The organism is Agrococcus beijingensis (assembly GCF_030758955.1).
GTDB classification, from domain to species: domain Bacteria; phylum Actinomycetota; class Actinomycetes; order Actinomycetales; family Microbacteriaceae; genus Agrococcus; species Agrococcus beijingensis.
In genome coordinates, this window is sequence record NZ_CP132360.1 from 1443394 (window position 1) to 1498565 (window position 55172).

The 55172-nt window shown below is 71.8% G+C and carries 56 protein-coding genes and 4 tRNA genes (2 of these 60 only partly in view); 30 read left to right on the plus strand and 30 right to left on the minus strand.

Annotation, left to right across the window (positions count from 1 at the left end; translation table 11 throughout):
* The 9 genes from Q9250_RS06915 to Q9250_RS06955 all read left to right on the plus strand — a co-directional run.
* Positions 1–859 carry the 3' portion of an AAA family ATPase gene (locus tag Q9250_RS06915; RefSeq protein WP_306233862.1) on the plus strand. 443 nt of this gene lie to the left of the window's left edge, so only the last 859 of its 1302 coding nucleotides appear in the window; its start codon lies off the left edge, out of view; its stop codon occupies positions 857–859.
* A complete protein-coding gene (locus tag Q9250_RS06920; RefSeq protein ID WP_306233863.1) occupies positions 856–1047 on the plus strand; it encodes a hypothetical protein in 192 nt (63 codons plus the stop codon). The genes Q9250_RS06915 and Q9250_RS06920 overlap by 4 nt, the downstream gene beginning before the upstream one ends.
* A complete protein-coding gene (locus tag Q9250_RS06925; RefSeq protein ID WP_306233864.1) occupies positions 1044–1313 on the plus strand; it encodes a hypothetical protein in 270 nt (89 codons plus the stop codon). The genes Q9250_RS06920 and Q9250_RS06925 overlap by 4 nt, the downstream gene beginning before the upstream one ends.
* The gene (locus tag Q9250_RS06930) at positions 1310–1684 is read left to right on the plus strand and encodes a hypothetical protein (protein ID WP_306233865.1); all 375 of its coding nucleotides are present in this window, start codon (positions 1310–1312) and stop codon (positions 1682–1684) included. Before Q9250_RS06925 ends, Q9250_RS06930 begins: the two co-directional genes overlap by 4 nt.
* Positions 1681–2148 carry a hypothetical protein gene (locus Q9250_RS06935; RefSeq protein ID WP_306233866.1) on the plus strand — a complete coding sequence of 156 codons (468 nt, stop codon included), beginning with the start codon at positions 1681–1683 and terminating at the stop codon, positions 2146–2148. The genes Q9250_RS06930 and Q9250_RS06935 overlap by 4 nt, the downstream gene beginning before the upstream one ends.
* A 15-nt stretch (positions 2149–2163) precedes the next feature.
* Positions 2164–2352, plus strand: coding sequence for a hypothetical protein (locus Q9250_RS06940; protein ID WP_306233868.1), 189 nt, complete (start codon positions 2164–2166; stop codon positions 2350–2352).
* A gap of 17 nt (positions 2353–2369) precedes the next feature.
* A complete protein-coding gene (locus tag Q9250_RS06945) occupies positions 2370–3203 on the plus strand; it encodes a hypothetical protein (protein ID WP_306233870.1) in 834 nt (277 codons plus the stop codon).
* A gap of 172 nt (positions 3204–3375) precedes the next feature.
* Complete coding sequence (locus tag Q9250_RS06950; RefSeq protein WP_306231130.1) at positions 3376–3720, plus strand: terminase; 345 nt, start codon at positions 3376–3378, stop codon at positions 3718–3720.
* Positions 3720–4046 (plus strand): hypothetical protein, encoded by a 327-nt coding sequence (locus Q9250_RS06955; protein WP_306231131.1) that lies wholly within the window; start codon positions 3720–3722, stop codon positions 4044–4046. The genes Q9250_RS06950 and Q9250_RS06955 overlap by 1 nt, the downstream gene beginning before the upstream one ends.
* Here Q9250_RS06955 and Q9250_RS06960 read toward each other — a convergent pair.
* The 6 genes from Q9250_RS06960 to Q9250_RS06985 form a co-directional block, all read right to left on the minus strand.
* Positions 4043–4567 (minus strand): hypothetical protein, encoded by a 525-nt coding sequence (locus Q9250_RS06960; protein ID WP_306231132.1) that lies wholly within the window; start codon positions 4565–4567, stop codon positions 4043–4045. The genes Q9250_RS06955 and Q9250_RS06960 overlap by 4 nt on opposite strands.
* Before the next feature lie 588 nt (positions 4568–5155).
* Positions 5156–5293, minus strand: coding sequence for a hypothetical protein (locus Q9250_RS06965; protein ID WP_306231134.1), 138 nt, complete (start codon positions 5291–5293; stop codon positions 5156–5158).
* 14 nt (positions 5294–5307) lie between these two features.
* The gene (locus Q9250_RS06970; RefSeq protein WP_306231136.1) at positions 5308–5463 is read right to left on the minus strand and encodes a hypothetical protein; all 156 of its coding nucleotides are present in this window, start codon (positions 5461–5463) and stop codon (positions 5308–5310) included.
* A 137-nt stretch (positions 5464–5600) separates the two neighbouring features.
* Positions 5601–5675 (minus strand) — tRNA-Val (locus Q9250_RS06975).
* 15 nt (positions 5676–5690) lie between these two features.
* Positions 5691–5761, minus strand: a tRNA-Cys gene (locus Q9250_RS06980).
* 53 nt (positions 5762–5814) lie between these two features.
* Positions 5815–5886, minus strand: a tRNA-Gly gene (locus Q9250_RS06985).
* 158 nt (positions 5887–6044) lie between these two features.
* Here Q9250_RS06985 and Q9250_RS06990 point away from each other — a divergent pair.
* A tRNA-Val gene (locus tag Q9250_RS06990) sits at positions 6045–6120 on the plus strand.
* 45 nt (positions 6121–6165) lie between these two features.
* On the opposite strand, the gene Q9250_RS06995 is transcribed toward Q9250_RS06990, so the two are convergent.
* Entirely contained in the window at positions 6166–6534 is a 369-nt protein-coding gene (locus Q9250_RS06995; RefSeq protein WP_306231137.1) for a four-helix bundle copper-binding protein, read from the minus strand.
* Positions 6535–6667: 133 nt separating this feature from the next.
* On the opposite strand from Q9250_RS06995, the gene Q9250_RS07000 reads away from it, so the two are divergent.
* Complete coding sequence (locus Q9250_RS07000) at positions 6668–7345, plus strand: SDR family NAD(P)-dependent oxidoreductase (RefSeq protein WP_306231138.1); 678 nt, start codon at positions 6668–6670, stop codon at positions 7343–7345.
* 56 nt (positions 7346–7401) lie between these two features.
* Here the strand turns inward: Q9250_RS07000 and Q9250_RS07005 are convergent, their stop codons facing one another.
* On the minus strand, positions 7402–8634 hold the full coding sequence (locus Q9250_RS07005; RefSeq protein ID WP_306231139.1) for an ammonium transporter: 1233 nt from the start codon (positions 8632–8634) through the stop codon (positions 7402–7404).
* A 172-nt stretch (positions 8635–8806) separates the two neighbouring features.
* On the opposite strand from Q9250_RS07005, the gene Q9250_RS07010 reads away from it, so the two are divergent.
* Complete coding sequence (locus Q9250_RS07010) at positions 8807–10024, plus strand: Na+/H+ antiporter NhaA (protein WP_306231140.1); 1218 nt, start codon at positions 8807–8809, stop codon at positions 10022–10024.
* A gap of 1 nt (position 10025) precedes the next feature.
* On the opposite strand, the gene zapE is transcribed toward Q9250_RS07010, so the two are convergent.
* Entirely contained in the window at positions 10026–11027 is a 1002-nt protein-coding gene (zapE, locus tag Q9250_RS07015; protein WP_306231141.1) for a cell division protein ZapE, read from the minus strand.
* Positions 11028–11176: 149 nt separating this feature from the next.
* Here zapE and Q9250_RS07020 point away from each other — a divergent pair, with 149 nt between their 5' ends.
* Complete coding sequence (locus Q9250_RS07020) at positions 11177–12067, plus strand: sulfurtransferase (protein ID WP_306231143.1); 891 nt, start codon at positions 11177–11179, stop codon at positions 12065–12067.
* Positions 12064–12486, plus strand: coding sequence for a SufE family protein (locus tag Q9250_RS07025; protein ID WP_306231144.1), 423 nt, complete (start codon positions 12064–12066; stop codon positions 12484–12486). The genes Q9250_RS07020 and Q9250_RS07025 overlap by 4 nt, the downstream gene beginning before the upstream one ends.
* 15 nt (positions 12487–12501) lie before the next feature.
* Here the strand turns inward: Q9250_RS07025 and Q9250_RS07030 are convergent, their stop codons facing one another.
* A complete protein-coding gene (locus Q9250_RS07030) occupies positions 12502–13716 on the minus strand; it encodes an alpha/beta hydrolase family protein (RefSeq protein ID WP_306231145.1) in 1215 nt (404 codons plus the stop codon).
* A gap of 22 nt (positions 13717–13738) precedes the next feature.
* Here Q9250_RS07030 and Q9250_RS07035 point away from each other — a divergent pair, with 22 nt between their 5' ends.
* The 5 genes from Q9250_RS07035 (at position 13739) to Q9250_RS07055 (ending at position 20513) form a co-directional block, all read left to right on the plus strand.
* Entirely contained in the window at positions 13739–14335 is a 597-nt protein-coding gene (locus Q9250_RS07035) for a DUF3000 domain-containing protein (protein WP_306231146.1), read from the plus strand.
* Between the two features lie 64 nt (positions 14336–14399).
* Entirely contained in the window at positions 14400–15578 is a 1179-nt protein-coding gene (locus Q9250_RS07040; protein WP_306233943.1) for a ribonuclease D, read from the plus strand.
* Between the two features lie 92 nt (positions 15579–15670).
* Positions 15671–16855 (plus strand): thiolase family protein, encoded by a 1185-nt coding sequence (locus Q9250_RS07045; protein ID WP_422665101.1) that lies wholly within the window; start codon positions 15671–15673, stop codon positions 16853–16855.
* A complete protein-coding gene (locus tag Q9250_RS07050) occupies positions 16855–18993 on the plus strand; it encodes a 3-hydroxyacyl-CoA dehydrogenase NAD-binding domain-containing protein (RefSeq protein ID WP_306231147.1) in 2139 nt (712 codons plus the stop codon). Before Q9250_RS07045 ends, Q9250_RS07050 begins: the two co-directional genes overlap by 1 nt.
* Positions 18994–19013: 20 nt before the next feature.
* Positions 19014–20513 carry a DUF7059 domain-containing protein gene (locus Q9250_RS07055; RefSeq protein ID WP_306231148.1) on the plus strand — a complete coding sequence of 500 codons (1500 nt, stop codon included), beginning with the start codon at positions 19014–19016 and terminating at the stop codon, positions 20511–20513.
* Here Q9250_RS07055 and Q9250_RS07060 read toward each other — a convergent pair.
* The 7 genes from Q9250_RS07060 to dut form a co-directional block, all read right to left on the minus strand.
* The gene (locus Q9250_RS07060) at positions 20503–21318 is read right to left on the minus strand and encodes an ADP-dependent NAD(P)H-hydrate dehydratase (protein WP_306231149.1); all 816 of its coding nucleotides are present in this window, start codon (positions 21316–21318) and stop codon (positions 20503–20505) included. The two genes, Q9250_RS07055 and Q9250_RS07060, sit on opposite strands and share 11 nt — an antisense overlap.
* A gap of 22 nt (positions 21319–21340) precedes the next feature.
* Entirely contained in the window at positions 21341–21811 is a 471-nt protein-coding gene (locus Q9250_RS07065; protein WP_306231150.1) for a hypothetical protein, read from the minus strand.
* Between the two features lie 66 nt (positions 21812–21877).
* Positions 21878–23845, minus strand: a complete 1968-nt coding sequence (gene dxs / locus Q9250_RS07070; RefSeq protein ID WP_306231151.1) for a 1-deoxy-D-xylulose-5-phosphate synthase — start codon at positions 23843–23845, stop codon at positions 21878–21880.
* A 95-nt stretch (positions 23846–23940) separates the two neighbouring features.
* The gene (gene acnA / locus Q9250_RS07075; RefSeq protein WP_306231152.1) at positions 23941–26757 is read right to left on the minus strand and encodes an aconitate hydratase AcnA; all 2817 of its coding nucleotides are present in this window, start codon (positions 26755–26757) and stop codon (positions 23941–23943) included.
* A 107-nt stretch (positions 26758–26864) separates the two neighbouring features.
* Positions 26865–27605: a DUF3159 domain-containing protein gene (locus Q9250_RS07080; protein ID WP_306231153.1), complete on the minus strand. Its 741-nt coding sequence runs from the start codon at positions 27603–27605 to the stop codon at positions 26865–26867.
* A 1-nt stretch (position 27606) separates the two neighbouring features.
* Positions 27607–28206 (minus strand): DUF3710 domain-containing protein, encoded by a 600-nt coding sequence (locus Q9250_RS07085; RefSeq protein ID WP_306231155.1) that lies wholly within the window; start codon positions 28204–28206, stop codon positions 27607–27609.
* A complete protein-coding gene (gene dut / locus Q9250_RS07090; protein ID WP_306231157.1) occupies positions 28203–28655 on the minus strand; it encodes a dUTP diphosphatase in 453 nt (150 codons plus the stop codon). The genes Q9250_RS07085 and dut overlap by 4 nt, the downstream gene beginning before the upstream one ends.
* A 67-nt stretch (positions 28656–28722) precedes the next feature.
* On the opposite strand from dut, the gene Q9250_RS07095 reads away from it, so the two are divergent.
* Complete coding sequence (locus Q9250_RS07095; protein WP_306231158.1) at positions 28723–29169, plus strand: DUF3093 domain-containing protein; 447 nt, start codon at positions 28723–28725, stop codon at positions 29167–29169.
* 69 nt (positions 29170–29238) lie between these two features.
* Here Q9250_RS07095 and Q9250_RS07100 read toward each other — a convergent pair whose 3' ends face one another.
* Positions 29239–29523, minus strand: coding sequence for a DUF4193 domain-containing protein (locus Q9250_RS07100; protein ID WP_306231160.1), 285 nt, complete (start codon positions 29521–29523; stop codon positions 29239–29241).
* A 228-nt stretch (positions 29524–29751) separates the two neighbouring features.
* Between Q9250_RS07100 and sepH the strand changes: the two genes are divergently transcribed.
* The 4 genes from sepH (at position 29752) to Q9250_RS07120 (ending at position 34614) form a co-directional block, all read left to right on the plus strand.
* Entirely contained in the window at positions 29752–30963 is a 1212-nt protein-coding gene (gene sepH / locus Q9250_RS07105; protein WP_306231161.1) for a septation protein SepH, read from the plus strand.
* A 139-nt stretch (positions 30964–31102) separates the two neighbouring features.
* Positions 31103–32485, plus strand: coding sequence for an MFS transporter (locus tag Q9250_RS07110; RefSeq protein WP_306231162.1), 1383 nt, complete (start codon positions 31103–31105; stop codon positions 32483–32485).
* Between the two features lie 108 nt (positions 32486–32593).
* Complete coding sequence (locus Q9250_RS07115; RefSeq protein WP_306231163.1) at positions 32594–33508, plus strand: NAD(P)-dependent oxidoreductase; 915 nt, start codon at positions 32594–32596, stop codon at positions 33506–33508.
* Complete coding sequence (locus tag Q9250_RS07120; protein ID WP_306231164.1) at positions 33508–34614, plus strand: alcohol dehydrogenase catalytic domain-containing protein; 1107 nt, start codon at positions 33508–33510, stop codon at positions 34612–34614. The genes Q9250_RS07115 and Q9250_RS07120 overlap by 1 nt, the downstream gene beginning before the upstream one ends.
* 240 nt (positions 34615–34854) lie before the next feature.
* On the opposite strand, the gene Q9250_RS07125 is transcribed toward Q9250_RS07120, so the two are convergent.
* Both Q9250_RS07125 and Q9250_RS07130 read right to left on the minus strand, forming a co-directional pair.
* Entirely contained in the window at positions 34855–35199 is a 345-nt protein-coding gene (locus Q9250_RS07125; protein ID WP_306231165.1) for a hypothetical protein, read from the minus strand.
* A 40-nt stretch (positions 35200–35239) separates the two neighbouring features.
* On the minus strand, positions 35240–36271 hold the full coding sequence (locus Q9250_RS07130) for an alkaline phosphatase family protein (RefSeq protein WP_306231166.1): 1032 nt from the start codon (positions 36269–36271) through the stop codon (positions 35240–35242).
* A gap of 59 nt (positions 36272–36330) precedes the next feature.
* Between Q9250_RS07130 and Q9250_RS07135 the strand changes: the two genes are divergently transcribed.
* Positions 36331–38778 (plus strand): DNA gyrase/topoisomerase IV subunit A, encoded by a 2448-nt coding sequence (locus Q9250_RS07135; protein WP_306231167.1) that lies wholly within the window; start codon positions 36331–36333, stop codon positions 38776–38778.
* A gap of 45 nt (positions 38779–38823) precedes the next feature.
* Here the strand turns inward: Q9250_RS07135 and Q9250_RS07140 are convergent, their stop codons facing one another.
* The gene (locus Q9250_RS07140; protein WP_422665027.1) at positions 38824–40923 is read right to left on the minus strand and encodes a DNA gyrase/topoisomerase IV subunit B; all 2100 of its coding nucleotides are present in this window, start codon (positions 40921–40923) and stop codon (positions 38824–38826) included.
* A gap of 189 nt (positions 40924–41112) precedes the next feature.
* Between Q9250_RS07140 and Q9250_RS07145 the strand changes: the two genes are divergently transcribed.
* Positions 41113–41334, plus strand: coding sequence for a DUF7455 domain-containing protein (locus Q9250_RS07145; protein WP_306231170.1), 222 nt, complete (start codon positions 41113–41115; stop codon positions 41332–41334).
* An 82-nt stretch (positions 41335–41416) separates the two neighbouring features.
* On the opposite strand, the gene Q9250_RS07150 is transcribed toward Q9250_RS07145, so the two are convergent.
* The 6 genes from Q9250_RS07150 to Q9250_RS07175 form a co-directional block, all read right to left on the minus strand.
* Positions 41417–42208, minus strand: coding sequence for an amino acid ABC transporter ATP-binding protein (locus tag Q9250_RS07150; protein WP_306231171.1), 792 nt, complete (start codon positions 42206–42208; stop codon positions 41417–41419).
* On the minus strand, positions 42198–42854 hold the full coding sequence (locus tag Q9250_RS07155) for an amino acid ABC transporter permease (protein WP_306231172.1): 657 nt from the start codon (positions 42852–42854) through the stop codon (positions 42198–42200). Before Q9250_RS07155 ends, Q9250_RS07150 begins: the two co-directional genes overlap by 11 nt.
* A gap of 77 nt (positions 42855–42931) precedes the next feature.
* Complete coding sequence (locus tag Q9250_RS07160; RefSeq protein WP_306231173.1) at positions 42932–43771, minus strand: amino acid ABC transporter substrate-binding protein; 840 nt, start codon at positions 43769–43771, stop codon at positions 42932–42934.
* A 111-nt stretch (positions 43772–43882) separates the two neighbouring features.
* Entirely contained in the window at positions 43883–45316 is a 1434-nt protein-coding gene (locus Q9250_RS07165; RefSeq protein WP_306231174.1) for an RNA polymerase sigma factor, read from the minus strand.
* 177 nt (positions 45317–45493) lie between these two features.
* The gene (locus tag Q9250_RS07170) at positions 45494–46825 is read right to left on the minus strand and encodes an MFS transporter (protein ID WP_306231175.1); all 1332 of its coding nucleotides are present in this window, start codon (positions 46823–46825) and stop codon (positions 45494–45496) included.
* On the minus strand, positions 46822–47742 hold the full coding sequence (locus tag Q9250_RS07175; RefSeq protein WP_306231176.1) for a PAC2 family protein: 921 nt from the start codon (positions 47740–47742) through the stop codon (positions 46822–46824). The genes Q9250_RS07170 and Q9250_RS07175 overlap by 4 nt, the downstream gene beginning before the upstream one ends.
* Before the next feature lie 45 nt (positions 47743–47787).
* On the opposite strand from Q9250_RS07175, the gene Q9250_RS07180 reads away from it, so the two are divergent.
* The 3 genes from Q9250_RS07180 to sucB all read left to right on the plus strand — a co-directional run bounded on the left by Q9250_RS07180 (position 47788) and on the right by sucB (position 52667).
* Positions 47788–49236, plus strand: a complete 1449-nt coding sequence (locus Q9250_RS07180; RefSeq protein WP_306231177.1) for a leucyl aminopeptidase — start codon at positions 47788–47790, stop codon at positions 49234–49236.
* Positions 49237–49340: 104 nt separating this feature from the next.
* Positions 49341–50714, plus strand: coding sequence for a dihydrolipoyl dehydrogenase (gene lpdA, locus Q9250_RS07185; RefSeq protein ID WP_306231178.1), 1374 nt, complete (start codon positions 49341–49343; stop codon positions 50712–50714).
* Positions 50715–50738: 24 nt separating this feature from the next.
* Positions 50739–52667 carry a 2-oxoglutarate dehydrogenase, E2 component, dihydrolipoamide succinyltransferase gene (gene sucB / locus Q9250_RS07190; RefSeq protein WP_306231180.1) on the plus strand — a complete coding sequence of 643 codons (1929 nt, stop codon included), beginning with the start codon at positions 50739–50741 and terminating at the stop codon, positions 52665–52667.
* On the opposite strand, the gene Q9250_RS07195 is transcribed toward sucB, so the two are convergent.
* Positions 52664–53653, minus strand: a complete 990-nt coding sequence (locus tag Q9250_RS07195) for a hypothetical protein (RefSeq protein WP_306231181.1) — start codon at positions 53651–53653, stop codon at positions 52664–52666. The genes sucB and Q9250_RS07195 overlap by 4 nt on opposite strands.
* A gap of 18 nt (positions 53654–53671) precedes the next feature.
* On the opposite strand from Q9250_RS07195, the gene Q9250_RS07200 reads away from it, so the two are divergent.
* Complete coding sequence (locus Q9250_RS07200) at positions 53672–54145, plus strand: HNH endonuclease signature motif containing protein (RefSeq protein ID WP_306231182.1); 474 nt, start codon at positions 53672–53674, stop codon at positions 54143–54145.
* Positions 54146–54187: 42 nt separating this feature from the next.
* Here Q9250_RS07200 and Q9250_RS07205 read toward each other — a convergent pair whose 3' ends face one another.
* A complete protein-coding gene (locus Q9250_RS07205; protein ID WP_306231183.1) occupies positions 54188–54655 on the minus strand; it encodes a nucleoside/nucleotide kinase family protein in 468 nt (155 codons plus the stop codon).
* Positions 54652–55172, minus strand: the 3' portion of a protein-coding gene (locus tag Q9250_RS07210) for an energy-coupling factor transporter transmembrane component T family protein (RefSeq protein WP_306231184.1). The gene runs 235 nt beyond the window's last position; 521 of the gene's 756 nt are visible here — the last part of the coding sequence; the start codon falls outside the window, past its right edge; its stop codon occupies positions 54652–54654. Before Q9250_RS07210 ends, Q9250_RS07205 begins: the two co-directional genes overlap by 4 nt.

Sequence of the window (55172 nt, forward strand, 5' to 3'; positions counted from 1 at the left end):
CGTCGTGCCGCTCCGCGGTGCAGTGTCGAGCTTCGACCTGCTCGACCCGACAACACGCACGCAGTGGGCCGATGCGCTGCGCGGATGCGACGTGCTCATCTTCGACTGCCTGCGCCCCGTGCTCGACGCGCTCGGCCTCGACGAGCACAAGGACGCTGGCCGATTCCTCGTCGCATTCGACGCGCTCAAGCTCGAGGCGGGCATCTCCGAGGGCGTCGTCATTCATCACATGGGGCACAACGGCGAGCGCGCTCGAGGCGACTCCCGCATCCTCGACTGGCCGGATGCAACGTGGAAGATCGTGCGCGAGAACAGCGACGACCCTGCATCGCCGCGCTACTTCTCCGCGTTCGGCCGCGACGTGGACGTGCCCGAGACGCGCCTCAACTGGGACGAGGCCGCTCGGCAGCTGACGCTCGGGCTCGGCAACCGGCAGGAAGCGAAGTCGTCGGCGCTCGTGCCCGACGTGCTCGCATTCCTTGCCGATCAGTCTGCGCCGGTATCCAAGCGGACGATTGAGGATGCGCTGACCGAGCAAGGCCACTACCGCGACCCGATCCGGGCCGCAATCAAGTCGGCTGTGCAGTCGGGGCAGGTGTCGACAGTGGAAGGCCCACGGCGCGCGATTCTCCACAGCCTGAGCGAGACAACCGACCGAGTGCGCGGGAGTGCGCGGGAGTTCGCGGCGCGCACTGAGATTGAGTGCGCGAGTGCGCCTATAGGGCGCGCGCGCACTCACTCGCCCTCGGGGGAAGGAATCAGTGCGCGGCCCGCGCACTCACTCACCGACCCCGGCTACTGCCCGAACTGCGGCATGACCGGCAAGCACACCCGCTCGTGCAAGGCGGTGACGGCATGAACGGCGCATCGTTCGGGCTCAGCCCTCGCCCCCGCTTCGACGACTACACCGAGTCCCGCATCCCAGGCGGCTGTGACGACTGCCACGCCTACCAGCGGCTCATCCGAGTCGACGACGGGCTCTACACGCTCCGCATCTACCACGACGACACCTGCCCGACACTCGCCATGAAACGGGGCCGAGCATGACCGAGTGGGACGCCTGCCGATGCAGAAAGGGCCACGCGACCGCTCGAGGGTTCGCGCGCTGCAAGGTGCGCGGGCTCGCGTGGATCACGGGCCGCGGCGACTGGGCGCTCGTCGCGTGGTGCGGCAACCCGACGATCACGCTCTGGCCTACCGAGACCGAGGCAGCAGACCGCGGCTCAGTGCTCGCCGCCGCCCGTTGCGGACGCGCCTGCCGTGGCGCTCACCAGATCATCCATATCAACCTCAACCGAGAGGCATACGCGTGAAGCTCATCACGACGCACCGATGCACCGACCCGCACGACTCGGCAGCGGACATGCTCGCCTGCATCTACCCGCGCGCCCGACACATCGACGGGGCCGGCGACTACGCCGTGCTCAACCACTGCGGACGCGGGCAAGCGATCACCCTGCACGCCACCGAGGACGCGGCAGAAGACGCGCTAGACCGGCTCGACCGCAACGGATGCGGCAACGCCTGCGAAAGCAACCACGCGAGCGCGTCAGTGCTCTGGCAAGGCGGCGGCCCCGACTGGCAAGGCATCGCCCGCGAATGGGAACGCGAAGCGCACGACCACCAGACCGAGGCAATCGCGCTGCGAGCGCAGGTTGCCCTACTCACCAAGGAGAAAGCATGATCGCCCCCGACGTTCGCGCCCGAGAGCAGGCGCTCCGATCGTTCGACAACCTCACCGCATCCGGCGCAGTCAACGTGAACCGCCCCAACCCTCCCCGCTGGTTCGACCAGTGGCTCGACGACGTGGCCGACTGGCGCAACGGCACCCCGTCCGAACGGCGCGCATTGGCGCTCATCGCGCTCGAGCGGGAGTGGATCGCGAAAGCATCCGCGCCAGCACAGCAGCCCGCCGAGCAGGCCGAGGAAACCGAGCCTGACGAGCAGCCCGCCGTCGACCCGACAGCCGCCCCGGACACGCTCGACGACCTCTGCACCCGCGTCCGACCCGGCACCAGCTACGTCGCCTGCGCAGGCGGATGCGGACTCCACACGCGCGGCTCCCGCCCCTCAGCCCGACGCTGCAAGCCCTGCAGCCGGCCGAAGCGAGCACCCGCGCGCACCGACGACACCCTCAACCCCCTCTAACCGAGAGCAGCAGCCATGAGCATCCGAGACGAGTTCCAAGCCTGGATCGACGGGGACATTCCCGAAACGTCCGACCAGGCCGAGCAGCCGCAGGTTCTGCCCTTTGCCCCCCGCGCCGATTTCTCGCAAGGCGCGCGCGGCGGCGGCTTCCCATCCTCACCCGCCGAGCAGTTCGCTGACCTGCTCCGCGGCACCCGATTCTGAACCCAAGGAGAAACACCATGCAGACCCAGACCAGCACCAACCACTTCCAGGCACCCGTCGTCATCCAGGCGACCCAGCACGACTACATCGCACGCGCCTACCGGCTCGCAGGACTCCCCGCACCCGACTCGCGCCTCGAGGTCGACACCCTCATCCACGCCGAGCCCGGAGTCGACACGACCGTCCGCGATCTCGTCGCAGCCGCACCCGACGCGAAGAACCCCGCCCAGTTCCTCAAGGGCGCACTCGACAAGCTGCAGCGCGCTCAGGCCGCCGACGCGCTCCGAGGCGCATGGGACGGCGCGAAGCATCGGCACGCGATCGAGACGATGCCGCAGTCCGTCGACACCGCAGCAGCCGACCTCGCCCCCGCATTCGACAGTCTCGTGCAGCAGCTCAAGGATGCGGCAGCCAAGCTCGACCACGACCGACCCTTCGACGCGGAGACGGCACTCGCCAACGACGCCGGCGCAGCACTCACCACCGCCCGCACCGGCCTCGCCAACCTCGGCACCTACCTCGGCATCCACGAGATGATGCCGCCCGCACCCGACGCGCCCGCCGCGCTCTCCCGAGTGCTCGGCATCGTCGCCCTCCCCGACTTCGAGACAGAGCGGGTACAGCGCAGCCTCTCGGCGTCAGACGTGACGATCCTCAACCCCCGCGAGAGCGAAGGCGCACGTACTGCACGCACCCTCGCCACCGCCCTCGAGCGCGACCAGGACTACGCGCTGCTCGCCATCGCACGCGGCGACTACCCCGGCGTCACCCTCAAGCTCGCAGGCGCAACCGAACTCCGAGCACGCCGCCACCTCGCCACCCGAGCACAGCAGCGCGTGACCGCCGACTGAACCACCCCACCGATGCCGCCCGCTCAGCCCTCACCGGCAGCGGGCGGCATCGCCACGTCAAGGGGGTGGGAGCAAGCCCCTAGAGCAACCCGGCGGGCAGCCTCCTGGGCGGTGATCCGCCCCTCCCCGGGCTCCGAAACGTTTGCCCCTTGATCTGATTGGAGGCCTCGACATGACTGAGGCGAAACGGAAGCGCCCGACTGGGCTTAATGCGGCGGGCCGCGCCCTCTGGGATGGCAATATCGACGAGTTCGACTGGGCCGTGCACGAGGTGGCGCTGCTCGAAGAGGCGTGCCGGGTGCGGGATCGGATCGTCGAGCTCGACGCGGCGGTGAAGGGTGACGGGCTGATGATTCCGTCCTCTCAGGGCAGCCGTGTGCATCCGGCTGTGGCTGAGGCTCGGCAGCAGCGGCTGGCCCTCGCGCGTCTGCTCGTGTCGCTCGGCATCCCCGCCGACGACGACGGACTGCCGACTGTGCGGGGCGTGCGGGGCGTGTACCGAGTCGGGGGTCGCTGATGGTGCGGCGGAGGCGTCCGAGCGTCGACAGCGAGGATCAGCGGCTGCTGCGCTTCGATCCTGTCGAGTGGCCTGGCTCGGCGGCCGATGCGCTCGAGCTGTGGCTGTCGTCGTCCCGCGATCACTGGCAGTCCCGCCCGTACCCGTTCCGGTTCGTGATGGGCCGACGTGACGGGCGGACTGCTTGGCGTCCGATGGTCGTGCAGGAGATGTTGGCGCGCGTGCGTGCAGCGCGCAGCACTGTGGCCGGAGAGTCGTTCGACGAGGCCGCGTACCTGCTGCGGCTCGCGAAGCACGCAGGCTACGACGAGGTGCGTCCCCGCTAGGCGGAAGCGGCGGCCGAGACGTCGCGAGGCGATCGAGCGCGATCGTCAACAAACGGCGCGATGTGATCCGCCAGTGCTCGTGCCGCGCCTGTACTGACATTCAGGGGAAGGTCGATGCTCAGGCCCTCATAGTGCAGCGTGACGGCAGCCGTTTGGCTTGTCAGTCCGCTGTAGTTGTCCAGACGAGTGCGCCGCAACTCCAAGCCCTTGACTTCGCCTCGCGGGTAGACAGTGCCAGTCGGCCATGACCCGTCGAGTTCGCCGGTGACGTACGCGATCCGATCGTCGGTGAAGGCGACCATGCTGAACGTCGAGTCCGGCGCAGATGCCTGACCCGGCTCCACGGACGTCCGCGCCTCTGCGTAGATCGGTTCCTCGTCGCCGAGCAAGACCGCCACCAACTCAAGCGCCTTCTCTCTGCTGTGCTGCGCCTCGCGAGTCCCCCAATCTGCGTCCCAGTTCGAGTCGAGCCGGTTGAGCACGCGCGCGACGTTGGTTCGCGACGAGTTGATTTGAGTCATGCTCGACACCGTACGCGTCGACGACAGCGCGCGCTACGGGCACTCACGCGCGCGCCGCGTGCTTTCTTGGGCGTGCTGGCCGTCCTGGCTCCGGGCATCCAGGCGGCGGCTTCTGCGGCACGAGCGGCCTTGATGGCGGCATGTCTCCGCCCGCGAGCGACCGCCCGCTCAGGTGCTCATGGAGCGCGAGCACGCCGTCGTGGGCGTCCTCAAGGCTTCCCCAGTACCCGATGAGCCGACGTTGGGTGCGGTCGGTGTCTGGCGAGACTGCTCGGTAGTAGGGCTCTCGGTTCGGCCCGAGCGTCAGTAGTCGCACGATGGCGAGCGGGCTCCCGTCGAGGGGGTGCAATATGTCCCACTCGCACGGCCTGATCGTCACGCATTCGAACATACATTCGAGCGTCAGCGACGCGCCAGCGACGCGCCACTAGTCGTCGCGGCTCCGCCTAATCTGGTGAGAACTACTCAGGTATGCCTCTAGGACGCTCTCAGCGGCCCCCTGCCGCGTTTTCTGGCCGTCGGTGTGTTCCTGCCCGGGCAGCGCCGTTCGCGCCGCTCTGAGCGCGCTAAGCGGAATGGTGGCGAGTGTCATTGAGGGTTGCGTTGCGCGTTCAGTTGCTCAGCGATAGTGCGCAGCTCGCGTGCAGCGCTGTGAGCGTCGGCCCCGGCGTCTAGCTCGTCTGCGATCGCTGTCAGGCGTTCGATCGGATCGGGTGAGGCTTCCATGCGTGGGAGCCTAGCTACCAGCCTCGGATGCCGGGTAGGGCCTCAGTGTCGGGCTTGTCAACATGCGGCGGCCCGTCGTGGACGTAGCCGCAGGCTCGGCAGCGCTCATCCCAGACGAGTGCGCCGCACCGCTCGCAGCGGTCGTCGAGGTCTTCGAGCGCGTCGGCCATGCGTGGAACCGTAGCGCGACACGCCCGGACGATGCACCCGCGCTCGACACAAGTTCAGCGTGCGCTCCCCGGTATTGCACGGGTATTGCACGCAGTCCCCCGGACATGCGAAAACCCCCGGATTTCCGGGGGTTTCGTGGTGGGCGATACTGGGATCGAACCAGTGACCTCTTCCGTGTCAGGGAAGCGCGCTACCGCTGCGCCAATCGCCCTTGCGGGGTTGCTCGAGGTGGAGACGGGATTCGAACCCGCGTAGACGGCTTTGCAGGCCGCTGCCTCACCACTCGGCCACCCCACCAGGTGGTGTGAGATTCACACTGACGACATTGCTGTCGTCTGACATTGCTGTCGAGCGGATGACGAGATTCGAACTCGCGACCCTCACCTTGGCAAGGTGATGCGCTACCACTGCGCCACATCCGCGTTGGCTCATCGCTGAGCACTCGAATGACTATACCCACCCGATCGGCGCAAGCCAAATCGAGCCGGCCTGTGTCGCGAACCCGGCGCCCTGGTCACGATCAGCCCACGGCATGTGGCAGACTTGACCGGTCGCAGTCCGATCCTCGGATCCTCTGCACGGGCGATTGGCGCAGTTGGTAGCGCGCTTCCTTCACACGGAAGAGGTCATCAGTTCGAGTCTGGTATCGCCCACCATCGAGGCCCCGGCAGCTGCCGGGGCCTTCGTCGTCCCTGGCCCCATCAGGCCGCCTCGCAGGCCTCGGCGCATCGCTCGCAGGCCTCCGCGCACGCCCGGCAGTGCTCGGCGTCGTGCTTCCTGCACTCGGCCGCGCAGGCGCGGCAGACGGCCGCGCAGGCCGCGAGCAGCGCGTCGATCGCCTCCTTCGGCAGCGGCACCTCGCGGGCGAGGATGCGGCCGACCGTCTCGCAGACGTCGGCGCACGCCTCGCACACGACCGCGCAGTCCTCCATGCCCTCCTGGCGATCCGCGCGAGCGCAGTCGCGGCACGCCGCCGCGCACGCCTCGATCGCGGCAGCGTGCGAGGCGTAGCTGCCGACCTCTGCACCGCCCTGTGCGTGCTGATCCCCATGCTCCTGGCCGTCGTGCATGATCGTCCCTCCCGGCGGGCCCGATGCCCGCGCATCGAATGTCAGCGACGCTACGCCCCGCGCCGCGCGTGCGGGTGAGCGGCACCTGGGAGTCGAGCCCCGGTGGGATCGTCGGCTCGGCTAGCGTCGGAGCATGGATCTCCAGTTCTCAGACCGCACCGTCCTCGTCGTCGGCGGCACCGGCTTCATCGGCTCCGCCATCGTCGACGCCCTCCGCGCGGAGGGCGCGAACGTCCTCGCCGCCTCGCGGGGCGACGGCGCCGATGTCGTCCTCGACGCCTCCGACGACGCATCCATCGCCTCGGCCCTCGAGCGCGTCCGCACCGAGCACGGGCGATTGGATGCGGTGGTCGTCACCGCCGCCCCGGCCGCGCAGACGCTCGACGCCTCGCGGCTGAGCGATCCGGCGCAGGTCGCCGAGGCGGTCGAGGGCAAGGCGATGTCGTTCCTGCGGGTCGCGAATGCGGTGATCCCGGACATGCGCGAGGCGGGCTTCGGTCGCATCGTCGCGATCAGCGGCCAGAACGCGCTGCTCACCGGCAACATCACCGGTGCCGTCCGCAACGCGGCGCTCATCATCGCGGCGAAGAGCCTCGCCGACGAGCTGGCCGGATCCGGCGTCGCCGTGAACGTCGTGAATCCCGGCCCCGTGAGCGAGCAGCCGAGCAGCGAGGTCGCCGCCGGCAAGCCGGGCGAGTCGTCGCCGCAGCAGATCGCGGCGCTCGTCGCCTTCCTCGCCTCCCCCGTCGCCGCCGTCAGCGGCGAGTCGATCGCGATCGGCCACAAGGTGCGCGGCAGCGTCTTCCTCTGATCGCACCCACGACGAAGGCCCCGAGCGCTGCTCGGGGCCTTCGTGCGTGAGGTGCGTCAGATCCGGTTCGACTCCAGCTCGGCGCCGTACGCCTCCTCGCCGTGCACGGAGAGGTCGACGCCCGCCAGCTCGTCCTCGTTCTTGACGCGGAAGCCCATGGTCTTCTCGATCACGAAGCCGATCGCGAAGGCGATCACGAAGGCGTAGACCATGACGCCGAGCGCCGCGATCACCTGCACGGCCAGCTGGCCGGGGCCGCCGCCGAGGAGGAGGCCCGTCTCGGTGGCGAAGAACCCGAGGTAGATCGTGCCGATGAGGCCGCCGACCAGGTGGATGCCGACCACGTCGAGCGAGTCGTCGAAGCCGAGCTTCCACTTGAGCTCGACCGCGAGGGCGCAGACGGCGCCGGCGATGACGCCGAGCAGCAGCGCCCAGCCGGGCGTCAGGTTGGCGCAGGCGGGGGTGATGGCGACGAGGCCGGCGACGGCGCCCGAGGCGGCGCCGACGGAGGTCGGCTTGCCGTCCTTGAGCTTCTCGACGATCAACCAGGCGCAGATCGAGGCCGCGGTCGCGCCGATCGTGTTGAGCGTGATGAGGCCGGCGTTGCCGAGGCCGTTCAGCCACTCAGCGCCGACGTTGAAGCCGAACCAGCCGAACCACAGGATGCTCGCGCCGAGGATCACGAAGGGCACGTTGTGCGGCTTGTGGGCGCCCTTGGTGAAGCCGATGCGCTTGCCGAGCACGAAGGTGAGCGCGAGGGCCGCGGCGCCCGCGTTGATGTGCACCGCGGTGCCGCCGGCGTAGTCGATCACGGCGGGCAGGCCGAGCAGGTCGCCGAGCGAGAAGACCCAGCCGCCGCCCCAGACCCAGGCCGCGACGGGGAAGTAGCCGAGCGTGGCGAAGACGCCGGCGAAGAGCATCCAGGCGCCGAACTTGGCGCGGTCGGCGATGGCGCCCGAGATCAGGGCGACGGTGATGATCGCGAAGGTCGAGCCGTAGGCGACGCCGATCAGGTCGGTGTTCGCGCTCTCGCCGGCTGCCGTCGCGGCGAGGCCGAAGTCGCTGAAGGGGTTGCCGGAGAACGCGAAGGGGCTGTCGACGGCCGCCATGTTGAACCCGTACAGGATCCACAGCGTGCCGACCAGTCCGATGGCTCCGAACGACATCATCATCATGCTGATGACGCTCTTGGCGCGCACGAGGCCGCCGTAGAAGAACGCGAGGCCGGGCGTCATGAACAGCACGAGTGCTGTCGCCACGACGCCGAAGGCCATGCTGCCTGCATCCATGAGGTGCTCCTTGGGGGTATCCGCCGTGGTGTCTCCGGTGGCGACTTGGCACCAATGTCCTCCCGCGCCGTTTCAGCAGTGCGCCCGCGCGCGTTTCGAGTTCGTGAACGGATGCGACTCCTGTTTCGGATGCGTTACGTCGCGTCGGCCGCGCATCGGCCCGGATGCCAGGATGGAGACCATGAACCTCTCCTGGATCCGGAACCCGCAAGTCTCGGCGATGCTGCTGCTGGGGGCCGCGATCCTGGGACTGGTGATCGCGAACACGGCGCTCGGCCCGGGTCTGCAGGACCTCAAGGGCGCCCACCTGCCGTTCACGATCTTCGGCCTCGACCTCTCGGCCGCGCACTGGGTGACCGACGGCCTGCTGGTGGTCTTCTTCTTCGTGGTGGCGGTCGAGCTGCGCTACGAGTTCACGCAGGGCGACCTGAACTCGTTCGCCAAGGCTGGCGCGCCCACGATCGCGGCGCTCGGCGGCGTCGCGGTGCCGGCGCTCATCTACTTCAACGTCGCCGGCGCCGACGGCGCGCAGGGCTGGCCGATCCCCACCGCCACCGACATCGCCTTCGCCCTCGGCGTGCTGGCGCTGTTCGGCCGCCGCCTGCCGACGAGCGTGCGCGCGCTGCTGCTCGCGCTCGCCGTCATCGACGACCTCATCGGCATCTTCTTCATCGCGGTGTTCTTCACCGAGACGGTCTCGCTGCCGCACCTCGGTCTCGCGGCCGTCGCCCTCGCCGTGTTCTGGTGGCTGGGCCGCGTCTACCGCGGCAAGCGCGGCAGCTGGCCGCTGCGCATCGCCCTCGTGGCCGTCGCGCTCATCACCTGGTGGCTGGTCGCGTCGAGCGGCATCCACGCGACGATCGCCGGTGTGCTGCTGGGCCTCGTGCTCTCCCCCGCCCCCGCGGAATCCGCGCGCGAGAAGCTCGAACCGTTCTCGAACGGCATCGTGCTGCCCCTGTTCGCGTTCGTCTCCGCCTCGGTGGCGATCCCGCAGGTGCCGATCGCCGAGCTGAGCCCCGTCTTCTGGGCGATCGTCATCGCGCTGCCGGTCGGCAAGCTCGTCGGCATCACCGCCGCCGGGTACCTGGGGCAGGTCGTGCTGCGGGTGCCGAAGGCCGACCGGGTGCGGCTGCGCGAGCTGATCGGCATCAGCCTGCTGGGCGGCATCGGCTTCACCGTCTCGCTGCTCATGAACGAGCTCGCGCACCGCACCGCGCCCGAGCTGATCGTCGAGGGCACGCTCGGCGTGCTCGCGGGCTCGCTCATCTCGGCGGTGCTGGGCGCCGTCTACATCTCGCTGCTGAGCCGCTCGTACCCGCCGGTCGACACGGCGGCGATCAGCAGCCGCGACGCCGCGGAGTACGAGCGCCGCATCGACGCGGAGGGCTGAGTCAGCCTTCCGCGGCGAGCGCGTGCAGGCGCGAGATCGCCCGCAGGTACTTCTTGCGGTAGCCGCCGCCCAGCATCTCCTCGCCGAACACCCGGTCGAGGCTGACGCCGCTGGCGCGCAGCGCCACCTGCGCGTCGTAGAGGCGGTCGACGAGCGCGACGAGCCGGAGCGCGTCGTTCTGGTCGGTCAGCACCCGCACGTCGCGCAGCCCGAGGCCGCTGAGCCCGTCGATGAGACCGATGTAGCGCGACGGGTGCACGCGCGAGAGGTGGGCGACGAGCGCGTCGAAGTCGTCGAGCGCGACCTGCCCGTCGATCGCGCCGAGCGCCGGCTCGAGCTGCTCGTTCGGTGTGACCGGCGCGTGGCCGGAGACGTCGCGGTGGCGGTAGTCGTCGCCGTCGATGCGCATGATCTGGAAGCGGTCGGCGATCGCCTGGATCTCGCGCAGGAAGTCGGAGGCCGCGAAGCGGCCCTCGCCGAGCGCGTTCGGCGGCGTGTTGCTGGTGGCGGCGAGCTTCGTGCCGGTGGCGACGAGCTCGCCGAGCAGACGGGTCATCACCATCGTGTCGCCCGGGTCGTCGAGCTCGAACTCGTCGATGCAGACGATCGTCGAGCCCTGCAGCGCCCGCACGGTCTCGGCGTAGCCGAGCGCGCCGACGAGCGCGGTGTACTCGATGAACGTGCCGAACACCTTCGGCCCCGGCATCGCCTTCCAGAGCGAGGCGAGCAGGTGGGTCTTCCCGACGCCGAAGCCGCCGTCGAGGTAGATGCCCGGCTTGACCTCCGGCGCCTTCTTCCTGAAGAGGCCGCGCTTCGGCGACGTCCACGCCGTGACGAGCTCCTGCATCCGCCCCAGTGCCTCGGACTGCGACGGATGCGCAGGGTCGGGCCGGTAGGAGTCGAACGTGGCGCCGTCGAACTGCGGCGGCGGCACGAGGCTCGCGACGATCTGCTCGGCGTTCGCCTCGGGGCGCCGCTCGACGAGCGAGATCGGTGCGGACATGCGTGCTCCTTCATGGGCGCCGCGCGCCCGGGACGGTCGATGGGGAAGACGGGGTGGGAGGATGGCGTTCTCCCCTGCAGAGCCTACCGAGGCCCAGAGCCCCAGAGGCCGCGGGGAGCACCAGCAGCCGGCACAGAAGGAGACCGAACATGACCGAGGCAGAGGCACGATTCGCCGACTACGCGGCGCCCGAGCGACTGGTCTCGACCGACTGGGTCGCCGCGCACCTCGACGACCCCGACGTCGTCATCGTGGAGTCCGACGAGGACGTGCTGCTCTATGAGGTCGGCCACATCCCGGGCGCCGTGAAGATCGACTGGCACACCGACCTCAACGACCCGGTGGTGCGCGACTACGTCGCCCCCGAGGCGTTCGCGAAGCTGCTCGGCGAGAAGGGCATCGGCCGCGACACCACCGTCGTGCTCTACGGCGACAAGTCGAACTGGTGGGCCACCTATGCGCTGTGGGTCTTCGCGCTCTACGGCCACGACGCCACGAAGATCATGGACGGCGGCCGCGACAAGTGGATCGCCGAGGGCCGCGAGCTCACCCGCGAGCCGGCCGGCCGCGCCGCGGTCGACTACCCGGTCGTGCCGCGCGACGACTCGACGCTGCGCGCCTTCCGCGACGACGTGCTCGCCCACCTCGGCAAGCCGCTGCTCGACGTGCGCAGCCCGGAGGAGTTCTCGGGCGAGCGCACCACGGCGCCCGCCTACCCCGAGGAGGGAGCGCTGCGCGCCGGCCACATCCCCAGTGCGTCGAACGTGCCGTGGGCCAAGGCGGTCAACGACGACGGCACGTTCCGCTCGCGCGCCGAGCTCGAGGCGCTCTACCTCGACGGCGCGGGGCTGCGCGACGCCGACGACGTGATCGCCTACTGCCGCATCGGGGAGCGCTCGAGCCACAGCTGGTTCGTGCTCACGCACCTGCTCGGGCTGCCGAAGGTGCGCAACTACGACGGCTCCTGGATGGAGTGGGGCTCGCTCGTCGGCGTGCCGATCGTCACCGGCTCCGAGAGCGGTGGGGTGCCCGCACGATGAGCCTCACGACAGGGCTGCAGGAGACGGTGGATGCGTTCCAGGCGATGGCAGAGCAGGACCGCCTGGAGCTGCTGCTGGAGTTCGCGGACGAGCTGCCCGAGCTGCCCGCGCGCTACGCCGAGCACCCGGATCTGCTCGAGCGCGTCGCCGAGTGCCAGTCGCCCGTCTTCCTCTTCGTCGAGGTCGACGACGCCGTGCACGTGCACGCGACCGCTCCGGCCGAGTCGCCCACCACGCGCGGCTTCGCCTCGATCCTGGCGCAGGGCCTCGAGGGGGCGACGGTCGAGCAGGCGCTGGCCGTGCCCGACGACATGCCGCGGCTGCTCGGCCTCGACCGGGTCGTCTCGCCGCTGCGGCTGCGTGGGATGGCGGGCATGCTCGGCCGCATCCAGCGGCAGGTCAGGGAGCGATCGGCCTGAGCGCGATCGGCCCGGTCAGGCGAACGCGGTGATCCCCCGCGCGTCGAGCCAGTCGCCGATCTCGCGCTCGTAGCGGGCCCGGTCGAGGTTCCACAGCTTCGTGTGCCGGGCGGTGCGCCACTCGCGGTACTCGACGATGTCGGGCCTGGCCGCCGCCAGCGCGCGCGACGCGTCGGGGGGCACGAAGCCGTCCTCCGCGGAGTGGAGCAGCAGGATCGGCTGCGACAGCGCGTCGGCGTGCAGCACGTTGTCGAGCTCGTCGAAGTCGAGGCTGCGGCTGCCGCTCAGCAGCGCCGCGGGCGAGTCGAGCAGCCGCACCGCCGTGTCGGCGAGCCAGGCGGGCATGTGCGCGAGCGCCACCTGCAGCAGCAGTGTGGGGCGCCAGCCGACCACGGGCGAGTCGAGCACGACGCCGACGATGCGCCGGCGGTGTCGCGACCGGCGGGCGACCTGCAGCGCGATCTGGCCGCCCATCGACCAGCCCTGCAGCACGACGCGGCGCGCCCCGCGAGCGAGCGCGAAGCCGATCGCGTCGTCGACGTCGCGCCACTCGTCGAGCCCGAGGCGGAACTTGCCGTCTCGGCTGGGCGGTGCCTCCGTGTCGTTGCGGTAGGAGACGGCCATCACCGGGATGCCGCGGGCGAGGTAGATCGGCGCTGCCCTGATGGTCTCGCGACGGGTCACGCCGCGGCCGTGCACCTGGATGCACCAGGTCTCGGCCGACTGGTCGCCCATGATCCACGCCGGTGCGGGCCCGACCTCGGTCGGCACGTCGACGCGCTCGACCGCATCCGCCACCTCCTGCGGTCGGTGCACGGCGTAGCCCGACCAGCGCGCGGAGGCGACGCCCGCGAGCACCTCGCGCGCCCCGCCGTCGACGGCGCGGGTGACGCTGTGGCCGTCCTGCGCGACGACGCCGCCGAGCACCACGAGCTCGTCGCCGACCCACAGCGCGTACTGGCCGGGCAGCCCGGTGTCGGGCGTGCGCGCGAGGCGCACGCCTCGCGCGTCGATGCCGAGGATCCGGATGTCGTCGACCTGCTCGCGCGGCGGTGTCACCAGCATCGAGGCCACCACCGCCGAGGCGCCGGTGACGGCGAGCGCGACGCCCGCAGCCGCGACGCCGCCCGCGGCCAGCGCCAGCTTGCCGGCCCGCCGCTCCGCCCGTGCCCTCGTGCCAGGGCTGTCGCTCCGCTGTGCGGCGGCGGCGCGCCTGGTTGGGGTCGTCACGCTCGAATCGTAGTCTTGCGAGGTGGACACCAGCAGTGCAGCGCCAGCGCCAGCGCCTGCGGCCTTCGAAGCCGCCATCGACCAGCTGCGCCGCGCAGAGCTGCGACCCGAGCTGACCGTGCGCGAGATCCCGGCCCCCGGCCGCATCGCGCCCTTCTCGTTCGCGATCGCCGCCGACGTCGGCACGCCGAGCCACGGTCGCGACTCCGACCTCGGCACCGGCCGCTTCATCCTCATGCACGACCCCGAGGAGCCCGAGGCGTGGGGCGGCGACTTCCGCATCGTGAGCTTCACGCAGGCCTCGCAGGATCCGGAGATCGGCGTCGACCCGTTCCTCGCCGAGGTGACCTGGACCTACCTGCTCGAGGCGCTCGAGCAGCGAGGCGCCGAGCACCACTCCGAGTCGGGCACCGCCACGAAGATCCTCTCCAGCGGCTTCGGCGAGCTCGCCGCGCAGGGCGACGGCGCGCAGATCGAGCTGCGGGCGTCGTGGACGCCCACCGGGCACGACTTCGGCGCCCACCTGACGGCCTGGACCGATCTGCTGTGCGCGATCGCGGGGCTGCCGGTGCAGCCGGGGGCTGCCGGACTCGACGCGCATCGGCGTAGCCGTGGTTGAGCCCGACGCACCGGAGGCCGAGGCGCCGCAGCTGCCGGAGGCTGTCGCGCAGGGACCGCTCGACGTGATCGTCGACGCCGACGCGCTGCGACGGGCAGCCGATCGCCTCCATGCAGGCGAGGGCCCCGTCGCGGTCGACGCCGAGCGCGCCAACGGCTTCCGCTACAGCGCCCGCGCCTACCTCGTGCAGCTCCACCGGCGCGGCAGCGGCACGGTCATGGTCGACCCCACCGCCCTCGACGACCTCTCCCCCATCCAGGAGGCGATCGGCGGCGAGGAGTGGATCATCCACGCCGCCAGCCAGGATCTCCCGAGCCTGCGCGAGATCGGTCTCGAGCCGGCGGTGCTGTTCGACACCGAGCTGGGCGCGCGACTGGCCGGCTTCGAGCGCGTCGGGCTCGCCGCCGTCACCGAGCGCCTGGTCGGGCTGCGGCTGCGCAAGGAGCACGGCGCCAGCGACTGGTCGGCCCGGCCGATCCCCCGCTCGTGGCTCGAGTACGCAGCCCTCGACGTCGAGGTGCTCCCCGATGCCCGGGACGCGCTCGCCGACGAGCTGCGCGCGCAGGGCAAGCAGGAGCTCGCCGAGCAGGAGTTCGCGTACGCGCTCGAGCGGCGCCCGAAGCCCGCTGCCGCAGAGCCGTGGCGTCGGCTCTCCGGGATCCACGCCATCCGCGACCGGCGGCAGCTCGCGGTCGCCCGCGAGCTCTGGCTCGCTCGCGACGCGCTGGCGCGCGACACCGACACCGCCCCGGGCCGCCTGGTGCCCGACCGCTCGCTGCTCGCGGCCGCGATGGCCGACGTCGACGCCAAGGGCAGGCTCGCCGCGCGCAAGGACTTCAGCGGCCGCGCGAGCCGCAGCGAGCTCGACCGCTGGTGGGCGGCGATCGAGGCCGGCCGCACGACCGACGACCTGCCCGCGCTCCGCGTCAAGAGCGACGAGCCGCCGCCCCCGCGCTTCTGGAAGGGGCGCCGTCCCGAGGCCGACGCGCGCCTCAAGCATGCGCGCGCCGCGGTGCAGGCGGTCGCCGAGGAGCTGTCGCTGCCCTCCGAGAACCTGCTCATGCCCGACACGCTCCGGCGCGTGGCGTGGGAGTCGGTCGAGCCGACGACGGATGCGGTGGCCGAGTTCCTGCGCGAGCGCGATGCCCGCGCGTGGCAGGTTGCCGCGACCGCACAGAAGATCGCCGCCGCATTTGTAGAGGCTGACCAAGCGGCTCCCGAGCCGTCCGAGTCCGCCTCGTAGGAAGCGGCAACCGCCCAGTCCGGGCCTGCGGCGGCTTCCTACACTGGTGCCGCAATCACCAATCAGGAGGCATCGTGGCCAACGACGACGTCGTGTTCGTGGACGGCGTCCGCACCCCATTCGGGCGCGCGGGCGAGAAGGGCATGTACTGGCAGACCCGAGCGGATGACCTGGCGGTCAAGGCGCTGACGGGTCTCCTCGAGCGGAACCCGGGCCTGCCGCTCGACCGCATCGACGAGGTCGCCATCGCAGCCACCACCCAGCAGGGCGACCAGGGGCTCACGCTCGGCCGCACGGTCGGCATGCTCGCCGGCCTGCCCGTGTCGGTGCCGGGCTACGCCATCGACCGCATGTGCGCCGGCGCCATGACCGCCGTCGCCGCCGTCGCGGGCGGCATCGCCTTCGGCGCCTACGACATCGCCGTCGCCGGCGGGGTCGAGCACATGGGCCGCCACCCGATGGGCCTCGACGCCGACCCGAACCCGCGCTTCGTCGCCGAGAAGCTCGTCTCGATGGACGCGCTGAACATGGGCAAGACGGCCGAGCGCATCCATGACCGCTTCCCGCACCTCACCAAGGAGCGAGCCGACCGCTACGCGCTCGGCTCGCAGCAGAAGTACGCCGCAGCCGTCGCCGCGGGCAGCATCCAGCCCGACCTCGTGCCGGTCGCCACGCAGTCCGCCGCAGGCTGGGGCCTGGCGACGGCCGACGAGGCGCCGCGCCCCGAGACGTCGATGGAGGGCCTGGCGGGTCTGAAGACCCCGTTCCGCGACCACGGGCGCGTGACCGCGGGCAACGCATCCGGCCTCAACGACGGCGCCACGATGTCGATCATCGCGTCGGCCGCAGCCGCGAAGGAGCACGGCCTGACCACCAAGATGCGCATGGTCTCGTTCGCCTTCGCCGGCGTCGACCCCGACATCATGGGCATCGGTCCCGTGCCGTCGACCGAGAAGGCGCTGCGCAAGGCGGGCCTCGGCATCGACGACATCGGCCTGTTCGAGCTGAACGAGGCGTTCGCGGTGCAGGTGCTGTCGTTCACCGACCACTTCGGCATCGCCGACGACGACGCGCGCGTCAACCCGTGGGGCGGCGCGATCGCGATCGGCCACCCGCTCGCCTCGTCGGGCGTGCGCCTCATGCTGCAGCTGGCCCGCCAGTTCGAGCAGCGCCCCGACGTGCGCTACGGCGTCACCGCCATGTGCGTCGGCCTCGGCCAGGGCGGCACGGTCATCTGGGAGAACCCCCACCACAAGCGCTACGGGAAGGGCAACTGATGGCCATCCGCGACGAGTTCCCGAAGCTCGCTGCCGCCTCGTTCGACGAGGTGGTCACGCACAGCCTGGTGCGCGACATCGCGCTCGCCTCGGGCCGCACGCTCGCCCTCATCACGCTCGACAACGGGCGAGACCACACGCGCCCGTCGACCCTCGGCCCCGTCACGCTCTTCGAGCTCGGCGACGCGCTCGAGGCGCAGCGCGAGCGCGCGGCGAACGGCGAGGTCGACGCGATCGCGGTCACCGGCAAGCCGTACTTCCTGGCCGCCGGCGCCGACCTGTCGAACGTGAGCTCGATGCCCGACCGCGCGACCGCCGCGGAGCTGCCGCGCCTCGGCCACCGCGTGCTCGGCCTGCTGCACCAGGCACCCGTGCCGACGTTCGTGTTCATCAACGGCCTCGCGCTCGGCGGCGGCCTCGAGATCGGCCTGAACGCCGACTACCGCACCATCAGCGCCGCGGCGCCCGCGGTCGCGCTGCCCGAGACGTTCCTGGGCCTCGTGCCCGGCTGGGGCGGCGCGACGATCCTGCCGAACCTGATCGGCATCGAGCGGGCCCTCAAGGTGATCATCGAGAACCCGCTCAAGCAGCGCGTGCTGAAGCCGGCGGAGGCGCTCGAGCTGGGCATCGCCGACGCGATGTTCGGCCCGGCGAGCTTCCTCGAGTCGTCGCTCGCCTGGGCCGACGCGGTGCTGGGCGGCAAGAAGGTCGAGCGGCCGCACGTGCCCGGCACGCTCGAGCGCACCGTGAAGTGGCCGATCGCGCTGAAGATCGCGCGCGAGACGCTCGAGAAGAAGATCGGCACGGTGGCGCTGGCGCCCTACCGCGCGCTCGAGGTGATCGAGCTGGCGAAGAAGAACGACCGCGCCGCGGGCTTCGCCGCGGAGGACGCGGCGCTCGCCGAGCTGATCCCCGGCGACCAGTTCGTCGCGTCGATCTACGCCTTCGACCTCGTGCAGAAGCGCGCCAAGCGCCCTGCCGGCGCACCCGACAAGGAGCTCGCGAAGAAGGTGACGAAGGTCGGCATCATCGGCGCCGGCCTCATGGCCAGCCAGTTCGCACTGCTGTTCGTGCGTCGCCTGCAGGTGCCGGTCGTCATCACCGACCTCGACCAGTCGCGGGTCGACAAGGCCGTCGCGGGCATCCGCGGCGAGATCGACGCGCTGGCCGGCAAGGGCCGCATCTCGACCGACGAGCAGCAGCGCCTCTCGGCGCTGATCTCGGGCACGGTCGACAAGGCCGACTTCGCCGACTGCGACTGGGTGATCGAGGCGGTGTTCGAGGAGCTCTCGGTCAAGCAGCAGGTCTTCCGCGAGGTCGAGCCGCACCTCAGCCCGGAGGCCGTGCTGGCGACGAACACGTCGGGGCTGTCGATCGAGGCGATGGCGTCGGCGCTCGAGCACCCGGAGCGCCTGGTCGGCTTCCACTTCTTCAACCCGGTGGCCGTGATGCCGCTCGTCGAGGTCGTCAGGACCCCGTCGACCGACGACGCCACCCTCGCGACCGCGATGCGCGTCGCGAAGGACCTCAAGAAGACCGCCGTCATCACGCGCGACACCCCCGGGTTCGTCGTCAACCGCGTGCTCGCGAAGCTGCTCGGCGAGGCCATGCACGCGGTCGAGCAGGGCACGCCCTTCGAGTCGGTCGTCGAGGCGCAGCGCGGCTTCGGCTTCCCGATGGACCCGTTCGTGCTGCTCGATCTGGTCGGCCTCAAGGTGGGCGCGCACGTGCTCGACACGCACCACGGCGCGTTCCCCGACCGCTTCTTCGAGTCGAAGGCGCTGCACGAGCTGGCCGAGGCGGGCGTGCTGCTCGACAAGGACGGCAAGGGCGAGGCGAAGGGCATCGACAAGCGCGCGAAGAAGATCGTCGCGAAGCACACGCCCGCCGGCGCCGAGCCGCTCTCGGTCGATGCGCTGCGCCTGCGCATCGAGGACGGCCTGGCCGACGAGATCAAGCGGATGCTCGACGACGGAGTCGTGGAGGCCGCCGAGGACATCGACCTCTGCATGATCCTCGGCGCCGGCTGGCCGTTCCAGATGGGCGGCATCACGCCGTACCTCGACCGGGTCGGCGCCTCCGAGCGGGTCTTCGGCGGCGCGTTCCACGAGCCGCGGATCGCGGGCCCCGCCGCCTGATCCTCCGGCAGACTGGAGCGATGCAGCCGCGCTCCGACATCGACGCCCTCGCCCGTGACCTCGGAGCCTCGCGCTTCACGGGCGAGGGCGTCGTCGCGCTGCTCGGCGCCGACGCCCAGGCCGCGATCGACCGCATGGTCGCGGCCCCGGCACGCCGCGCGGCCCTGCGCTCCCCCGGCGCGCTCGCGACGCTGGTGCGCGTGCTGCTGCTCGGCGACGCGGTGCCCGAGGCAGAGGTGGCGGATGCGCTGCCGACGCTGGGCGTCGACGGTGCGGTCGCGCTCGGCCTCGTCCGCGTCGCGGACGGCACGGCGACGCCGCTGCTGACGATCCGCCCCTACCGGTTCCGCGACGCCGTCGGGGCTGGCGAGTGGTGGATCGCCAGCGACCTCGACGAGCTCTCCGGCGTCTGGCCGCTGCGCCCCGACCACGTGCTCGGCGTCGGCGGCGCCGCCCGCACCCTCGCCCAGCTGCTGCCGCCGGTCGAGGCCGAACGGGCGCTCGACCTGGGCACGGGCTGCGGGGTCATCGCCCTGCACCTGCGTCGTCTCGCCCGGTCGGTCGTGGCGACCGACATCTCCGAGCGAGCGCTGCGGTTCGCCGCCCTCAACGCCGCGCTGAACGGCGTCGACGGCATCGAGACCCGGCTCGGCTCGCTGTACGAGCCCGTCGACGGAGAGCGCTTCGACCTGATCGCCTCGAACCCGCCGTTCGTCATCACGCCGCGCGCGGAGGGCGTGCCCGAGTACGAGTACCGCGACGGCGGCCGCACGGGCGACGCGCTGATGGCGGAGGTCGTGCGGGGGCTCGCGGCGCACCTGGAGCCGGGCGGCGACGCTCGCCTGCTGGGCAACTGGGAGACGGTCGACGGCGAGCCGGGGCTCGAGCGCGTCGCGGCGTGGAGCGACGGCCTCGCCGCGTGGGCCATCGAGCGCGACGCCCTCGACCCCGTGCGCTACGCGGAGCTCTGGCTGCGCGACGGCGGCACGCTCCCCCGCGACGCCGAGCATGACGCACTGATGACGGCCTGGCTCGACGACTTCTCCGCCCGCGGCGTCGATGCGATCGGGATGGGCTGGCTCGCGGCGCGCAGGGCCGAGCCCGCGACGCCGCGCCGCTTCGAAGCGGTCGCGCAGCCCGTCGCGCTCGAGCACGCCGGCGCGCACCTCGCCGCCGCGTTCGACGACGCCGCCTGGCTGCACGGCGTCGACGACGCCGCGCTCGCCGCGCAGCACCTGACCGTGGCGGCCGACGTCACCGAGGCCCGTCACCAGCGGCCCGGCGCCTCCGGGCCCAACGTGATCGAGCTGCGCCAGGGCGGCGCGCTCGGGCGCACGCTGTCGGTCGACACCGCGCTCGCGGCGCTGGTGGGCGCGTGCGACGGCGAGCTGCCCGTCGGCGCGCTCATCGGCGCGATCGCGGGCCTGCTCGAGGTCGACGAGGCGGTGCTGTCCGCCGACCTGCTCCCGCGCGTGCGCGAACTCGTCGTCACCGGCTTCCTGCGGCCCGTCAGCGACTGAGCGCGGCGGCGACCGCCTCGGGCAGCCGCTCGGCGACGTCGAGCGCCACGATCGGGCGATCGCCCTCGGCGGCGAGCGCCGCGGCCGCCCCGTGCAGCGCGACCGCCTGGGCTGCCATCGCGGCGAGGTCGGAAGCGTCGCTCGCCGCAGCGGCGTTCGCCGCCACGATCGCGCCGAGGATGCCGGCCAGCACATCGCCGGTGCCCGCGGTGGCGAGCCGATGGGTGGCCGCGGCGACGGTGGCGGTGCGGCCGCCCGGAGCGAAGACCCGCGTCGCGGCGCCCTTGGCGACCACGACGGCATCGAGCGCGGCGGCGGCGCACGTGCCACGCATCCGCTCGTCTTCGTCGTCGGTCGCGATGCCGAGCTGCGCGAGCAGGCGCGCGAGCTCGCCGGCGTGCGGGGTGATGACCGCAGGGCCCGCGTGACCGCCGACCAGGTCGAGGGCTCCGGCATCGACCACGCAGGGCGCGCCCGAGGCGAGCGCCGCCAGCAGCGCGGAGCGCAGCGCCGAGCCGCGCTCGCGGGCGTCCTGCCCGGAGCCGAGCAGCCACGCGTCGACATCGGCCGCCGCATCGTCCGGCTGCTCGCTCAGGTCGTGGCAGACGGTCTCGGGCCTGCGGGCGAGCACGAGGTCCTGCACCCGGCGCGGCGCCCAGAGCCGCACCATGCCGGCACCGGTGCGCCAGGCCGCCTCCACGCCGAGCACCGCGGCCCCCGGGTAGCGGTCGGAGCCGGTCATCACGCCCAGCACGCCCATCGAGCGCTTGTCGTCGGCAGGGCCTGGCCTGCGGAGCCACGTCATGCCGCCACCCTACGGCGGCACCCTACGCCGCGTCGGGTCGCGGCCTTCGGGCACCGGTCTGGCCGTCGGCGTCGTCGTCGGCGTCGGGCTCGAGCAGGTCGACACCGCAGCCGTGCGCGAGCAGCACACCGCGCAGCGCCTCCGGGCGATCGGCCGCAGCGCGGTGGATCACGTCGTGCCACGCCCAGTCGTCGGGCGACGGCCACGGAGATCCCGGCCGCTCGAGCACGACCGCCAGCGACGTCCCCGCGTCGGCGAAGAAGCCGATGATGCGCCGCAGCGCACCGACCGCCGGGGCGTCGGGCGTGATCGGCGGATCGTCGAGCTGCGTGAGCTGCGGCACGAGCAGACCGCGTTCATCGATCGCGAGCAGCCACAGCCGCCGCACGTAGCCCTGCTGGATCAGGGTCCTGGCGCGCTCCAGCAGCGCGGCCTCGTCGGCGAGGGGCAGATCGCCGAGCTCCAGCAGGCGGTCTGGGGTGATGTCGTCCATGGCGGCATGGAAGCGCACACCGCCTGTCGTCGGCGGGTCGGATGCGACGGGCTGTGGAGAGCGGCCTCAGTCGGTCGCCTGCGGCGCGCTCGACGTCGCCGGGGCGTCGAGGTGCAGCTGCTGCTCCTCGGGGAGCCGCCGCGCGACCGGCACGCGCCCGGTGCCGAGCACCTGCTGCACGATGTTGCGCGCGATCGCCTGCGCGGAGAGGCCGACCTCCTCGAGGATCTCGCCCCGCTCCGCATGGTCGATGAACTCGCCAGGCAGGCCGAGCTCGTCGACCGGGGTGTCGACGCCCGCCGCGCGCAGCTCCTGGCGCACGCGCGTGCCGATACCGCCGACGCGGACGCCGTCCTCGAGCGTGATGACGATGCGGTGCTCGCGCGCGAGCTCGACGATCGAGCCGGCGACCGGCACGACCCAGCGCGGGTCGACGACGGTGACGCCGATGCCCTGCGCCTGCACGCGGTCGGCGACATCCATCGCCAGGTGCGCGAACGAGCCGATGGCGATGATCAGCACGTCGCGGTGCGCCGCCTCGCGCAGCACGTCGACGCCGTCGGCGGTGCGCCGCGCGGCCTCGAGCTCGTTCGGCACCGAGCCCTTCGGGTAGCGGATGACGGTGGGCGCGTCGTCGACCGCGACCGCCTCGCGGAGCGCCTCCTGCAGCCGCGCGGCGTCGCGCGGGGCGTTGAGACGGATGCCCGGCACGAACTGCAGCAGCGCCAGATCCCACATGCCGTGGTGGCTGGGGCCGTCGGGACCCGTGACGCCTGCCCGATCGAGCACGAACGTCACGCCCGCCCTGTGGAGGGCGACATCCATCAGCACCTGGTCGAACGCCCGATTGATGAAGGTGGCGTAGATCGCGACGACCGGGTGCAGGCCGCCGTAGGCGAGGCCCGCCGCGGTCGTCACCGCGTGCTGCTCGGCGATGCCCACATCGAGCACTCGCGAGGCGTCGTGCGCGGCGAGGCGGTCGAGGCCGGTGGGGCGCAGCATCGCCGCGGTGATGCCGACGATGCGCTCGTCCTGCTTGGCGAGCGCCACAAGCTCGTCGGCGAAGACGCTCGTCCACGACGGCCGCCCGGCGCTCGAGAGCGACTCCCCCGTCTCGGGGTCGATCTGGCCGACGGCGTGGAACTGGTCGGCCTCGTCGTTGATGGCCGGGTCGAAGCCCTGGCCCTTCTGCGTGATCACGTGCACGATCACCGGGGCGCCGAAGTCGCGCGCCTGCGTCAGCGCCTCCTCGAGCGCGCCGAGGTCGTGACCGTGGATCGGGCCGAGGTACTTGATGTCGAGGTTCGAGTAGAGCACCTCGTTGTTGACGAAGCGCGTCAGGAAGCCGTGCGTCGCGCCGCGCACGCCGCGGTAGACCGCCCGGCCCGGGTGGCCGAGGTGGGAGAAGAGGCGCTCGGACTTGCCGCGCAGGCTCGTGTACGAGCGCTGGGTGCGCACGCCGTTCAGGAAGCGCGCCATGCCGCCGATCGTGGGCGCGTACGAGCGGCCGTTGTCGTTCACGACGATCACCAGCCGGCGCCGGTTGTCGTCGGAGATGTTGTTGAGCGCCTCCCACGTCATGCCGCCGGTGAGCGCGCCGTCGCCTACCACCGCGACGACGCTGCGGTCGTGCTGACCGGTGATGTCGAAGGCGCGGCTGATCCCGTCGGCCCAGGACAGCGACGAGGATGCGTGGCTCGACTCGACGATGTCGTGCTCGCTCTCGCTGCGCTGCGGGTAGCCGGCGAGGCCGCCCTTCTGGCGCAGCCGCGAGAAGTCCTGCCGGCCGGTGAGCAGCTTGTGCACGTACGACTGGTGACCGGTGTCGAAGACGAAGGCGTCCCGCGGCGAGTCGAACACGCGGTGCATCGCCATGGTCAGCTCGACCACGCCCAAGTTCGGTCCGAGGTGGCCGCCGGTGCGGGCGACCTCGCGGATGAGGAACGCGCGGATCTCCGCCGCCAGCTCGGTGAGCTCGGCGGGCGAGAGGCGGTCGAGGTCGCGCGGACCGGTGATCTGCTCGAGGATCGTCATGATCCGACCATGGTAGTCGCGCCCGCTGGGGCTGAGGGCGGACGGAGACGGCCCCGCGCTCCTCACGGAGCACGGGGCCGTTCAGGCGCTGTCGATCAGACCAGCGAGCGCAGCACGTACTGCAGGATGCCGCCGTTGCGGTAGTAGTCGGCCTCTCCGGGCGTGTCGATGCGCACGACCGCGTCGAACTCGACGGTCTGCTTGCCCTCAGGGCTGTGCTCGCTCGGATCGGCGGTGACGTGCACCGTCTTCGGCGTGCGGCCCTCGTTCAGCTCGGTCAGGCCCGAGATCGAGATGACCTCGGTGCCGTCGAGGCCCAGCGACTCCCAGCTCTCGCCTGCGGGGAACTGCAGCGGCACGACGCCCATGCCGATGAGGTTGGAGCGGTGGATGCGCTCGAACGACTCGGTGATGACCGCCTTGACGCCGAGCAGGCTCGTGCCCTTGGCAGCCCAGTCACGGCTCGAGCCCGAGCCGTACTCCTTGCCGCCGAGCACGACGAGCGGGGTGCCCTGCGCCTGGTAGTTGATGGATGCGTCGTAGATCGCGGCCTGCGGGGCCTCGGGGCTCGTGAAGTCGCGCGTGAAGCCGCCCTCGACGCCGTCGAGCAGCTGATTCTTCAGACGGATGTTCGCGAACGTGCCGCGGATCATCACCTCGTGGTTGCCGCGGCGCGAGCCGTAGGAGTTGAAGTCCTTGCGCTCGACGCCGTGCTCGGTCAGGTACTGGCCGGCGGGGCTGTCGGCCTTGATGTTGCCGGCGGGCGAGATGTGGTCGGTGGTGACCGAGTCGCCGAGCTTCGCGAGCACGCGCGCCCCGGAGATGTCGGAGACCGGCGTGAGCTCCATCGTCATGCCGTCGAAGTACGGGGGCTTGCGCACGTAGGTCGACTCCGCGTCCCACTCGAAGACGTTGCCGTCGGGCGTGGGCAGGCTGCGCCAGCGGTCGTCGCCGTCGAACACGGCCGAGTACTGCCGGAGGAACATCTGCGTGTCGATCGACGAGTCGATCGTCGACTGCACCTCCTCGGCGGAGGGCCAGATGTCGGCGAGGAAGACGTCCTGGCCGTCCTTGCCCTTGCCGAGGGACTGCGTCTCGAAGTCGAAGTCCATCGTGCCGGCGAGCGAGTAGGCGATGACGAGCGGCGGCGACGCGAGGTAGTTCATCTTCACGTCGGGGTTGATGCGGCCCTCGAAGTTGCGGTTGCCCGAGAGCACCGCCGTCACGGCGAGGTCGTGCTCGTTGATCGCGGCCGAGACCTCCTCGATCAGCGGGCCCGAGTTGCCGATGCAGGTCGTGCAGCCATAGCCGACGGTGTAGAAGCCGAGCTCGTCGAGGTCCTTGGTGAGGCCCGACTTGTCGTAGTACTCGGTGACGACCTTCGACCCGGGGGCCAGCGTGGTCTTGACCCACGGCTTGGCCTTGAGGCCGCGCTCGACGGCCTTGCGGGCGAGCAGGCCCGCCGCGAGCATGACCGAGGGGTTCGAGGTGTTGGTGCACGACGTGATGGCGGCGATGGTGACGGCGCCGTTGTCGAGCGTGTAGGTCTCGCCCTCGGGCGTGGTCACCGACACGGGCTTCGAGAGCTCGGTGGGGATGCCGCTGCTGATGTGCACCTCGCGGGTGGCCACCTCCTCCTCGCCGGGCACGGCGCCCGGGTCGGAGGCGGGGAACGAGTGCTTCGACTCGAGGTCGACGACGTCGTTGGACGTCGCGGCCGTCGCGTAGTCGACGATGTCCTTGGCGAACTGCGTCTTCGCGGCAGAGAGCTCGATGCGGTCCTGGGGGCGCTTCGGGCCGGCGATCGAGGGCACGACGGTGCCGAGGTCGAGCTCGAGGTACTCGGAGAAGACGGGCTCCACCGACGGGTCGTGCCACAGGCCCTGCTCCTTCGAGTACGCCTCGACGAGCGCGACCTGCTGCTCGTCGCGGCCCGTCAGGCGCAGGTAGTCGAGCGTGACGTCGTCGATCGGGAAGATCGCGGCGGTCGAGCCGAACTCGGGGCTCATGTTGCCGATCGTCGCGCGGTTGGCGAGCGGCACGGCGCCGACGCCCGTGCCGTAGAACTCGACGAACTTGCCGACGACGCCGTGCTTGCGGAGCATCTCGGTGATCGTGAGCACCACATCCGTCGCCGTCACGCCCGTGGCGATCTGGCCGGAGAGCTTGAAGCCGACGACGCGCGGGATGAGCATCGACACGGACTGGCCGAGCATCGCGGCCTCCGCCTCGATGCCGCCCACGCCCCAGCCGAGCACGCCGAGGCCGTTGACCATCGTCGTGTGCGAGTCGGTGCCCACCACGGTGTCGGGGTAGGCCGTCAGCTCGCCGCCGAACTCGCGCGAGTAGGTGACCTTCGCGAGGTTCTCGATGTTGACCTGGTGCACGATGCCGGTGCCCGGCGGAACGACCTTGAAGTCGTCGAAGGCCGTCTGGCCCCAGCGGAGGAACTGGTAGCGCTCGCCGTTGCGCTGGTACTCGATCTCGACGTTGCGCTCGAAGGCGTCGGGCGTGCCGAACAGGTCGGCGATGACCGAGTGGTCGATGACGAGCTCGACCGGCGCGAGCGGGTTGATCCTGGTGGCGTCGCCGCCGAGCTCGGCCACGGCCTCGCGCATGGTGGCGAGGTCGACGATGCAGGGCACGCCGGTGAAGTCCTGCAGCACGACGCGCGCCGGCGAGAACTGGATCTCGACGTCGGGCTCGGCCGCGGCATCCCACGACCCGAGTGCCTCGATCTGCGCCTTCGTGACGTTCGCGCCGTCCTCGGTGCGCAGCAGGTTCTCGAGCAGCACCTTGAGGCTGAAGGGCAGCCGCTCATGGCCCGCGACCGTGTCGATGCGGTAGTAGGTGTAGTCGGTGCCGCCGACCGACAGCGTGTTCTTGCTGCCGAAGCTGTTGGGGTTCGCCATCGTGACTCCTCAGGGTCTCGCGGGATGCGCTGGCTGCGCCTCGAGTGTATGCCTCGGTCTGCTGATCACAACGGCCTCGAGGCGAGATATCTTGACGTCAAGATACCTTACTCCGACGTGGAGGTCTCGGCATCTGCAGGCGTGTCGAGCACCGCGCGGACCATCAGCCACGAGACCCACAGCGCGGCAAGGTACAGCGGCACGCCCATGACGAGCTTGGTGGCGGCCAGCGCCTCGACCGCGCCGCGCACGCCGGCGTCGGCGGCGAGGTACATCGGCACCTGGATCGCCAGGCGGGCGCCGATGACCACGAGCCACAGCACGGTCGCGCGCCAGGCGACCGCGCGCTTCGCCCGCTCGGTGCGCCAGGCGTAGGGCTTCGCGGTCAGCCCGCCGGCGATCAGGCCGACCAGCGGCCGGCGCGCGAGCATGCTCACGAGCAGCACGACCACGAGCACCGCGTTGACGGTGAAGCCCCAGAGGAAGTTGTCCTCCCCCTGGCCGGTGATGAGCGCCACCGCGGCGGAGATGCCGACGCCGATGAGCCCGGCGAAGGCGAGCACGGGCTGGCCCTTCTGCACGACCCGCCAGGTCACGAAGCCGACCGAGACGACTAGCGGCACGAGCACCGAGATCAGCACGTCCTTGGTCGTCGCGTACAGGACCAGGAAGAGGATGCCGGGCAGCAGCGACTCGAAGAGGCCGCGCACCCCGCCCATCGCGCCCAGCAGCGCGTCGGCCGAGGGCTTCGCCGAGGGGTCGAGGTGGCCGAGCTTCGAGCTGCGGATCGCCGCGCCCACCTGGTCGGCGAACGTCGGCTCCGGCTCCTGCTGCCGGTCGTCGGTCACGTCAGACCGGCTTCGGTGCGCTCAGGGGGATGAGGTCGCGCGGGGGCATCGGCTGCACGCCGCGGCACACCACCGTCGAGCGGAACAGCTCGAAGGCCTTCTCCGCCTGCGCGTCGTCGACCGCCGCGTTGCCGCCGATGAGGCCCTGCAGCATCCAGCGCGGGCCGTCGACGCCGATGATGCGCACCGCCCGCGGGGCGCCGTCGGGGCCGACCGTGAGGCGGGCGCGGAGCTCGGGGCCCAGCGGCCCGTCGGCCTCCTCGACCGACGCGCCCTGGCGCTCGAGCTGCGCGCGCAGCACCTCGCGCACCGGCTCCCAGATGCCCTCGCTGCGCGGGGCGGCGAACGGCTGGAGCTGCACGGTCGAGCCCTCGTGCTCGAGCGTGACGGCGACGATGCGCTTCGTCTTCTCCTCGACCTCGAGCCGCATCTGCATGCCGGGCCGGGGCACGATCCGCAGCCCGCCCAGATCGACGTACGGGCGCACCGGCGCCTCGGACTCGTCGAGCGGCCCGGCGACCGCGCGGTCCTCCGGGGCGCTCTTGTCGACGAGCTGCTCCTCGTCGGGCAGCTCTTCGGTGCTGTCTGTGGTGTCCGTCATCGTGCGGTCCCCTCCGGTGCGGCGCCGCGGCCGGTGGATCCGTGCCCGCGCTCACCCCGATCCGATCCCGGCAGCCGCTCGACCGCGATGAAGCGCGCGCGCTCGACGCGCTGCACGATCAGCTGGGCGATGCGGTCGCCCACCTCGATGCGGTGCGGCTCGCCGCCGGTGTTGAGCAGGTTGACCTTGATCTCACCGCGGTAGCCCGCGTCGACCGTGCCCGGTGCGTTCACGATCGTGATGCCGTGCTTCGCCGCCAGCCCGCTGCGCGGGTGCACGAACGCGGCGTAGCCGTCGGGCAGCGCGATCGCGATGCCCGTGGCGACGAGCGCTCGCTGGCCGGGCTCGAGCGTGAGCGCCTCCGCGGCGTGCACGTCGGCACCGGCATCGCCGGGGTGCGCGTAGGACGGCACCGGCGATCCGGTGATGAGGACTTCGACCTGCTCCATCGCACCGAGGCTATCCGAGCGAGGCCGCGTGGGAAAACGCACGGCCGAGTCGCGAGAGGATGGGGGCATGGAAACCGCCCCCTCGTACCGCGAGCGGCTCGCGCCGCCGTGGTGGCTGCTGCTGGTCCTGCTGCTCATCGTGCCCGCCGTGCTGCTCGTGTTCCTGCCGGTGAACCCGCAGGTGGGGGTCGCGCTGGCGATCGGCATCTATCTCGCCGTGGTCGCGCTGCTGTGGCTGGCCGCGCCCGTGGTCGAGGTGCAGGGCGGCACCCTGCGCGCCGGTCGCGCCCGCATCGAGGTGGAGCACCTCGGCACCGCAGAGCCCAAGCTCGGCGACGACGCGAAGGCGCAGATGCGCGCGGGTTGGCAGCCCGACGCGCACCACGTGATCTCCCCATGGACGCGCACGCTCGTGCACGTGCCGGTGGCGGATCCCAGCGACCCGACTCCCGCCTGGGTCATCAGCTCGCGTCGGCCCGAGCGCCTCGCCGCCGCCATCGAAGCGGCCAGGTAGCAGTCGAGCCCCGGCCGTCACCGGCTCGGGGCTCGCATCGCTCTGGGTGGAACGCTCAGGGTCGATCGATCACGTGCACTCGCGGCAGATCGGGCCGAGCTTGGTCTCGTGGTCGAACTGCAGGCGGTGCTTCACCAGGAAGCAGCTCACGCAGGTGAACTCGTCCTCCTGCGCCGGCAGCACGACGACGTCGAGCTCGACGTCGGCGAGGTCGGCGGCGGAGAGATCGAAGCTGCCCGGGTTGTCGGCATCCTCGTCGGTGGAGACGCTCTTCGCAGGGACACGCTCCTTGAGCGCCTCGATCGACTCGTTCTCGTCGTCGGTCTTGCGGGGGGCGTCGTAGTCGGTGGCCATCTGGCAGTCCTTGCTGGGGGTGGTGGGCGGCGTCGGCGCATATTCAACACGAAACCTCACGCCCTGGCAAATCAGATATCTGCCGGGCCGATTCCTGCCGAACGAGCGCCGACGTTCCGCAGTGCTCTACCCCACCGAACGCGCGGCGCGCCCGCACCATTCCCGAGCCGTCCCCGGTCCGCGTGGGATGCTGGCACGAACCGACACCGCCAGGAAGGACCGACGAACATGCAGCAGCTGAGCGTCATCGGCGTCGAGGACGACGTGCTCATCCTCGAGACCGAGTCCGGCGAGCGCTTCAGCGTGCCCGTCGCCGCACTCCCCGAGCACCGCAAGCAGCAGGCGGCGATCCCCCACCGGGATCGCAAGGCCAGCCCGCGCGACATCCAGGCCTTCATCCGCGGCGGCATGTCCGCCGAGGAGGTCGCGTCGTCGACCGGCGAGGAGCTCGCCTACGTCGAGCGCTTCGAGGGGCCGGTGCTGGCCGAGCGCGCGCACGTGCTCTCCTCGGCGCTGTCGATCCCCGTGGCATCCGGCGACATCGACCCGCTCGCGGGCGAGACGACCTTCGGCGCCGCCATCGAGGAGCGGCTCGACGACCTGCACGCATCCGACCGCTCCTGGGCCTCCTGGAAGGAGGGCGAGGGCGGCGTCTGGCTGGTGCGCCTGCGCTTCACGACCGAGGGCATCCAGCACGAGGCGCTGTGGGGCTACGAGCCCAAGAAGGCCACGCTGACGCCGCGCGGCAAGGAGGCCACGTCGCTGAGCCAGTCGGGCGACGCGTCGAGCGTGCTCGTGCCGCGCCTGCGCGCCATCGACCGCCAGACGCGACCGGTCGCACCCGAGCAGGAGGCTTCCGAAGCAGCCTCCGCGGGCTCCGCGCCGGCACCCGCGGAGGCTCCTGCTCCCCCGATCTCGCAGCGCGCCGCGACCGGCGACACCGGCAGGTTCGACTCCGACGCGTTCCGCATCCAGCGCGGCACGACGCGATCGGCGCCCAGCCCGGTCGAGCCCGGCGTCGGCCTCGAGGAGGCCGTCGCGTCGTCGACCGCGACCGAGTCGAGCGTCGACGATCGGCCCCGCGAGGCGACGAAGAGCGAGAACCCGTGGCTGCGCCGTCGCACCGGCGAGGTCGGCAGCCAGCCCGAGAACGTGCAGGCCGCCGCCATCAACCGGCCCGCCGCGGCGACCCAGCCGAACCACACCGCCGAGCTGCTCGACGCGCTCCGCCGGCGACGCAGCGAGCGCGAGGCGGCGCTGCGCACCGCCGAGACCGAGCCGGCCCTGCTGGAGGTGGAGCCCCAGGCAGAGGCGCAGGCCGAGGAGCAGCGTCCCCACCGGGCGCAGGCGACGGGGCCCGTCGGCGCCAAGAAGCGCGGCTCGCGCGCCGCCATGCCCAGCTGGGACGAGATCGTCTTCGGGTCGCGCACCGACGACTGACACGCATCCGATCGACGAAGGGGCGGGCATCCGAGCGATGTCCGCCCCTTTCGCGTCTCCGCGCGGCGTGCACACCTGAACGCAACGTCATGTTAGGTTGCTCGCTGGCACAGTCCCGTGCACCTACAAGGAGGTAGGCATGTCTCAGTCCGTCAACGACACCTCGAGGGAGAGCGCGTCGCGAGACAACTCGCGCTCCGGCCTCGGCAGGGTCGTCACCGCAGCGATGGCCGGCACGGTCGTCGAGTGGTACGAGTTCTTCCTCTACGCCACGGCATCGACGATCGTTTTCAACCTCATCATGTTCCCGGCGAGCGATGACCCGTACTTCCCGATCATCAGCGCGTTCCTGACCTACGCGGTCGGCTTCATCGCCCGCCCGCTCGGCGGCATCGTGTTCGGCCACTTCGGCGACAAGTTCGGCCGCAAGAAGCTGCTGCAGTTCGCCATCATCCTCGTCGGCGTCGCCACGTTCCTCATGGGCTGCCTGCCGACGTTCGACCAGATCGGCTACTGGGCTCCGGCGCTGCTGGTCATCCTGCGCTTCTTCCAGGGCTTCGCGGTCGGCGGCGAGTGGGGCGGCGGCGTGCTGCTCGTCGCGGAGCACGCGCCCAACAAGGAGCGCGGCTTCTGGTCGTCGTTCCCGCAGGCCGCCGTGCCCGCCGGCAACCTGATCGCCACGCTGGTGCTGCTGGTGCTGCAGGCGACGCTCTCGGACGACGACTTCCTGGCATGGGGCTGGCGCGTCGCGTTCTGGCTCTCGGTCGTCATCGTCGCGGTCGGCTACTACATCCGCACCCGTGTCGAGGACGCCCCGATCTTCCAGGACGTCCGCGACGAGGTCGCGCAGTCAAAGGCACAGGGCTACGGCGTGCTCGAGGTGCTCAAGCGCTACCCCAAGGGCGTGCTGACGGCCATGGGCCTGCGCCTGGCGGAGAACATCCTCTACTACCTGGTGGTCACGTTCTCGATCGTCTACCTGCGCACCTACCTCGAGTACGACGTCTCCCGCATCCTCGGCCTGATGGCGATCGCGCACGTCGCGCACTTCATCTTCGTGCCGATCGTGGGCCGCTTCGTCGACACCGTCGGCCGCAAGCCGATGTACCTCGCCGGTGTCATCCTGGGCGCGTCGTGGGGCTTCATCGCCTTCCCGATGTTCGACTCGGGCAACGACATCGTCATCCTGCTCGGCATCATCCTGGGCCTCGCGTTCCACGCGCTCATGTACGCAGGTCAGCCGGCGATCATGGCTGAGCTGTTCCCGACGCGCATGCGCTACTCGGGCGTCTCGCTCGGCTACCAGGTCACGTCGATCGTCGCGGGCTCGCTCGCGCCGATCATCGCGACTGCGCTGCTGGGCCAGTTCGGCAGCCACATCCCGGTCGCGATCTACCTGGTGATCGCCTGCGCGATCACGCTCGTCGCGGTCCTGGTGCTCAAGGAGACGAAGGGCATCTCGCTGCACGACGTCGACGACGAGGACCGTCAGCGCCTCCTCGCCGAGAAGGGCACGATCTGATCTCCTGATCGGATCCCGACACGGGACGGGCGGCGGGGGCTTCCTCGCCGCCCGTCCTGCGTCCGGTCAGATAGCGTTGCAGCAAGCACCCAACGGAGGGAATCGACGATGACGTCAATCGCCTGGATCGGACTCGGCAACATGGGCAGCCGCATGTCCTCCCACCTCGTCACCGCAGGCCACGAGGTCAAGGGGTACGACGTGGTGGATGCGCTGCGGCAGAGCGCGACGGAGCACGGCATCGTGCCGGTCGAGTCGGTCGCCGCCGCCGTGGAGGGCGCCGAGGTGATCATCCTCAGCCTGCCGAAGGGCGAGCACGTGCGTCAGGTGCTCGCGGGCGACGACGGCGTCTACGCCCACGCCGCGCCGAACGCCCTGATCCTCGACACCTCCACCGTCGACATCGAGACCTCGCGCTGGTCGCACCTCGAGTCGAGCTCGCGCGGCTTCCGCTTCGTCGACTCCCCCGTCTCCGGCGGCATCCAGGGGGCCGAGGCCGCGACGCTGACGTTCATGCTGGGCGGCTCCGAGGAGGACGTCGCCGACGCGAAGGCGATCGTCACGCCGATGGCGGGCAACGTCTTCTCGGTCGGCGAGGCCACGCACGGCATCGCCGCCAAGCTCGTCAACAACATGATGCTGGGCATCTCGGTCCTGGCGATGTCGGAGGGCTCGCAGCTCGCGCAGCAGCTCGGCCTCGACCCGAAGGCCTTCTACGACGTGGCGCGCGTCTCCTCCGGCGACTCCTGGGCGGTGCGCACCTGGTACCCGGTGCCGGGCATCGTGCCGGGCGCCGCCGCCAACTTCAACTTCGACGCATCCTTCTCGGCGATGCTCTGCCACAAGGACGTCACGCTCGCCGTGGCCGGCGCCGAGGCGGCGGGCGTCCACGTGCCGGCCGCCACCCTGATCCGCGACCAGCTGCAGCGGCTGCTCGACGACGGCCTGGGCGGCAAGGACTGCACGCTGGTGGTGCGCGAGGCGAGCCCCGACGGCGCCGTCGAGGGCTGGGACGGCAACTGATGCGCATCCGCGGAGCGGTGCTGCGGGCGATCGGCGCCGAGCGCCCGTTCGCCGACTCCCGACCGCTCGACCTGGTCGAGCTGGAGCTCGACGCGCCGGAGCCGGGCGAGCTGCTCGTGCGCATCGAGGCGGCTGGCCTGTGCCACAGCGACCTCTCGGTCGTCGACGGCGCCCGGCCGCGACCGGTGCCGATGCTGCTGGGCCACGAGGCCGCCGGCATCGTGGAGGCGCTCGGCGAGGGCGTGACCGACGTCGCCATCGGCGACCGGGTCGTCACGACGTTCCTGCCGCGCTGCGGCGAGTGCGCCGCGTGCGCCACCGACGGCCGGCTGCCCTGCGAGCGCGGATCCGCATCGAACGGCGCCGGCGAGCTGCTCGGCGGCGGCCGTCGCCTGCACGAGGGAGACGTCGAGGTGCACCATCACCTGGGCGTCTCGGCCTTCGCGACGCACGCGGTGCTCGACCGCCGCTCGGTGGTGCCGGTCGGCGCCGACGTGCCGCCCGCCGTCGCGGCGGTGCTCGGATGCGCGATGCTCACCGGCGGCGGCGCCGTCATCAACGCCGGCAGGCCGCGCGAGGGCGACGACATCGTCATCGTCGGCCTCGGCGGCGTCGGCATGGCTGCGCTGCTCGCGGCGGTGTCGCTCGGGCTCGGGCGGGTGATCGGGGTGGATGCGGTGCCCGCGAAGCTCGAGCGTGCGCTCGAGCTTCGCGCGCACGGCGCGCTCTCCCCCGACGAGGCCGTCGCGCAGGGTCTGCGCGCGCCGGTCGTCGTGGAGGCCGCCGGCCACCCGAAGGCGTTCGAGACCGCGTTCGCCCTCACCGCGCCGGGTGGGACGACCGTGACCGTCGGCCTGCCGCATCCGGATGCCCGGTCGTCGCTGTCGCCGCTGACGTTCACCGCCGAGGCGCGGTCGGTCGTCGGCTCGTACCTGGGCTCTGCGGTGCCCGCGCGCGACATCCCGCGCTACGAGCAGCTGTGGCGCGAGGGCAGGCTGCCGGTCGAGGAGCTCGTCACGAGCGAGATCGGCCTCGACGACCTCAACGAGGCGCTCGACACGCTCGCCGACGGGAAGGCGATCCGGCAGGTCGTGCGGTTCAGCTGACCACGGCGCCGATCAGCGTCGGCGCGCCCTCCCGGTGCCCTTGCGCTGCTCGTTGCGCTCGGTGACGCGCTTGACGATGAAGCCGATGACGGCGGTAGCGACGGTCGTGATGAGCCACCTGCGCATGATGCGCTCCTCTCCCCCGCGCCGAGTGTCGGGCGGAGGGCCATCCTGCCCGCGCACGCTGAGCGCCCGGTGCATGCCGCGGGCGCGCGCATCGAGGCCGAGGCGTGCGACGCCTCAGGACGTCGGGCAGAGATCGCCTTGGAGCGCCGCGAACTGCTCGACCTGCTCCGGCGGGATGAAGACGTAGTCGACCGTGTCATCGCCCACGCACACCGATCGGATGACCCAGCTCGCGCGCGCCTCGTCATCCGGTGCCGTCGGCTGGAGCTGCCAGCCGCCGCCGTCGAGCATCTCGGCGGCGTGCGCGAACGCGTAGCCGTCGGCGACCTGCTCGGCGCTGTCGGGCAGCGTCTCGATGCCCGCGCCGGCGACGAAGCCTTCGGGGGGCGTCGGTGCCGACGCACAGCCGCTGACCGCCAGCGCGGCCACCAGCACGATGATCCCGGTGGTGCCTCGCATGGCCGCTCCTCTCGGGGCGCCGTCGCCCGCTCCCCGCACTCTAAGCCGCGAAGGCGCCGAAGCGGCGCAGCGGCACCCGCAGCTCGTCCTGCGTGAGCGAGCCGTGCTGGCCGATCATGCCGCGGGCCGGGTCGAGCTCGTCGAGGTAGATCGCGCCGCGGCCTCGCGCAGCCACGAACACCTGGCCGAGGCGCGGCGCGACCTCCGGGTGCACCTCGCCCAGCCAGCCGGCGTCGATCACCTGCTGGCGGGTGGCGACCCATGCGCCGTCACCGATCCATGCGCGCCAGGCGTCGGCCACCGCATCCGCCTCGCCGTCGACCTGCAGCTGCAGGCAGCGCGGCTCACCCGCGACGTCGGTGACGCGCTCGAGCAGCTCGCGCGGCACGATGTGGTGGGCGGATGCGTCGACGTCGACCATGCCGTGATCCGCGGTGGCGATGAGGCCCACGTCACGCGGCAGCGCGGCGGCCAGGCGCGCGACGAGGCCGTCGAGCTCCTCGAGCGCGTCGATCCAGGCGTCGGACTGCCAGCCCGACTCGTGGCCGGCGCGGTCGAGCTCCGGCACGTAGAGGTAGACGAGGCTGCGCTCGCGCGCGGCCCGCTCGGCGAGCGCGAACCGCTCGGCCATCGTGCGGGCGCCGCGGAACTCTGCGCCGCGCAGCACCGCGTGCGTGAAGCCGCTCGCGGCGTGCTTCGCCTCGGCGATGACCACCGAGCGCGTCGACTCGAAGATCGTCGGCCGGCGCTGCCAGAGGGTCGGATCCATCGGCCCGCCCCAGTCGCGCAGCTGGTTGCGCACGCCGTGGCCGGGCACGAACGCGTCGTAGCCGACGAGGCCGTGCTCGCCGGCCAGCACGCCCGTCGCGAGGGTGGCGAGCGACACCGCGGTCGTCGACGGGAAGCCCGCGTCGAGCGACCCGCCGGGCGCGCCCGCGAGCGTGCGCGCGTGGCCCGCGCGCTGTCCGAGCTGCGCCGCGCCCAGCCCGTCGACGAGCAGCACGACCGCGCCGACGACGGCGGGCAGCTTGAGCGCGTTCTGCGCACCGCGCAGAGCCTGCGACGAGCTCACGAGAACGTCGGCAAGGCTCCGGGAGCCTGGCGCCCTGGTCGGTAGCATCTTCTCAGCCTATGACTGCCACGCCCGCTCCCCCCTCCTCCGACAGCACCTCCGCTGAGCGCATCGACGACGTCGACGTCACCAGCGAGATGCAGGACTCGTTCCTCGAGTACGCCTACTCCGTCATCTACGCCCGCGCGCTGCCCGACGCCCGCGACGGCCTGAAGCCGGTGCAGCGCCGCATCCTCTTCCAGATGTCGGAGATGGGGCTGCGCCCCGAGAAGGGCCACGTGAAGAGCGCCCGCGTCGTCGGCGACGTGATGGGCAAGCTGCACCCCCACGGCGACTCGGCGATCTACGACGCGCTCGTGCGCCTCGCGCAGCCGTTCAGCCTGCGCCTGCCGCTCATCGACGGCCACGGCAACTTCGGCTCGCTCGACGACGGCCCCGCCGCGCCCCGCTACACCGAGGCCCGCCTCGACGCTGCCGGGCTCTCGCTCACCGAGGGCCTCGACGAGGACGTCGTCGACTTCGTCCCCAACTACGACAACTCCTACCAGCAGCCCGACGTGCTGCCCGCCTCCTACCCGAACCTGCTCGTCAACGGCGCCAGCGGCATCGCGGTCGGCATGGCGACGAACATGGCGCCGCACAACCTCATCGAGGTGGTGCAGGCGGCCAAGCACCTGCTCGCGCACCCCGACGCATCCGTCACCGACCTCATGCGCCACCTGCCCGGCCCCGACCTGCCCGGCGGCGGCGTGATCGTCGGCCTCGACGGCATCCGGGATGCGTACGAGACCGGCAAGGGCTCGTTCCGCACCCGGGCGCGCACCTCGATCACCCGCGAGGGCCGCAAGACCCAGATCGTCATCACCGAGCTGCCGTACCTGGTGGGCCCGGAGCGCCTGATCGAGAAGATCAAGGACGCCGTGCAGTCGAAGAAGCTGCAGGGCCTCACCGACGTGCAGGACCTCACCGACCGCAAGCACGGCCTGCGGCTCGTCATCGGCATCAAGACGGGGTTCGACCCCGAGGCGGTGCTCGGCCAGCTCTACCGCGTGACGCCGCTCGAGGACGGCTTCTCGATCAACAACGTCGCGCTCGTGCACGGCCGGCCCGAGACGATGGGCCTCAAGCAGCTGCTGCGCGTCTACCTCGACCACCGCGTGAGCGTGGTGCGGCGACGCAGCGAGTTCCGGCTGCAGAAGCGCCGCGACCGGCTGCACCTCGTCGAGGGCCTGCTGATCGCGATCCTCGACATCGACGAGGTCATCCAGATCATCCGCACCTCCGACGACTCGGAGCAGTCGCGCTCGCGGCTGCAGACGATCTTCGACCTCTCCGAGGCTCAGGCGGAGTACATCCTCGACCTGCGGCTGCGACGGCTGACGAAGTTCAGCCGCATCGAGCTCGAGGGCGAGGCCGACGAGCTGCGCGCGCAGATCGCCGAGCTCGAGCGCATCCTCGGCACCGAGGCGGCGCTGCACGCGGTGGTCGCCGACGAGCTCGACGAGGTCGCCGAGCGCTTCGGCACGCCGCGCCGCACCTCGCTCACCGAGGGCAACGGCCAGCCGACCACGGGCCGCGCCTCGGCCGCGAAGGCCGCCGCGAGCCTCGAGATCGCCGACGCCGCGACTCGCGTCGTCATGTCGGCGACCGGCCGGCTGGTGCGCGTCGACGGCGACGAGCCGATCCCCGCGCCCGCCCGCCGCAGCCGCCACGACGCGATCCGCTCGCAGGTGACCACCACCACCCGCGGCGCCTTCGGCCTGGTGCTGTCTTCGGGGGCCGTGCTGCGCCTCACCCCCGCCGATCTGCCCTCGGTGCCAGCCGCATCCGTCGGCCTCAACGCAGGCGTGAAGGTGCGCGAGCTGGGCGCCTTCGAGCGCGGCGAGGAGGCCGTGGCCCTCATCGACCTGGCCTCCGAGCAGCCGTGGCTCGTCGCCACCGCGCAGGGCATCGTCAAGCGCGTCAAGCCTGCGGAGCTGCGCGACCGCGACCGCGAGACCGTGATCGCGCTGAAGGGCGCCGACCGGGTCGTCGGCGTCGCACCGGCGGCCGACGACGACTGGGTGGTGCTCATCACGAGCGACGCGCAGCTGCTGCGCTTCGCCGCCTCGGCGGTCAACCCGCAGGGGCCGGGCGCCGGCGGCATGAAGGGCATCGGCCTCAAGGCGGATGCGTCGGTGCGGTTCGCGGGTGTCGTCGCCGAAGGCGCCGAGGTGGTCACGGTCACCGAGGCCGCGGAGACCCTCGCGGGGCTCGACGAGCCGCGCGTGAAGGTCTCCGACCTCGCCGAGTTCCCGCCCAAGGGCCGCGGCACCGGGGGCGTGCAGGCGCACCGCCTGCTGAAGGGCGAGGTGGGGCTGTCGCTCGCGTGGGCCGGCCCGTCGCCGCTCGCGGTGGGCGCCGACGGCTCGCAGCGGCAGCTGCCGCCGGGCGGCGCGGCCCGTGCAGGCTCGGGCGTCGCGATCGACGGCACGATCGGCGCGATCGGCGCGCGGCTGGGCGACTGACCGCGCAGTGACGCGCCCCGCCGCGGCCGATGCGGCCCCGGGCGGCTACGCGTCGATGCGGTCGCGGTCGACCTGCGACGACTGGATCAGCTCGCGGCGGGGCGCCACCTCGTTGCCCATCAGCAGCTCGAAGATCTCGCTCGCCCGCTCGGCGTCGGTGATCGTCACGCGGCGCAGCGTGCGTCGTGAGCGGTCCATCGTCGTCTCGGCCAGCTGGTCGGCGTCCATCTCGCCGAGGCCCTTGTAGCGCTGCGGCGGCTCGACCCAGGTCTTGCCGCTCTTCTTCAGCTTCGTCAGCAGCCGGTGCAGCTCGGCGTCGGAGTACGTGTAGACGGCCTCGTCGGGCTTGCCGCGGTGCTTCACCATCACGCGGTGGAGCGGCGGCACGGCCGCGTAGACGCGCCCCGCGTCGATGAGCGGCCGCATGTAGCGGTGGATGAGCGTCAGCAGCAGGGTGCGGATGTGGGCGCCGTCGACATCGGCATCCGAGAGCATGATGATCTTGCCGTAGCGGGCCGCCGAGAGGTCGAACGAGCGGCCGGAGCCGGCGCCGATCGACTGGATGATCGCCGCGCACTCGGCGTTGCCGAGCATGTCGGCGACCGACGCCTTCTGCACGTTGAGGATCTTGCCGCGGATCGGCAGGATCGCCTGGAACTCGCTGTCGCGTGCGGGCTTCGCGGTGCCGAGCGCGCTGTCGCCCTCGACGATGAACAGCTCGGTCTGGGCGACGTCGTTCGACCGGCAGTCGACGAGCTTCACCGGCAGCGACGACGACTCGAGCGCGGTCTTGCGGCGCGCGGTCTCCTTCAGCGAGCGCGCCGAGATGCGCGACTTCATCTCGCTGACGACCTTCTCGAGCAGCTGCCCGGCCTGCGCCTTCTCGTCGCGCTTCGACGAGGTGAGGATGGCGCCGAGCTCGCGGGCGACGACCTGCGAGACGATCTGGCGCACCGCGGGCGTGCCGAGCACCTCCTTCGTCTGGCCCTCGAACTGGGGCTCGGGCAGGCGCACGGTGACGACGGCGGTGAGGCCTGCGAGCGCGTCGTCCTTCTCGACCTTGTCGTTGCCCGCCTTGAGCTTGCGGGCGTTGGCGGCGACCTGGTCGCGGATCAGCTTCAGCAGCGACTGCTCGAAGCCTGCCAGGTGCGAGCCGCCCTTGGGCGTCGCGATGATGTTGACGAAGGTCTGCACGACGGTGTCGTAGCCGGTGCCCCAGCGCAGCGCGATGTCGACCTCGCAGGTGCGATCCACCTCACGGGTGACCATGTGGCCGGTCTCCTCGTCGAGCACCGGGATGGTCTCCTGGAAGCCGCCCTCGCCGGTCAGCCGCCAGGTGCCGGTGAGCGCGGGGTCGGGCGCCAGGTACTCGGCGAACTCGCTGATGCCGCCGTCGTACTTGTAGTCGTGCACGACCGGCTCGTCGGCGCGCTCGTCGATGATCTTCAGCGCCAGCCCCGGCACCAGGAACGCGGTCTGGCGGGCGCGGCGGGCGAGCTCGTCGGCGAGGAACTCGGCGCCCTTCGTGAACACCTGCGGGTCGGCCCAGTAGCGCACGCGGGTGCCGGTGACGCCCTTGGCGACCTTGCCCACCTTGCGCAGCCGCGACGCATCCACGAACGGCAGGAAGGTCGAGTCGGGCGAGGCACCGCCGTCGCCGTCGAGGAACTCGCCCGGCTCGCCGCGGTGGAACGACATCGCCCAGGTGGCGCCGTCGCGGTCGACCTCGACATCGAGGCGCGCCGAGAGGGCGTTCACGACCGAGGCGCCGACGCCGTGGAGGCCGCCGGAGGACTTGTAGGCGCCGCCGCCGAACTTGCCGCCCGCGTGCAGCTTCGTGAAGATCACCTCGACGCCGGTGAGGCCCGTGCGCGGCTCGACGTCGATCGGCAGGCCACGGGCGCGGTCGCGCACCTCGACGGAGCCGTCGCGGTGCAGCACGACCGTGATGTCGTCTCCGTGCCCGCCGAGCGCCTCGTCGACGGAGTTGTCGATGATCTCCCAGAGGCAGTGCATGAGCCCGCGCGAGTCGGTCGAGCCGATGTACATGCCGGGGCGCTTGCGCACCGCCTCGAGACCCTCGAGGACGGTCAGGTGCCGGGCCGAGTAGTCGGAAGCCGCGTTTGCCAACCGATCCCCCTTCATGAGACGACGCGCCCGAGCTGCGCGCAGGGCAGACGGGAACCCAGCAAGCCTAGAGCCGCGCGGGCGGTGCGCTCCGCAGGCCACGCGGCCCGCCCTTCGGTTGCGCCGCTGGCGAACCGCGCGCTGATCGACGGGGAATCCTGGGTCGGGCGTGCGACGATGGACTCCAGACGGAAGAAGGAGGGCACCGTGAACGACATCCAGACCACGACGCTCGAGGCCGACCCGGCGAACGCGCCGCTCAGCGGGCTTGACCGCTGCGACAGCTGCGGCGCCCAGGCATATGTCCGCGCGACGATGGAGAGCGGCGTGCTGCTCTTCTGCGCGCACCACGCGGCGAAGCACCGCGAAGCGATGCAGCCGCTCGCCGTCGTGTGGCACGACGAGACCGCCAAGCTCGAGGAGCGCTGACCCCCGCAGCCTCGCCCGACGTCGAAGCGGCCCGCCCCCATCCGGGGCGGGCCGCTTCGCATGTGCCGGGTCGATCGGCGACTCAGCCGAACGGCCCCTGCAGCCGCTGCAGGAAGCGCTTCGTGCGCTCGTGCTGCGGGTCGCCGAACACCTGCTCGGGGCCGCCGCGCTCGACGACCACGCCCTCGTCGAAGAACGACACCTGATCGGCCACCTCGCGCGCGAAGCGCAGCTCGTGCGTGACGACCGCCATCGTCCAGCCCTCGGCGGCGAGCTCGGTCATGACGCTCAGCACCTCGCCGACCAGCTCCGGGTCGAGCGACGACGTCGGCTCGTCGAACAGCAGCATGCTGGGCGCGAGCGCCAGCGCGCGCACGATCCCGACCCGCTGCTGCTGGCCGCCCGAGAGCGACGACGGGAACGCATCCGCCTTCTCCCGCAAGCCGACGCGCTCGAGCAGCGCCAGCGCATCCGCCCGCACCTCGTCGCGGTCGCGCCCCTGCACCCTGATGGGGCCGATCGTGACGTTGCCGAGCACGGTCAGGTGCGGGAAGAGGTGGTGCTGCTGGAAGACCATGGCGGATGCGCGGTGCAGCGCCGCGCGCTCGGCGCGTCGGCGGGGCTCGGCGAAGTCGATCGCCAGATCACCGATGGCCAAGGTGCCGGCGTCGGGCGTCTCGAGCCCGTTCAGCGAGCGCAGCACGGTCGTCTTGCCGGAGCCCGAGGGGCCGACGAGGGCGTGCACGGTGCCGGGCTGGATGTCGAGGTCGACGCCGCGCAGCACGTGGTTGTCGCCGAACGACTTGTGCAGGCCGCGCGCCGACAGCAGCGGAGCGCGGGGCGCGGGATCGGTGGGCACGGGCTCAGACGGCATAGCGATCCAGACGGCGCTCGAGGCGGTCCTGGCCGCCGGCCAGCACCAGGCAGATCACCCAGTAGACGGCGGCGGCGACCAGGTAGACGGTGAGGAACTCGCCGCTGGGCGCCGCGATGCGCTCCGCGACGCGGAACAGCTCGGTGACGAGGATCACCGAGGTGAGCGAGGTGTCCTTCACCAGCGAGATGAAGGTGTTCGACAGCGGCGGCACCGAGACGCGGGCGGCCTGCGGCAGCACGATGCGCCACAGCGACTGGCCGCGCGACATGCCGATCATCGACGCCGCCTCCCACTGCCCGCGCGGGATCGACAGGATCGCCGCGCGGATGATCTCGGCCGCGTAGCCGCCGACGTTGAGCGACAGCGCGATGATCGCGCTCGGCCACGGGTCGAGGGTGATGCCGACCTGCGGCATGCCGTAGAAGATCACGAACAGCTGCACGAGCATCGGGGTGCCGCGGATGATCGAGATGTAAGCGCGGGCGATGCCGGAGAGCCAGGCGATGCCCGAGATGCGCATGAGCGCCATCCCGATCGCGATCACGAGGCCGAGCGAGAACGACGCGAGCGTCAGCGGGATCGTGCCGGTCAGCCCGCCGAGCGCGATCGGCCCGATCGAGTCGAGGATGAGCTGCCAGTCCACGGCGCGAGCCTACGCGAGCGCGACCCCGGCCGGAGACGATGCTCCGGCGGGGGCCGCGTGGTCGTGGTGACCCGAGGTCACGGCTGCGAGACGTCCTCGCCGAAGTACCGCTCCGAGATCTCGGCGAGCGTGCCGTCGGCGGCGAGCGCGGCGAGCGCCTCGTCGACCGCGGCGACCAGAGTCTCCGAGCCGGGGCGGAACGCCACGGCGCTCTCGCTGACCTCGTCGGTCTCGGCGACGATCGACAGGCCCGTCTCGCCGCCCTGCGACTGCTCGTAGTCGAGGAAGGTCAGGCGGTCGTTGATGGTCGCGTCGACGCGGCCCTGGCGCAGCAGCTCGGCGGCCTGGGCGAAGCCCTCGACCTCCTCGACCTGGGCGCCGGCCTCGGTGGCGGTCTCTGCCCAGTTGCTGGTGAGCGACTGCGCGCTCGTGCGGCCCGACAGCGAGTCGAACCCGGCGATGTCGCTGCCCTCGGGCACGATCAGCACGCCGGGCGAGTAGGTGTACGGCGTCGAGAACTCGTAGCGCTCCTGGCGCTCGGGGGTGATCGAGACCTGGTTGGCGATCACGTCGAAGCGGCCGGCGTCGAGGCCGGCGAAGATGCCGTCCCACTGCGTCTCCTGGAACTCCACCTCGACACCGAGCTCGTCCGCGACGGCGGTGATGACGTCGACGTCGAAGCCGGTCAGCTCACCTGCGCCGCCCTCGTGGAACGAGAACGGCGAGTACGTGCCCTCGGTGGCGACGACGATCACGCCCGCTTCCTGCACCTGCTCGAGCGTCACACCGCCGGTCGACGGCTCCTCGCTGCTGGCAGCGGGCGCGCCGCCGGTCGAGCAGCCGACGAGCAGTGCGGATGCGGCTGCGACAGCGGCGAGGGGGGCCAGACGGGACAGCGTGGTGCGGGCACGAGGCATGAGCGCTCCTTCTTGGGGGTAGAACTCCATCCTAGAACGACTCGAGGCCGCCCCCTATTCCGGGGACGACCTCGAGTCGTGGTGAGGAGCGTCAGCGCGACGCTCGCCCGATCACTCCAGGTAGTCGCGCAGCTGCTGCGACCGCGACGGGTGGCGCAGCTTCGCCATGGTCTTCGACTCGATCTGACGGATGCGCTCGCGCGTGACGCCGAAGGTGTCGCCGATCTGGTCGAGCGTCTTCGGCATGCCGTCGCCCAGGCCGAAGCGCATGCGGATCACGCCAGCCTCGCGCTCCGAGAGCGAGTCGAGCAGCGACTCGAGCTGGCGCTGCAGCATCGTGAAGCCCACCGCGTCGGCCGGCACGACCGCCTCGGTGTCCTCGATCAGGTCGCCGAACTCGCTGTCGCCGTCCTCGCCCAGTGGGGTGTGCAACGAGATGGGCTCGCGGCCGTACTTCTGCACCTCGATGACCTTCTCGGGCGTCATGTCGAGCTCGCGCGCCAGCTCCTCGGGGCTCGGCTCGCGGCCGAGGTCCTGGAGCATCTGGCGCTGCACGCGGGCGAGCTTGTTGATGACCTCGACCATGTGCACCGGGATGCGGATCGTGCGGGCCTGGTCGGCCATCGCACGGGTGATGGCCTGGCGGATCCACCACGTCGCGTAGGTCGAGAACTTGAAGCCCTTCGTGTAGTCGAACTTCTCGACCGCACGGATCAGGCCCAGGTTGCCCTCCTGGATGAGGTCCAGGAACTGCATGCCGCGGCCGGTGTAGCGCTTCGCGAGCGACACCACGAGGCGCAGGTTGGCGCCCAGCAGGTGGCTCTTGGCGCGCTGGCCGTCGCGGGCGATGCGGGTGAGGTCGCGCTTGAGCTGCCACTCGAGGCCGTCGCCCTCCATCGAGAGCTTCTCCTCGGCGAACAGGCCGGCCTCGATGCGCATGGCGAGGTCGACCTCCTGCTCGGCGTTGAGGAGCGCGACCTTGCCGATCTGCTTCAGGTAGTCCTTGACCGGGTCGGCCGTGGCGCCGGTGATCTGCGTGGCGGCGGGCTCGTCGTCGTCGCCCGAGAGGCGCATGGCGCCCGTCGGGAGCTTCTCGACGTGGACCTCTTCCTCTTCCTCCTCCTCGGCGACCTCTTCGGTGGTCTCCTCGGCGTTGGCCTCGTCGACGGGGTCGGCAGCCTTGCGGCGTCCGCCGCGCGCGGGCTTCGCGGCGGCCGGCTTGGCGGCGGCCTCGTCGCCCTCCGCGGCCTTCGCCTTGGCGCGGGCAGCGGTCGTCTTGGCAGCGGTCGTCTTGGTGGCCGTCGTCTTGGCAGCCGTCGTCTTCGCGGCCGCCGTCTTCGCGGCGGTCGTCTTCGCAGCCGTCGCCTTGGCGGCCGGAGCGGCCTTCGCGGCCGTCGTCTTGGCGGCGGTCGTCCTGGTCGCGGCCGGCTTCTCGGCGGCGGACTTGGCCGGCGCCTTCGCCACTGTCGTCGCGACCTCGGCGGGCTCGGCAGCCGCCTTCGTCGCGCGGCTGCGCGAACTCGTGGTGGTCTCCTTGGCTGGCATGCGTCCTCCGGTCGTCTCGTGCGCCCAGAACCAGTGCGGTCTGACGAAGGGCAGTCGAATGACCCATGTCAAGTCCGGGCGTTGGCACCGGTCTCGACTGGGTCGGTCTTGACAGTATAGCGCTCCGTATGGCATAGCCATTCCCAGCCTGCGCTCATGCTCGCCTCGGGCGCTCGCTCAGCGGCCGCGATCCTTCATCCACTGGGCGACGGCGCGCCACAGCGGCGCGACCTCGACGCCCTCCTCCTCGCGCATCCGCGCCCGGATGAGCCGACGCATCCGCAGGATCATGCAGAAGCCGAGCACGAACACCACCAGCTGCGAGGCGAGCGCGATGCGGAAGCCCTGCCAGTCGTAGAGGCCCACCGACTCCCCCGCGGCGACCCGGGCCGAGTGCACCAGGTCGAGGGCGATGCCCACCGCCGGCATGATCATGAACGCCGCGATGAACCCACCGACGTTGACGATGCCGTTCGCCGAGCCGAGCACCCGCAGCGGGTTCGACGTGCGGGCGAAGTCGAAGCCCACCGTCGAGCCGGGGCCGGCGATGCCGACGACGATCAGCAGCAGCACGATCATCCAGGTGGGCGGATGCGTCGGCCACAGGAGGGTCACGGACCACGCGGTCGTGAGGATGGCCGTGATCGAGAGCACGAGGGTGGAGCGGCGGAGCGGGAAGCGGGCGGTCGCGATGCCGACGATCGGACCGGCAACCATGCCGGTCACGACCACGATGCTCATCAGCCCTGCCGCCTCGCCCTGCGAGTAGCCGAGCCCCTCGACCAGCATCGGGAAGCCCCACAGCAGCAGGAAGGTGTTCGTCGAGGCGAGCAGCGTGAAGTGCGTCCAGAAGCCGAGCCTCGTGCCCGGCTGGCGGAAGGCGCTCTGCAGCCTGGGCCACCAGCCCTGCGGCACGTCGATGGAACCGGTCGGCGGCGTGCCCCCGGGCGGGGCGTCGCGCAGCAGGATGAGCACCAGCACCAGGATCACGGCGCCCACGGCCGCGAGCGTGGCGTACGACAGGGTCCAGCCGACCTGGTTGAGCAGCCACACGAACGGCACCGCCGAAAGCAGCTGGCCGAACTGGCCCGCCATGCCCGTCCACTGCGACATCTGGGCGAGGATCGGTCCCCGGAACCAGCCCGCCGCGAGCCGGATCACCGAGATGAAGGTGGCGGCATCGCCGATGCCGAGCAGCACGCGGCCCACGATCGCCACCGGCAGCTCGGTCGCGACCGCGACGAGCACCTGCCCGACGAGCATGACCGCGGCGCCCGAGGCGATCAGCAGGCGCGGGCCGAAGCGGTCGAGCAGCACGCCCACCGGGACCTGCATGGCGGCGTAGACGCCGACCTGCACGGCTCCCAGCGTCGCCAGCAGCGTGGCCGCGATGTCGAAGCGCTCAGCGGCCGCCGGGCCGGCGACCCCCAGCGAGGAGCGGTGCAGGATCGCGACGACGTAGGCCAGCGTGCCGACCGCCCACACCAACCATGAGCGGGCGCTGTTCATCCGATCGGGTCCGAGCCCGGCCGGCGGCGCTCCCGCAGGTAGCGCTCGAGCTCGTCGGCGATCTCGTCGGCGCTCGGCAGCGAGCCGTCCTCGTCGGTCAGCGGCGACTTCACCGACGACTGCGCCATGAACGCGTCGTAGCGCGCCTCCAGCGTGCGCACGACCCGCTGCAGGTCCTCGTTCGTCTCCATCTGCTGCGAGACGAGCTGCTGGAACTCGCGATCGGCCTGCCGCAGCTCCTCGGTGCGGAAGGCGAGCGAGGTGGCGCTCGTGACCCCCTCGAGCGCCGCCAGCGCGGGGCCTGCGGAGCCGGACTCGCCCACGTAGTGCGGCACCAGCACCGTGAACGTCGCGACGGGCGCGCGGGGGTGCAAGCGGTGCTCGATGCGGTGGATGACCGAGGCGGGAGCCGTCGAGACCGGCCGCCACGCCGAGTACTGCTCGATCAGCTCTGCCCGGTTGCCCGAGACCGTCGAGACCAGCGGGCGCGTGTGCGGCACGGGCATGCCGATCGAGGTGATGATCGTCGTCGAGGCGACCTCGAGCTCGTCGTGCAGCTCGAGCAGCGCGTCGGTGAAGCGCTCCCACAGCCAATCGGGCTCGGGGCCGGTGAGCAGCAGGAACGGCGCGCCCGCGTCGTCCTCGACCTGCAGCAGCGTGAGCGTGTGCGGCAGGTACTCCTCGATGTGGTCCTCGTTGAACAGCATCCGCGGGCGGCGCGAGCGGTGGTCGATGAGGATGTCGGTGTCGAACTCCACCACCGGGCGGTGCGGCAGCGTGTCGAGCACGGCGGCGGCAGCGGCCTCCGCCGCGGCACCGGCATCGACGAAGCCGTGCAGGGCGATCACGAGGTCGAGGCCGCGCGGCACCGTCTCGAGATCCTCGAGGGCGAGGGTCAGGTCACGGGGCTCGAACACTGCTCCAGACTAGTGAACCCAGCGGCGCCGGTATCCTCGTGACCCATGCCCATCCCTGCGCTCTCCATCATCGCCCGCCCCGAAGACGCCACCGCCGAGCTCATCGTGCACGGCGTGCGCCCCGGCGAGACGCCAGAGGCCGACGGCTTCGACAGCGAGCTGCTCGTCGGTCTCGGCGCCACCGGCAAGCGCGAGCAGGTCGTGCGCGGCGTCGTCGACGGTCGTCGCGTCGCGTTCGTGGGGCTGGGCGACCAGGTGACCTCGGACCGCCTGCGCGAGGTCGCCGGCGCGGCCGTGCGCGCGCTGCGGGAGGTGCCGACGATCGCCCTGGCGCTGCCGGTCGCCACGAGCGACGACGTGCTCGCCGTGCTCGAGGGCGCCGCGCTCGGCGCCTACCGCTACGACGGGCTGAAGACCGCGCCGAAGCCGGGCGTGCTCGAGATCGCGGTGGTCGCCGGCGAGGCAGAGGTCTCCGAGACCGTCGTCGCGATGGCCCAGGCCGCCACGCAGGCCGTGTGGACCACGCGCGACCTGGCGAACATGCCGCCCAACCTGCTGAGCCCCGTCACGTTCGCCGACATCGTCGCCGCGCAGGCGCCCGAGGCAGGGCTGAGCGTGGTCGTGCGCGACGAGGAGCGCCTGCGCCGCGAGGGCTTCGGCGGCATCGTCGGCGTCGGCCAGGGGTCGAGCCGGCCGCCGCGCCTCGTCACGGTCGAGCACGCGCCCGAGAACGCCACCCGCCACGTGGTGCTGGTCGGCAAGGGCATCACCTTCGACTCGGGCGGCCTCTCGCTGAAGCCCGCCGCCTCGATGCAGCACATGAAGTACGACATGACCGGCGCCGCGACCGTCTACGCGGTCACCGTCGCCGCGGCGGCGCTGCAGCTGCCGATCCGCATCACCGCCCACCTGTGCCTCGCAGAGAACATGGTCTCCTCGACCTCGACACGCCCGGACGACGTCATCACCATCCGCGGCGGCAAGACCGTCGAGGTCACCAACACCGACGCCGAGGGCCGGCTGGTCATGGCCGACGGCCTCGTGCTCGCCAGCGAGGCGCAGCCCGACGCGATCATCGACGTCGCCACCCTCACCGGCGCGCAGGTGGTGGCGCTGGGCAGCCGCGTCAGCGGCGTGATGGGCAACGACGGCGCCTTCGTCGACGCCGTGGTGCGCGCCTCGCGGGAGGTGGGCGAGCAGGTCTGGCCCATGCCCATCCCCGAGGAGATGCTGCCGATGCTCGACTCGGAGGTCGCCGATCTCGCGAACGCCAAGGTCGGCAACCGGGCCGGCGGCATGCTGCTGGCCGCGGCGTTCCTGGCCGAGTTCATCGGCGAGCGCGACGGTGCGCGCATCCCGTGGGCCCACGTCGACATCGCCGGGCCGTCGACCAACACCGGCAAGGCCTTCGGGTTCACGCCCGTCGGTGCGACCGGCGTGGTCGTGCGCGGCATCCTGCGCACCCTGTCGAAGATGTCTCGCTCGGCCGAGTAGTCCCCGAGCACCCCGGCGCGTGCGGCTAGGCTGGCAAAGGCAGGAACTGCCGAGCACCGCTGCGTCCACCGACGCGGCAACGAAGACTCATAAGGAGCAAGTGCGTGTCCGATCAGAGCTTTGACATCGTCGTCCTGGGTGGCGGCAGCGCGGGGTACGCCGTGGCGCTGCGGGCCGTGCAGCTCGGCAAGACCGTCGCGATCGTCGAGAAGGACAAGCTCGGCGGCACGTGCCTCCACAAGGGCTGCATCCCGACGAAGGCCATGCTCCACTCCGGGGAGGTCGCCGACGTCGTGCGCGAGTCCGGTGAGGCCGGCGTCGACGCCGAGCTCAAGGGCATCGACATCCAGCGCGTGACCGCCTTCCGCGAAGGCATCGTCTCGAAGAAGTTCAAGGGCCTGCAGGGGCTCATCAAGGCCAAGGGCATCCCGGTGATCGAGGGCGAGGGCGAGCTGACGTCCCCCACGACCGTGCAGGTGGGCGAGCAGACGATCACGGGCAAGAGCATCGTGCTCGCCACCGGCTCCTACCCGAAGTCGCTCCCCGGCCTCGAGATCACCGGCAACGTCATCACGAGCGAGCAGGCCCTGCAGCTCGACTGGATCCCGCAGCGCGCGGCGATCCTCGGCGGCGGCGTCATCGGCGTGGAGTTCGCGAGCGTCTGGCGCTCCTTCGGCGTCGAGGTGACGATCATCGAGGGCCTTCCTCACCTCGTGCCCAACGAGGAGGAGTCGGTCTCGAAGCAGTTCGAGCGGGCCTACAAGAAGCGCGGCATCCAGTTCAAGCTCGGCGCCCGCTTCTCGGGCGTCACGCAGGACGACTCGGGCGTGCACGTCTCGCTCGAGACCGGCGAGACCATCGACGCCGACCTGCTGCTCGTGGCCGTCGGCCGCGGCCCGGTCACCGCGAACCTCGGCTACGAGGAGGTCGGGGTGCAGATGGACCGCGGCTTCGTGACCGTCGACGAGCGCCTCCAGACCTCCGTGCCGGGCGTCTACGCCGTCGGTGACATCGTGCCCGGCCTGCAGCTCGCGCACCGCGGCTACCAGCAGGGCATCTTCGTCGCCGAGCAGATCGCGGGTCTCGACCCGCGCCCCGTCGCAGACCTCAACATCCCCAAGGTCACCTACTCCGACCCCGAGGTCGCATCCGTCGGCTACACGGAGGCGAAGGCCAAGGAGCAGTTCGGCGACGACCGGATCGAGTCCTACGAGTACTCCCTCGGCGGCAACGCCAAGAGCGAGATCGTCGGCACCGCCGGATCGGTGAAGGCCGTGCGCGTCAAGGACGGCCCCGTGGTCGGCGTCCACATGATCGGCCGCCGCGTCGGCGAGCTCATCGGCGAGGCGCAGCTCATCGTGAACTGGGAGGCGTACCCCGAGGATGTCTCCCAGCTCATCCACGCGCACCCGACGCAGTACGAGGCGCTCGGCGAGACCATGCTGAAGCTCGCGGGCACGCCGCTGCACGCCATCTGATCGATTGCCACAGGAGACACACGCATGACTGACATCAAGCTCCCCGAGCTCGGCGAGAGCGTCACCGAGGGCACGATCACCCGCTGGCTGAAGGCCGTCGGCGACGAGATCGCCGTCGACGAGCCGCTGGTCGAGATCTCGACCGACAAGGTCGACACCGAGGTGCCGTCGCCCATCGCCGGCACGCTCACCGAGATCCTGGCCGGCGAGGACGACACCGTCGAGGTCGGCGCGGTCATCGCCCGCGTCGGCGACGCCGGCGACGCGCCCGCCGAGGCCGCTCCGGCGGACGAGGCTCCCGCAGAGGAGAGCGCGACCGAGGCCGCCACCGAGGGCACCGACAGCGACGCCGACCAGGAGGCCGACGACGAGTCGGCCGCCGAGGCGCAGGAGTCGCCGTCGAAGGAGGCCGACGAGGCTCCCGCCGAGCAGGAGGCCCCCACGCCCGAGCAGGCGCCGACCGCCGACCAGGCGCCGGCCGCCGAGGGCGGCATCGACATCAAGCTCCCCGAGCTGGGCGAGAGCGTCACCGAGGGCACGATCATCCGCTGGCTGAAGGCCGTCGGCGACACGATCGAGGTCGACGAGGCCATCGTCGAGATCTCCACCGACAAGGTCGACACCGAGGTGCCGTCGCCGGTCGCCGGCACGATCTCCGAGCTGCTCGTGAACGAGGACGACACGGTCGAGGTCGGCTCCGTCATCGCACGCGTCGGCGGCTCCGCGGGCGCCCCGGCCGCCGCACCCGCCGGCGACCAGAAGACCGACGAGCCCCCGGCCGAGTCCGAGGGCTCCGCCGAGGCGCAGGACGCCGCGCCCGCCGAGCAGCCCGCGCCGGCACAGCCGTCGACCGAGCAGCCCGCGCCCGCCAAGGCGCCCGAGACCGAGGCACCGAAGGCCGCGGCACCCGAGGCCGCGGCTCCGAAGGCACCGGCGCAGCCCGCGCGCCCGGCTCCGGCAGCTCCGGCCCCGGCAGCACCGGCTCCGGCAGCCGCCGCTCCCGCACCGGCTCCGACGCCTGCCGCGGCCCCGGCCGCGCCCGCATCGTCGGGCTCCGTCTACGTCACGCCGATCGTGCGCAAGCTGGCGAACGAGCAGGGCGTCGACCTCGCCTCGGTCACCGGCACGGGCGTCGGCGGCCGCATCCGCAAGGAGGACGTGCTGGCCGCCGCGCAGGCGAAGCCCGCAGCCGCGGCCGCCAGCGGGTCGGCTCCGGCTGCAGCCGCCCCGGCCCCCGTCGAGGTGTCGCCCCTGCGCGGCACCACCGCGCCCCTCTCGCGCCTGCGCAAGGTGGTCGCGAAGCGGGCGGTCGAGTCGATGCAGACGCTCGCGCAGCTCACGACGGTCGTCGAGGTCGACGTGACGAAGGTCGCGCAGCTGCGCGACGCGAAGAAGGCCGCCTTCCAGCAGGAGACGGGCAACAAGCTCACCTTCCTGCCGTTCTTCACGCAGGCCGCCGTCGAGGCGCTCAAGTCGCACCCGCTGATCAACTCGACCGACGACGGCGAGACGATCACCTACCCGGCGACCGAGAACCTCGCGATGGCGGTCGACACCGAGCGGGGCCTGCTCACGCCGGTCATCCGCGACGCGTCGTCGAAGAGCATCAAGGAGCTCACGGCCGAGATCGCCGATCTCGCCCAGCGCACCCGCGACAACCAGCTCAAGCCCGACGAGCTGGCCGGCGGCACCTTCACGCTCACCAACACCGGCTCGCGCGGCGCGCTCTTCGACACGCCCGTCGTGTTCCAGCCGCAGCGCGCGATCCTCGGCGTCGGCACGGTCGTGAAGCGCGCCGCGGTGGTGACGGTCGACGGTCAGGACTCGCTCCAGATCCGCTCGATGGTCTACCTCGCCCTGTCGTACGACCACCGCATCATCGACGGCGCCGACGCGGCCCGCTACCTCGGCCAGGTCAAGGCTCGTCTCGAGTCGGGCGCCTTCGAGGTCTAGTCGACCCAGGCGTCGCGCAGCGTCCAACCGGCCTCGGTGCTCATCACGAGCACCGAGGCCGGTTCGCGTTCCGACACCACGCGCAGCAGCCACGCATCGCCCACCCGCTGCACCACCTCGAGGGTGCCGTCGTCGGGCATGCGCCACGGCGACGTCGCGCGCAGCTGCGGGCTGTCGGGCTCGTGCAGCCCCACCAGGCACGCCGCATCGCCGGCATCGATGCACGACTCCCGCTCGACGAGCAGCGCCGCGGCGCCGACCAGCGGGTCGTCGCCCACCGCGCTCTCGGGGGCGGATGCGTCGGCGCCGGCCGCGCCGTCGTCCGCCGCCTCGGTCGCGGGTGCGGTCGCGTCGGCCGCTGCAGGCTCCCCCTGCGGTGCGGCCGCCGCTGGCGACGGCACCACCGCGATGGTCGGCAGCGCGATCTCGGCATCCGCCGAGGCAGCACCGGCACCGGCGGAGGCCGCCGACCATGCCAGTGCGCCCGCGACCACGAGGGAGATCGCGCCGGCGCCCGCGAAGCCCCAGAAGCGCGGCCGCACGGTGCCGAGCGACGCGCGGAGCCGGTCGATCGCGGTGCCCGCCGACGGCAGGGCCTCCAGCAGCAGCGCCACGCGAGCCCAGACGGCCTCGAGCCCGACCGCCCGCTCGCGGCGACGCATCCGCGGCCTCGGCGCCGACGACACCGCCGCGGGTGCGTCGAGCGTCAGCGGCAGCGCCGGCCACGCGCGCAGCAGCGCCTCGCCCGCGCCCGCCAGGTCGCGCGCCTCGAGCGCCGGCTCGACCGCCGCGGGCAGCGGTCGTCCGCAGGCGTCGGCCAGCAGCAGGGCGAGCTCGCGCCAGCCGGCGACGTCGGCCGCCACGGCCTCGCTCGCGTCGCGCCACGCCCGACTGGGCCGCTCGGTCTCGATGCGTGCGCCCTCGGCCGTCAGCAGCGGCGCGCCGTCGGCGTCGAGACGGTCGTCTGGGAGCGGCTGTTCCTCCACCCGGTCACCGGGCTGCCGGTGACGGTCGACACCTACCAGCCCAACCGTGCGCAGCGCCGGCTGCTGCGCGCCCGCGACGGCCACTGCCGCTGGCCCGGCTGCGCCAACCCCGTCTCCCGCGCCGACGTCGACCACACGCGCGACTTCGCGAAGGGCGGGATGACCACGCTGTCGAACCTCGCGCACCTCTGTAGACGGCACCACACCATGAAGCACGCCACCCGCTGGACCGTGCGGCAGCTGCCCGACGGGGTGCTCGAATGGACCAGCCCCCTCGGCACCATCCACCGCGACGAACCCGAACCCCAAGGGCCACGCTTCGCCGACACACCCTCCTCGGACCCGTGGGAGAGCATCTGGGCGATCCCCATCGGCATCGTCGCCCCACCCAGCCCCGACGAACCACCCTGGGTCTACGGCACCACCTGGGCGGCCTGGGCACCCGACCCGGCGACCACCCGCCCGAACTCGGCAGGCTCGGCATCTGCATGACCTGACCGAGTCGGCATCCGGTCGCACGCTGGTCCGGCTGCCTCAGGTCGTGCGCACCTCGTCGGCGAGCTCGCCGGGCGAGTTGGCCGCGATGTGGGCGTCCTCCTGCTCGCGCCAGAGCGTCCACCAGGAATCGTCGCCGTCGCGCGCCAGCGCACGCGCGTGGCGCAGCTCCTCGGGTGCCTCGAGCCAGATCGCGAGGTCGGCGTGCTCACGGCTCTCGAGCGTCAGCGAGCCGCACCCCTCGATGATGAGCGCCTCGCCAGGCACGGCGCCGTCCTCCTCGCGCCAGTCGCCGAGCTCCCAGTCCCAGCGCCGCCATGAGGCCGCGGCGCCCACGGCCAGCGGCATCAGGATCGCCCGCTCGAGCAGGCGCGAGCCGGTCGCGAGGCCGTGCCAGCCGGCGTAGAGGTCGTCCATGTGGATGACGCGCGCGCCGGTCTCCGCCGCGAGCCGCTCGGCGAGCTGGGTCTTGCCCGAGCCGGAGCGCCCGTCGATGATCGTGATCACCGTGCCCCCTCCCAGATCGGTGCGAACGATCCTGTCGCGACCGACACCGCGATGGCGGCAGCCGCGACGGCGATCGCGAGGATCAGCAGCGCCGCGTCGTGCCAGCCGACCGTCGACGGCCTCGCCCAGGTGCGCACCGAGCCGCCGAAGCCTCGCGCCTCCATCGCCGTCGCGAGGGTGCCGCCGCGGCGCAGCGCCACGACGAGCAGCGCGAACGCCGCTTGCAGCGCCCGCCGCACCGCGCCGGTGTCACCGAGCCCGCGTGCTCGGCGCGCGAGCGCGACCTGCCGCCAGTCCTCTCCCAGCACGCCGAACAGCCGGGTGCCGGCGAGCGCCGCGAGCACGAAGCGGTGCGGCAGCCGCGCCACCTGCGCCAGTCCGTCGGCGAGCCGGGTCGGGTCGAGCCCGACGAGCCCGACGAGGGTCGGCACACCGAGCGCGAGCACGCGCAGCCCGATGGCGAGCGCCAGCTCGATCGAGTGGTCGCTGATCACCGCGAGCCAGAGCCGCGCGTGGA

What these genes read in the sequence shown, in the direction of transcription:
- Q9250_RS06920 (WP_306233863.1), top strand. Translation starts at nt 856, where the DNA reads ATGAACGGCGCATCGTTCGGGCTCAGCCCTCGCCCCCGCTTCGACGAC.
- Q9250_RS06925 (WP_306233864.1), top strand. Translation starts at nt 1,044, where the DNA reads ATGACCGAGTGGGACGCCTGCCGATGCAGAAAGGGCCACGCGACCGCT.
- Q9250_RS06935 (WP_306233866.1), top strand. Translation starts at nt 1,681, where the DNA reads ATGATCGCCCCCGACGTTCGCGCCCGAGAGCAGGCGCTCCGATCGTTC.
- Q9250_RS06940 (WP_306233868.1), top strand. Translation starts at nt 2,164, where the DNA reads ATGAGCATCCGAGACGAGTTCCAAGCCTGGATCGACGGGGACATTCCC.
- Q9250_RS06945 (WP_306233870.1), top strand. Translation starts at nt 2,370, where the DNA reads ATGCAGACCCAGACCAGCACCAACCACTTCCAGGCACCCGTCGTCATC.
- Q9250_RS06950 (WP_306231130.1), top strand. Translation starts at nt 3,376, where the DNA reads ATGACTGAGGCGAAACGGAAGCGCCCGACTGGGCTTAATGCGGCGGGC.
- Q9250_RS06955 (WP_306231131.1), top strand. Translation starts at nt 3,720, where the DNA reads ATGGTGCGGCGGAGGCGTCCGAGCGTCGACAGCGAGGATCAGCGGCTG.
- Q9250_RS06960 (WP_306231132.1), bottom strand. Translation starts at nt 4,567, where the DNA reads ATGACTCAAATCAACTCGTCGCGAACCAACGTCGCGCGCGTGCTCAAC.
- Q9250_RS06965 (WP_306231134.1), bottom strand. Translation starts at nt 5,293, where the DNA reads ATGGAAGCCTCACCCGATCCGATCGAACGCCTGACAGCGATCGCAGAC.
- Q9250_RS06970 (WP_306231136.1), bottom strand. Translation starts at nt 5,463, where the DNA reads ATGGCCGACGCGCTCGAAGACCTCGACGACCGCTGCGAGCGGTGCGGC.
- Q9250_RS06995 (WP_306231137.1), bottom strand. Translation starts at nt 6,534, where the DNA reads ATGCACGACGGCCAGGAGCATGGGGATCAGCACGCACAGGGCGGTGCA.
- Q9250_RS07000 (WP_306231138.1), top strand. Translation starts at nt 6,668, where the DNA reads ATGGATCTCCAGTTCTCAGACCGCACCGTCCTCGTCGTCGGCGGCACC.
- Q9250_RS07005 (WP_306231139.1), bottom strand. Translation starts at nt 8,634, where the DNA reads ATGGATGCAGGCAGCATGGCCTTCGGCGTCGTGGCGACAGCACTCGTG.
- Q9250_RS07010 (WP_306231140.1), top strand. Translation starts at nt 8,807, where the DNA reads ATGGAGACCATGAACCTCTCCTGGATCCGGAACCCGCAAGTCTCGGCG.
- zapE (WP_306231141.1), bottom strand. Translation starts at nt 11,027, where the DNA reads ATGTCCGCACCGATCTCGCTCGTCGAGCGGCGCCCCGAGGCGAACGCC.
- Q9250_RS07020 (WP_306231143.1), top strand. Translation starts at nt 11,177, where the DNA reads ATGACCGAGGCAGAGGCACGATTCGCCGACTACGCGGCGCCCGAGCGA.
- Q9250_RS07025 (WP_306231144.1), top strand. Translation starts at nt 12,064, where the DNA reads ATGAGCCTCACGACAGGGCTGCAGGAGACGGTGGATGCGTTCCAGGCG.
- Q9250_RS07050 (WP_306231147.1), top strand. Translation starts at nt 16,855, where the DNA reads ATGGCCATCCGCGACGAGTTCCCGAAGCTCGCTGCCGCCTCGTTCGAC.
- Q9250_RS07055 (WP_306231148.1), top strand. Translation starts at nt 19,014, where the DNA reads ATGCAGCCGCGCTCCGACATCGACGCCCTCGCCCGTGACCTCGGAGCC.
- Q9250_RS07060 (WP_306231149.1), bottom strand. Translation starts at nt 21,318, where the DNA reads ATGACGTGGCTCCGCAGGCCAGGCCCTGCCGACGACAAGCGCTCGATG.
- Q9250_RS07065 (WP_306231150.1), bottom strand. Translation starts at nt 21,811, where the DNA reads ATGGACGACATCACCCCAGACCGCCTGCTGGAGCTCGGCGATCTGCCC.
- dxs (WP_306231151.1), bottom strand. Translation starts at nt 23,845, where the DNA reads ATGACGATCCTCGAGCAGATCACCGGTCCGCGCGACCTCGACCGCCTC.
- acnA (WP_306231152.1), bottom strand. Translation starts at nt 26,757, where the DNA reads ATGGCGAACCCCAACAGCTTCGGCAGCAAGAACACGCTGTCGGTCGGC.
- Q9250_RS07085 (WP_306231155.1), bottom strand. Translation starts at nt 28,206, where the DNA reads ATGACGGACACCACAGACAGCACCGAAGAGCTGCCCGACGAGGAGCAG.
- dut (WP_306231157.1), bottom strand. Translation starts at nt 28,655, where the DNA reads ATGGAGCAGGTCGAAGTCCTCATCACCGGATCGCCGGTGCCGTCCTAC.
- Q9250_RS07095 (WP_306231158.1), top strand. Translation starts at nt 28,723, where the DNA reads ATGGAAACCGCCCCCTCGTACCGCGAGCGGCTCGCGCCGCCGTGGTGG.
- Q9250_RS07100 (WP_306231160.1), bottom strand. Translation starts at nt 29,523, where the DNA reads ATGGCCACCGACTACGACGCCCCCCGCAAGACCGACGACGAGAACGAG.
- sepH (WP_306231161.1), top strand. Translation starts at nt 29,752, where the DNA reads ATGCAGCAGCTGAGCGTCATCGGCGTCGAGGACGACGTGCTCATCCTC.
- Q9250_RS07110 (WP_306231162.1), top strand. Translation starts at nt 31,103, where the DNA reads ATGTCTCAGTCCGTCAACGACACCTCGAGGGAGAGCGCGTCGCGAGAC.
- Q9250_RS07115 (WP_306231163.1), top strand. Translation starts at nt 32,594, where the DNA reads ATGACGTCAATCGCCTGGATCGGACTCGGCAACATGGGCAGCCGCATG.
- Q9250_RS07120 (WP_306231164.1), top strand. Translation starts at nt 33,508, where the DNA reads ATGCGCATCCGCGGAGCGGTGCTGCGGGCGATCGGCGCCGAGCGCCCG.
- Q9250_RS07125 (WP_306231165.1), bottom strand. Translation starts at nt 35,199, where the DNA reads ATGCGAGGCACCACCGGGATCATCGTGCTGGTGGCCGCGCTGGCGGTC.
- Q9250_RS07135 (WP_306231167.1), top strand. Translation starts at nt 36,331, where the DNA reads ATGACTGCCACGCCCGCTCCCCCCTCCTCCGACAGCACCTCCGCTGAG.
- Q9250_RS07140 (WP_422665027.1), bottom strand. Translation starts at nt 40,923, where the DNA reads ATGAAGGGGGATCGGTTGGCAAACGCGGCTTCCGACTACTCGGCCCGG.
- Q9250_RS07150 (WP_306231171.1), bottom strand. Translation starts at nt 42,208, where the DNA reads ATGCCGTCTGAGCCCGTGCCCACCGATCCCGCGCCCCGCGCTCCGCTG.
- Q9250_RS07160 (WP_306231173.1), bottom strand. Translation starts at nt 43,771, where the DNA reads ATGCCTCGTGCCCGCACCACGCTGTCCCGTCTGGCCCCCCTCGCCGCT.
- Q9250_RS07165 (WP_306231174.1), bottom strand. Translation starts at nt 45,316, where the DNA reads ATGCCAGCCAAGGAGACCACCACGAGTTCGCGCAGCCGCGCGACGAAG.
- Q9250_RS07170 (WP_306231175.1), bottom strand. Translation starts at nt 46,825, where the DNA reads ATGAACAGCGCCCGCTCATGGTTGGTGTGGGCGGTCGGCACGCTGGCC.
- Q9250_RS07180 (WP_306231177.1), top strand. Translation starts at nt 47,788, where the DNA reads ATGCCCATCCCTGCGCTCTCCATCATCGCCCGCCCCGAAGACGCCACC.
- sucB (WP_306231180.1), top strand. Translation starts at nt 50,739, where the DNA reads ATGACTGACATCAAGCTCCCCGAGCTCGGCGAGAGCGTCACCGAGGGC.